Annotated in this window: 54 protein-coding genes (2 of these 54 running past the window's edge); 31 read left to right on the forward strand and 23 right to left on the reverse strand. The window is 67.8% G+C overall.

The genetic code is table 11. From position 1 onward, the window contains the following. A protein-coding gene (locus tag L3V85_RS36340; protein ID WP_237677376.1) for a Bug family tripartite tricarboxylate transporter substrate binding protein crosses the window boundary here: on the reverse strand, positions 1–494 show its start. Its footprint begins 514 nt before the window's first position; 494 of the gene's 1,008 nt are visible here — the first part of the coding sequence; it begins with the start codon at positions 492–494; its stop codon lies off the left edge, out of view. 112 nt (positions 495–606) lie between these two features. Between L3V85_RS36340 and L3V85_RS36345 the strand changes: the two genes are divergently transcribed. Then, positions 607–1,497, forward strand: a complete 891-nt coding sequence (locus tag L3V85_RS36345; RefSeq protein WP_237677377.1) for a LysR substrate-binding domain-containing protein — start codon at positions 607–609, stop codon at positions 1,495–1,497. A 33-nt stretch (positions 1,498–1,530) separates the two neighbouring features. Here the strand turns inward: L3V85_RS36345 and L3V85_RS36350 are convergent, their stop codons facing one another. Beyond that, positions 1,531–2,433: a LysR family transcriptional regulator gene (locus L3V85_RS36350; RefSeq protein WP_237677378.1), complete on the reverse strand. Its 903-nt coding sequence runs from the start codon at positions 2,431–2,433 to the stop codon at positions 1,531–1,533. Between the two features lie 115 nt (positions 2,434–2,548). Here L3V85_RS36350 and L3V85_RS36355 point away from each other — a divergent pair, with 115 nt between their 5' ends. From L3V85_RS36355 to L3V85_RS36365, 3 genes are read left to right on the forward strand one after another with little or no spacing between them, the layout of a single operon-like run. Beyond that, positions 2,549–3,454 (forward strand): shikimate dehydrogenase family protein, encoded by a 906-nt coding sequence (locus L3V85_RS36355; RefSeq protein WP_237677379.1) that lies wholly within the window; start codon positions 2,549–2,551, stop codon positions 3,452–3,454. After that, on the forward strand, positions 3,451–4,434 hold the full coding sequence (locus L3V85_RS36360) for a tripartite tricarboxylate transporter substrate binding protein (RefSeq protein WP_237677380.1): 984 nt from the start codon (positions 3,451–3,453) through the stop codon (positions 4,432–4,434). The genes L3V85_RS36355 and L3V85_RS36360 overlap by 4 nt, the downstream gene beginning before the upstream one ends. Before the next feature lie 10 nt (positions 4,435–4,444). Beyond that, a complete protein-coding gene (locus tag L3V85_RS36365) occupies positions 4,445–6,106 on the forward strand; it encodes an FAD-dependent oxidoreductase (protein WP_237677381.1) in 1,662 nt (553 codons plus the stop codon). Between the two features lie 3 nt (positions 6,107–6,109). On the opposite strand, the gene L3V85_RS36370 is transcribed toward L3V85_RS36365, so the two are convergent. Then, positions 6,110–6,802 carry an SGNH/GDSL hydrolase family protein gene (locus L3V85_RS36370; RefSeq protein WP_237677382.1) on the reverse strand — a complete coding sequence of 231 codons (693 nt, stop codon included), beginning with the start codon at positions 6,800–6,802 and terminating at the stop codon, positions 6,110–6,112. A 256-nt stretch (positions 6,803–7,058) separates the two neighbouring features. Here L3V85_RS36370 and L3V85_RS36375 point away from each other — a divergent pair, with 256 nt between their 5' ends. From L3V85_RS36375 to L3V85_RS36400, 6 genes are read left to right on the forward strand one after another with little or no spacing between them, the layout of a single operon-like run. Continuing rightward, on the forward strand, positions 7,059–7,904 hold the full coding sequence (locus tag L3V85_RS36375; RefSeq protein ID WP_237677383.1) for an STAS domain-containing protein: 846 nt from the start codon (positions 7,059–7,061) through the stop codon (positions 7,902–7,904). 10 nt (positions 7,905–7,914) lie between these two features. Beyond that, a complete protein-coding gene (locus L3V85_RS36380) occupies positions 7,915–8,289 on the forward strand; it encodes an STAS domain-containing protein (RefSeq protein ID WP_237677384.1) in 375 nt (124 codons plus the stop codon). After that, a complete protein-coding gene (locus L3V85_RS36385; protein WP_237677385.1) occupies positions 8,279–8,683 on the forward strand; it encodes an anti-sigma regulatory factor in 405 nt (134 codons plus the stop codon). The genes L3V85_RS36380 and L3V85_RS36385 overlap by 11 nt, the downstream gene beginning before the upstream one ends. After that, complete coding sequence (locus L3V85_RS36390) at positions 8,674–9,708, forward strand: ATP-binding SpoIIE family protein phosphatase (RefSeq protein WP_237677386.1); 1,035 nt, start codon at positions 8,674–8,676, stop codon at positions 9,706–9,708. Before L3V85_RS36385 ends, L3V85_RS36390 begins: the two co-directional genes overlap by 10 nt. Before the next feature lie 3 nt (positions 9,709–9,711). Next, positions 9,712–10,590 (forward strand): sensor histidine kinase, encoded by an 879-nt coding sequence (locus tag L3V85_RS36395; protein ID WP_237677387.1) that lies wholly within the window; start codon positions 9,712–9,714, stop codon positions 10,588–10,590. A gap of 2 nt (positions 10,591–10,592) precedes the next feature. After that, positions 10,593–12,581: a hybrid sensor histidine kinase/response regulator gene (locus L3V85_RS36400; RefSeq protein ID WP_237677388.1), complete on the forward strand. Its 1,989-nt coding sequence runs from the start codon at positions 10,593–10,595 to the stop codon at positions 12,579–12,581. Positions 12,582–12,583: 2 nt separating this feature from the next. Here the strand turns inward: L3V85_RS36400 and L3V85_RS36405 are convergent, their stop codons facing one another. The 5 genes from L3V85_RS36405 to L3V85_RS36425 all read right to left on the reverse strand — a co-directional run bounded on the left by L3V85_RS36405 (position 12,584) and on the right by L3V85_RS36425 (position 18,530). After that, a complete protein-coding gene (locus L3V85_RS36405; protein ID WP_237677389.1) occupies positions 12,584–14,302 on the reverse strand; it encodes a thiamine pyrophosphate-dependent enzyme in 1,719 nt (572 codons plus the stop codon). Between the two features lie 146 nt (positions 14,303–14,448). Continuing rightward, positions 14,449–15,948 carry a tripartite tricarboxylate transporter permease gene (locus tag L3V85_RS36410; RefSeq protein WP_237677390.1) on the reverse strand — a complete coding sequence of 500 codons (1,500 nt, stop codon included), beginning with the start codon at positions 15,946–15,948 and terminating at the stop codon, positions 14,449–14,451. 10 nt (positions 15,949–15,958) lie between these two features. Continuing rightward, positions 15,959–16,381 carry a tripartite tricarboxylate transporter TctB family protein gene (locus tag L3V85_RS36415; RefSeq protein ID WP_337250106.1) on the reverse strand — a complete coding sequence of 141 codons (423 nt, stop codon included), beginning with the start codon at positions 16,379–16,381 and terminating at the stop codon, positions 15,959–15,961. A 162-nt stretch (positions 16,382–16,543) separates the two neighbouring features. Continuing rightward, entirely contained in the window at positions 16,544–18,070 is a 1,527-nt protein-coding gene (locus tag L3V85_RS36420; protein WP_237677392.1) for a tripartite tricarboxylate transporter permease, read from the reverse strand. Positions 18,071–18,083: 13 nt separating this feature from the next. After that, positions 18,084–18,530 carry a tripartite tricarboxylate transporter TctB family protein gene (locus tag L3V85_RS36425; RefSeq protein ID WP_237677393.1) on the reverse strand — a complete coding sequence of 149 codons (447 nt, stop codon included), beginning with the start codon at positions 18,528–18,530 and terminating at the stop codon, positions 18,084–18,086. Between the two features lie 281 nt (positions 18,531–18,811). Between L3V85_RS36425 and L3V85_RS36430 the strand changes: the two genes are divergently transcribed. After that, positions 18,812–19,351: a hypothetical protein gene (locus L3V85_RS36430; RefSeq protein ID WP_237677394.1), complete on the forward strand. Its 540-nt coding sequence runs from the start codon at positions 18,812–18,814 to the stop codon at positions 19,349–19,351. Between the two features lie 14 nt (positions 19,352–19,365). On the opposite strand, the gene L3V85_RS36435 is transcribed toward L3V85_RS36430, so the two are convergent. Continuing rightward, positions 19,366–20,805 (reverse strand): ATP-binding protein, encoded by a 1,440-nt coding sequence (locus L3V85_RS36435; RefSeq protein ID WP_237677395.1) that lies wholly within the window; start codon positions 20,803–20,805, stop codon positions 19,366–19,368. 1 nt (position 20,806) lies between these two features. Continuing rightward, positions 20,807–21,529, reverse strand: a complete 723-nt coding sequence (locus L3V85_RS36440; RefSeq protein WP_237677396.1) for a response regulator — start codon at positions 21,527–21,529, stop codon at positions 20,807–20,809. A gap of 180 nt (positions 21,530–21,709) precedes the next feature. Here L3V85_RS36440 and L3V85_RS36445 point away from each other — a divergent pair, with 180 nt between their 5' ends. After that, positions 21,710–22,255: a tannase/feruloyl esterase family alpha/beta hydrolase gene (locus L3V85_RS36445; protein WP_237677397.1), complete on the forward strand. Its 546-nt coding sequence runs from the start codon at positions 21,710–21,712 to the stop codon at positions 22,253–22,255. Between the two features lie 123 nt (positions 22,256–22,378). Here L3V85_RS36445 and L3V85_RS36450 read toward each other — a convergent pair whose 3' ends face one another. Beyond that, a complete protein-coding gene (locus L3V85_RS36450; RefSeq protein WP_237677398.1) occupies positions 22,379–22,726 on the reverse strand; it encodes a phage integrase family protein in 348 nt (115 codons plus the stop codon). A 377-nt stretch (positions 22,727–23,103) separates the two neighbouring features. On the opposite strand from L3V85_RS36450, the gene L3V85_RS36455 reads away from it, so the two are divergent. The 4 genes from L3V85_RS36455 to L3V85_RS36470 all read left to right on the forward strand — a co-directional run bounded on the left by L3V85_RS36455 (position 23,104) and on the right by L3V85_RS36470 (position 30,524). After that, positions 23,104–23,997 carry a LysR family transcriptional regulator gene (locus L3V85_RS36455; RefSeq protein ID WP_237677399.1) on the forward strand — a complete coding sequence of 298 codons (894 nt, stop codon included), beginning with the start codon at positions 23,104–23,106 and terminating at the stop codon, positions 23,995–23,997. 99 nt (positions 23,998–24,096) lie between these two features. Next, positions 24,097–25,077, forward strand: coding sequence for a Bug family tripartite tricarboxylate transporter substrate binding protein (locus tag L3V85_RS36460; RefSeq protein WP_237677400.1), 981 nt, complete (start codon positions 24,097–24,099; stop codon positions 25,075–25,077). After that, positions 25,074–26,051, forward strand: coding sequence for a succinylglutamate desuccinylase/aspartoacylase domain-containing protein (locus L3V85_RS36465; RefSeq protein WP_237677401.1), 978 nt, complete (start codon positions 25,074–25,076; stop codon positions 26,049–26,051). The genes L3V85_RS36460 and L3V85_RS36465 overlap by 4 nt, the downstream gene beginning before the upstream one ends. A gap of 99 nt (positions 26,052–26,150) precedes the next feature. Further along, positions 26,151–30,524 (forward strand): DEAD/DEAH box helicase, encoded by a 4,374-nt coding sequence (locus L3V85_RS36470; protein ID WP_237677402.1) that lies wholly within the window; start codon positions 26,151–26,153, stop codon positions 30,522–30,524. Positions 30,525–30,533: 9 nt separating this feature from the next. On the opposite strand, the gene L3V85_RS36475 is transcribed toward L3V85_RS36470, so the two are convergent. Further along, a complete protein-coding gene (locus tag L3V85_RS36475) occupies positions 30,534–31,253 on the reverse strand; it encodes an MgtC/SapB family protein (protein ID WP_237677403.1) in 720 nt (239 codons plus the stop codon). 186 nt (positions 31,254–31,439) lie between these two features. On the opposite strand from L3V85_RS36475, the gene L3V85_RS36480 reads away from it, so the two are divergent. Continuing rightward, positions 31,440–31,907 carry a hypothetical protein gene (locus L3V85_RS36480; RefSeq protein WP_237677404.1) on the forward strand — a complete coding sequence of 156 codons (468 nt, stop codon included), beginning with the start codon at positions 31,440–31,442 and terminating at the stop codon, positions 31,905–31,907. A gap of 42 nt (positions 31,908–31,949) precedes the next feature. Here L3V85_RS36480 and L3V85_RS36485 read toward each other — a convergent pair whose 3' ends face one another. Next, a complete protein-coding gene (locus tag L3V85_RS36485; protein WP_237677405.1) occupies positions 31,950–33,386 on the reverse strand; it encodes an aldehyde dehydrogenase family protein in 1,437 nt (478 codons plus the stop codon). Between the two features lie 147 nt (positions 33,387–33,533). Here L3V85_RS36485 and L3V85_RS36490 point away from each other — a divergent pair, with 147 nt between their 5' ends. Beyond that, positions 33,534–34,457, forward strand: a complete 924-nt coding sequence (locus tag L3V85_RS36490) for a LysR family transcriptional regulator (protein WP_237677406.1) — start codon at positions 33,534–33,536, stop codon at positions 34,455–34,457. Positions 34,458–34,622: 165 nt separating this feature from the next. Here L3V85_RS36490 and L3V85_RS36495 read toward each other — a convergent pair whose 3' ends face one another. Beyond that, positions 34,623–34,856 carry a type II toxin-antitoxin system RelE/ParE family toxin gene (locus L3V85_RS36495; protein ID WP_237677407.1) on the reverse strand — a complete coding sequence of 78 codons (234 nt, stop codon included), beginning with the start codon at positions 34,854–34,856 and terminating at the stop codon, positions 34,623–34,625. Between the two features lie 422 nt (positions 34,857–35,278). Here L3V85_RS36495 and L3V85_RS36500 point away from each other — a divergent pair, with 422 nt between their 5' ends. Further along, positions 35,279–36,442 (forward strand): PDDEXK nuclease domain-containing protein, encoded by a 1,164-nt coding sequence (locus L3V85_RS36500; RefSeq protein WP_237677408.1) that lies wholly within the window; start codon positions 35,279–35,281, stop codon positions 36,440–36,442. 203 nt (positions 36,443–36,645) lie between these two features. Continuing rightward, the gene (locus tag L3V85_RS36505; RefSeq protein ID WP_237677409.1) at positions 36,646–37,194 is read left to right on the forward strand and encodes a hypothetical protein; all 549 of its coding nucleotides are present in this window, start codon (positions 36,646–36,648) and stop codon (positions 37,192–37,194) included. 63 nt (positions 37,195–37,257) lie between these two features. On the opposite strand, the gene L3V85_RS36510 is transcribed toward L3V85_RS36505, so the two are convergent. Genes L3V85_RS36510 through L3V85_RS36525 form a run of 4 tightly spaced genes read right to left on the reverse strand, consistent with a single transcriptional unit; the run spans position 37,258 to position 40,967 of the window. Continuing rightward, entirely contained in the window at positions 37,258–37,983 is a 726-nt protein-coding gene (locus L3V85_RS36510; RefSeq protein WP_237677410.1) for a ribonuclease activity regulator RraA, read from the reverse strand. A 30-nt stretch (positions 37,984–38,013) separates the two neighbouring features. Continuing rightward, positions 38,014–38,799 carry an SDR family oxidoreductase gene (locus tag L3V85_RS36515; RefSeq protein WP_237677411.1) on the reverse strand — a complete coding sequence of 262 codons (786 nt, stop codon included), beginning with the start codon at positions 38,797–38,799 and terminating at the stop codon, positions 38,014–38,016. Between the two features lie 18 nt (positions 38,800–38,817). Then, on the reverse strand, positions 38,818–39,804 hold the full coding sequence (locus tag L3V85_RS36520; protein WP_237677412.1) for a Bug family tripartite tricarboxylate transporter substrate binding protein: 987 nt from the start codon (positions 39,802–39,804) through the stop codon (positions 38,818–38,820). A gap of 38 nt (positions 39,805–39,842) precedes the next feature. Beyond that, a complete protein-coding gene (locus tag L3V85_RS36525) occupies positions 39,843–40,967 on the reverse strand; it encodes a mandelate racemase/muconate lactonizing enzyme family protein (protein ID WP_237677413.1) in 1,125 nt (374 codons plus the stop codon). Between the two features lie 104 nt (positions 40,968–41,071). On the opposite strand from L3V85_RS36525, the gene L3V85_RS36530 reads away from it, so the two are divergent. After that, positions 41,072–41,941 carry a LysR family transcriptional regulator gene (locus L3V85_RS36530; protein WP_237677414.1) on the forward strand — a complete coding sequence of 290 codons (870 nt, stop codon included), beginning with the start codon at positions 41,072–41,074 and terminating at the stop codon, positions 41,939–41,941. A gap of 140 nt (positions 41,942–42,081) precedes the next feature. Here the strand turns inward: L3V85_RS36530 and L3V85_RS36535 are convergent, their stop codons facing one another. Further along, positions 42,082–42,975, reverse strand: a complete 894-nt coding sequence (locus tag L3V85_RS36535) for a LysR family transcriptional regulator (RefSeq protein ID WP_237677415.1) — start codon at positions 42,973–42,975, stop codon at positions 42,082–42,084. A gap of 101 nt (positions 42,976–43,076) precedes the next feature. Between L3V85_RS36535 and L3V85_RS36540 the strand changes: the two genes are divergently transcribed. The 8 genes from L3V85_RS36540 (at position 43,077) to L3V85_RS36575 (ending at position 49,915) form a co-directional block, all read left to right on the forward strand. Further along, positions 43,077–43,811: an SDR family oxidoreductase gene (locus L3V85_RS36540; RefSeq protein WP_237677416.1), complete on the forward strand. Its 735-nt coding sequence runs from the start codon at positions 43,077–43,079 to the stop codon at positions 43,809–43,811. 201 nt (positions 43,812–44,012) lie between these two features. Continuing rightward, entirely contained in the window at positions 44,013–45,224 is a 1,212-nt protein-coding gene (locus L3V85_RS36545) for a PLP-dependent aminotransferase family protein (RefSeq protein ID WP_237677417.1), read from the forward strand. Then, entirely contained in the window at positions 45,221–46,192 is a 972-nt protein-coding gene (locus L3V85_RS36550; RefSeq protein WP_237677418.1) for a Bug family tripartite tricarboxylate transporter substrate binding protein, read from the forward strand. Before L3V85_RS36545 ends, L3V85_RS36550 begins: the two co-directional genes overlap by 4 nt. A gap of 19 nt (positions 46,193–46,211) precedes the next feature. Next, positions 46,212–47,129, forward strand: a complete 918-nt coding sequence (locus L3V85_RS36555) for an amidohydrolase family protein (protein ID WP_237677419.1) — start codon at positions 46,212–46,214, stop codon at positions 47,127–47,129. Between the two features lie 19 nt (positions 47,130–47,148). Further along, positions 47,149–47,589, forward strand: coding sequence for a nuclear transport factor 2 family protein (locus L3V85_RS36560; RefSeq protein ID WP_237677420.1), 441 nt, complete (start codon positions 47,149–47,151; stop codon positions 47,587–47,589). A gap of 24 nt (positions 47,590–47,613) precedes the next feature. Further along, positions 47,614–48,243: a flavin reductase family protein gene (locus tag L3V85_RS36565; RefSeq protein WP_237677421.1), complete on the forward strand. Its 630-nt coding sequence runs from the start codon at positions 47,614–47,616 to the stop codon at positions 48,241–48,243. 37 nt (positions 48,244–48,280) lie between these two features. Then, positions 48,281–49,114 (forward strand): hypothetical protein, encoded by an 834-nt coding sequence (locus L3V85_RS36570; protein WP_237677422.1) that lies wholly within the window; start codon positions 48,281–48,283, stop codon positions 49,112–49,114. Between the two features lie 33 nt (positions 49,115–49,147). Further along, positions 49,148–49,915 (forward strand): DNA-binding transcriptional regulator, encoded by a 768-nt coding sequence (locus tag L3V85_RS36575; RefSeq protein ID WP_237677423.1) that lies wholly within the window; start codon positions 49,148–49,150, stop codon positions 49,913–49,915. Here L3V85_RS36575 and L3V85_RS36580 read toward each other — a convergent pair. Genes L3V85_RS36580 through L3V85_RS36600 form a run of 4 tightly spaced genes read right to left on the reverse strand, consistent with a single transcriptional unit; the run spans position 49,902 to position 53,194 of the window. Beyond that, a complete protein-coding gene (locus L3V85_RS36580; protein ID WP_237677424.1) occupies positions 49,902–50,651 on the reverse strand; it encodes an HpcH/HpaI aldolase family protein in 750 nt (249 codons plus the stop codon). The two genes, L3V85_RS36575 and L3V85_RS36580, sit on opposite strands and share 14 nt — an antisense overlap. Before the next feature lie 49 nt (positions 50,652–50,700). Then, entirely contained in the window at positions 50,701–51,675 is a 975-nt protein-coding gene (locus L3V85_RS37480; RefSeq protein ID WP_423838533.1) for a Bug family tripartite tricarboxylate transporter substrate binding protein, read from the reverse strand. Positions 51,676–51,697: 22 nt separating this feature from the next. Continuing rightward, positions 51,698–52,315: a fumarate hydratase C-terminal domain-containing protein gene (locus L3V85_RS36595; RefSeq protein ID WP_237677426.1), complete on the reverse strand. Its 618-nt coding sequence runs from the start codon at positions 52,313–52,315 to the stop codon at positions 51,698–51,700. Positions 52,316–52,321: 6 nt separating this feature from the next. Beyond that, the gene (locus L3V85_RS36600; RefSeq protein WP_237677427.1) at positions 52,322–53,194 is read right to left on the reverse strand and encodes a fumarate hydratase; all 873 of its coding nucleotides are present in this window, start codon (positions 53,192–53,194) and stop codon (positions 52,322–52,324) included. Between the two features lie 172 nt (positions 53,195–53,366). Between L3V85_RS36600 and L3V85_RS36605 the strand changes: the two genes are divergently transcribed. Next, on the forward strand, positions 53,367–54,584 hold the full coding sequence (locus L3V85_RS36605) for a porin (protein WP_237677428.1): 1,218 nt from the start codon (positions 53,367–53,369) through the stop codon (positions 54,582–54,584). After that, positions 54,574–55,586, forward strand: partial view of a ketopantoate reductase family protein gene (locus tag L3V85_RS36610; protein WP_237677429.1) — the 5' portion only. The gene runs 28 nt beyond the window's last position; the window shows 1,013 of its 1,041 coding nt (coding positions 1–1,013); the start codon lies at positions 54,574–54,576; its stop codon lies off the right edge, out of view. Before L3V85_RS36605 ends, L3V85_RS36610 begins: the two co-directional genes overlap by 11 nt.

Genomic DNA, 55,586 nt, shown 5'->3' on the forward strand with positions numbered 1-55,586 from the left:
TAGCTCAGGCGGTCTCCCTTGTCCCTGGCGTAGGCCAGCAGCCCGCGCAGGTCCGCGGCGGGCATGTCCATGCTGCCGGCCAGCACGAAGGGGCTGCTGGCCACCAGCGAGATGGGACGCAGATCGCGCGCCGCGTCATAGGGGGTCGCGGGATTGAGCGCCTTGGCGGTGGTCAGCGGGCCGTTGCCGGTGAGGCCGATGGTGTGGCCGTCCGCGGCCCTCGCGACGGCATTGAGGCCGATGGTGCCGGCGGCGCCGACCTTGTTCTCGACGATGACCGGCTGCCCGAGCGCCTGCGCGAGCGGGTCGGCCAGGGTGCGGGCCAGCGCGTCCGGCGAGGAGCCGGGCGGAAAGCCGACGATCAGGCGCACCGCCTTCTGCGGCCAGGGGGCGGCCGCACGGGCCGGAATCGCGAGCGCCGGGGCGATCGCGGCGGCGAGCACGCCCTGCAGCAGGCGCCGCCGGCGCGGAAGGGGAACCCACGGGTCTTGCATGTCTTGTCTCCGGTTGCTGTCTCGTGAAGCGATTCTTGGCCCACAATTCAGCTCGGAACGTGATGATTTCTTATCCCTTTCATCACACTTCCTGATGACAAGAAAGGCGCCCATGCCCGCGAGAAACGCCCGTCCCGTCAATGCCGCGCCACGCAGCCACACGGTCGACATCGACCTGCTGCGCGTGTTCGACACGGTGGTTCGCATCGGCAGCTTCACCACCGCCGCCAAGGCGCTGTCGCGCACGCAGTCGGCTGTCAGCATGCAGCTGCGCCGACTCGAGGAGCAGCTGGGCGTGCAGCTGGTGGCACGCGGCACCCGCCAGCTCGCGCCCACGCCGGAAGGCATGCAGCTGTTGCCGCTGGCGCGCCAGATGCTGGGATTGAACGACCAGTTGTTCCAGGACGTCGACACGCAGGAAGTGTCCGGCAGCATTCGCATCGGCTCCATCGAGTACTACGCGACCCGCGTGCTGCCGGTGCTCATCGCGGAATTCTGCCGCCAGCACCCGCGCATCCACGTGGAGCTGCATCACGGCGTGTCCGCGGTGATGCATGCAGAACTCGGCTCACGCTACGACATGGTGATCGGCGTGGGGGCGGTGGGTTCGGGCGAAGGGCTGCGGCTGACGAAATCGCGCATCGTCTGGGCATCGAATGCCGGATCGGCCACGCACCTGCAGCGCCCCCTGCCCCTGGCGCTCAACCCCGAAGGGGCGATGCTGCGCGACTGGGCCACGCGCGCGCTGGACCGCGCGGGCATTCCCTGGCGCATCGCCTACACGAGCACCAGCGTGACGGGCCTCGAAGCGGCCGTGCGCGCGGGCATTGCCGTGGGCGTGTTTCGCGAGGCGACGATTTCGAAGCGGCTGAAGATCCTCGGCGCCAGGGAAGGCATGCCGTCGCTGCCCGACTCCGAGGTCTGGCTCTCCTCGGTGCCGCTGCCGGGACGCAAGGCCGTGGAATTGCTCGAAGCCTTCCTCATCCAGAAGCTGCGCAAGTGAGCCCGGCAAAACATCCGGGCGCGAGCCGCCGGTTCAGCCCAACGCGGCCGCCTGCAGCGCCCCGAGTTCCTCCTGTGCCAGCGCGAGGAATCTCAGCCCCAGCTGCGACAGCGGCCGGTTGACATTGCTGGCGCTGTAGATCGGAAACTGCGGCGCCCCCGGCACCTCGACAAAAACCAGCCCTTCCGGCCGATGGGCGCGCGCCGACAGGTCGTCGACGAAAGCGATGCCCGCGCCCGCGGCGGCCATCGCGCAAGCGGCATAGCCCGAGCGCACCTCCACGCCGACCTGCCGCGCGATGCCGTGCTGCTCCAGCCACTGGTCGATCAACCGGGTCTGCGGCGCCTCGGGACTGTAGACAACGAGCCGCTGACGCAGCGCGGCGGCCAGGTCGAAGGGCTGGCGCGCCGCGAGCGGGTGCGCCTCGGGCAAAGCGCACAGCAGCGTCCAGCGACCGATCTCGCGCACATCGAGCGCGGGGTGGTCGAGCGCCGCGCTGGTGATGGCCACATCGGCCTCCTCCGCCACCAGCAGCTTGACGATCTCGCGCGTGGGCAGCGTTTCGAAGAACACCTTCGACTGCGCAAAGCGCTCCAGCAGGCGCGCCGCGGCACCGGGCACCAGCCGCAGCCCGGTGTTGGCGCTGGCCAGCACGCGCAGCGTGGCGTGGTTGCCGAAGCGCAGGTGGGCGGCCACATCCTGCAAATGATGCACGCCGAGGTAGACCTTCTCGACCTCGGCATGCAGCGTATGCGCTTCCGGCGTCGCAACGAGGCGGCCGTTGCGTCGCTCGAACAGCGCGACGCCGAGCTGCAGCTCGAAATGCCTCAGCAACCGGCTGATGCCGGGCTGCGACACATGCAGCAGACGCGCGGCGTTGGTGGTGGAACCCGTGGTCATGACGGCCCGGAAGACCTCGATCTGGCGCAGATTCATGGCCCGAGGCTACAACAATGGTGTCGGGGATAACCCTAGGGAATAACTCGATGTTATCGAGACGCGCCGCATTGGTATTGGATGGATCGCGGCTGCATTCGTAGCATCCCCGGCCATGCAAGCACCCCAGTCCATCCCCGATATCTCCGACATGGCGCCGCCCGTGAGCGGCCGCACCCTGCTCTTTCCGGTCGTCGGCAATCCCGTGGCCCAGGTGAAGGCGCCCCTGGCTTTCAACGCCCTGTTCCGCCGCGCAGGCATCGATGCGCTCGTGGTGCCGCTGGAGCTGCAGCCCGCCTCCGTGCTGGACACCTGCCGCGGCCTCCTGGACTCCGGCAGCATCGGCGGCCTGCTGGTCACGGTGCCCTACAAGAAGACCTTGTTCGAGCTGGTCGCGCAGCCGGGTGAGCCGGCGCGCCTGGTCGGCGCGGTGAATGCGATTCGCCGCAGCGCGGAAGGCGCCATTGCCGGCGACCTGTTCGACGGCATCGGTTTTGTCGCGGGCCTGCGCGCCGCCGGCCATGAACCCGCCGGACGCAAAGTGCTGCTGGTGGGCGCGGGCGGCGCCGGCTCGGCCGTCGCGGCGGCGCTGCTGTCGGCCGGCGTCGCATGGCTGGGCCTGTTCGACGTTCACACCGCCCAGGCCGAGGCACTCGCCGCTCATCTGCAATCGCGTTTCTCCGGCAGCACGGTGGTGTCGCTGCGCACGCTCTCTGAGGTCGACTGCGATATCGCAGTGAACGCCACGCCGCTGGGCATGAAGCCCGGCGACCCGCTGCCGCTGGATCCCGCCGCGCTTCCCGCGGGCACGCTGGTGGTCGACGTGATCATGCAACCCGCCGAGACGCCGCTGCTGCGCCACGCGGCGCAGCGCGGCCTGCCCGTGCACCCCGGTCGGCCGATGCTCGATCACCAGCTGCCGGCCTACCTCGACTTCTTCGGCCTGCCGCAGGCCGCGCAACTGGCGCGCCACGTTGCACCCCCATGCCGATTCCAGCTCTTGACGCAGACCTTTCCATGAAAAAAATCGCTCGCCACCTTCTTCTCGGACTTGCCGCCGGCGCAGCTTTGCTGGCCACCGCCGGCACCGCCCATGCGCAGGCCTATCCCGCCAAGGCCACCACGCTGGTGGTCGGCTTCGCGCCCGGCGGCTCGGGAGACATCCTGGCCCGGCTCGTCGCGCAGAAGCTCGCGACCTCGCTCGCGCACCCCGTCATCGTGGACAACCGCCCCGGTGCCGGGGGCACCATTGCCAACAGCTTCGTGGCCGGCGCGCCCGCCGACGGCTACACGCTGCTGTTCGTGACCAGCGGCTTCCCGGGCAGCACCGCGCTGTACCCGAAGCTGAGCTACGACACGGTCAAGAGCTTCGCGCCGGTCGCCAAGGTCGGTGCCTCCCCGGTCGTGATGGTGGCGCCCGCCAACTCGCCCTATCGCAGCCTCGCCGACGTGCTGGCGGCCGCGCGCAAGGCGCCAGGCAAGCTCAACTACGCAGCGGGCGGCGGCGGCGCGACCACCACCAGCCTGGCGGCCGAGTTCCTCAAGAGTGAAGCCAAGGTCGACATGCTGATGATTCCGTACAAGGGATCGGGCCCGGCATTGACCGCACTGATGGGCAACGAGGTCGACCTGGGCTTCGACATTCCGTCGAGCGCGCTCCCCCTGATCCGCTCGGGCAAGCTGCGCGCGCTGGCAGTGACCACCAAGGCCCGTTCGCCCGCCATGCCCGAGGTGCCGACCGTGGCCGAGACCGCGCTGCCGAACTTCGAGGTGACCGGCTGGTTCGGCATCCTCGCGCCGGCCGGCACGCCGCCCGAGGTGGTCGCGCGCCTGAACAAGGACGTCAACGCGGCCTTGGCCATGCCCGACGTCAAGGAGCGCCTGCAGGCCCTGGGCGTGGAGCCCGCGCACGGCAGCCCCGCGGAGTTTGGCCAGTTGATCCTCTCCGAGACGAAGCGCTACGGTGACGCGATCCGGCGGCTCGGCCTGAAGGCCGACTGAGGGCGCCCGCATGACGACAGGACAAGCGCACATCAGCGCCGCCATCGCGCCCGGCACCGAAATCGCGACCGACATCGTCGTGATCGGCGGTGGCCTCGGCGGCGTCTCGGCGACGCTGGCCGCGGCGCGGCAAGGCGCGCGCGTGGTGCTGGTCGAGGAACTCGACTGGCTCGGCGGCCAGCTCACCTCTCAAGGCGTGCCGCCCGACGAGCACCCGTGGATCGAGAGCCTCAGTGCCTCGCAGAGCTACGCGGCGCTGCGCCACGGCATTCGCGACTACTACCGCACGCACATGCCGCTGACCGAGGCCGCGCGCGGCAGCCTGCGCCTGAACCCGGGCCAGGGCAACGTCAGCACGCTGTGCCACGAGCCGTGGGTCGCCGTGAAGGTGATCGATGGCCTCCTGGCGCCGCACGTCGCCGCCGGCCGCGTGACGGTGCTGCGGCAGCACCGCCTGATGGATGTGCAGGCCGACGGCGACCGGTTGCGCGCGGTGCGCGTTCGCGACCTGCCGAACGACCGGGAGCGCGTGCTGCAGGCGCCGATGTTCATCGACGCCACCGAGATCGGCGACGTGCTGGAGATGGCCGGCGTGGAACACGTGTTCGGTGCCGAGGCGCAAGCGCGCACCGGCGAGCCGCATGCGCTGCCTGAGGCGGACCCTTTCGACCAGCAGGCCATCACCTGGTGCCTGGCCGCCGACTACCTGCCCGGCGAGGACCACACGATCGACAAGCCCGCGGCCTACGAGCGGCTCAAGACCCTGCAGCTGGACTGCTGGCCCGGTCCGCAGTTCAGCTGGACACTCAGCGACTTCGTGACGCACCAGCCGCGCGAGCGACCGCTGTTCGTGGGCCCCACCGATGCCGAGTCGCTCTATGACCTGTGGCATGCGCGGCGCATCGCGTGGCGCCTGAACTTCGAAGCCGGCGCCTATGCAAGCGACATCACGCTGGCCAACTGGCCGCAGATGGACTACTGGGAAAAGCCTGTCGTCGGCGTTGCGCCTGCGGCCCAGGCCGAAGCACTGGAGGAGGCCCGGCAGTTCAGCCTGGCATTCTTCTACTGGATGCAGACCGATGCGCCGCGCCACGACGGCGGCTGTGGCTACCGCGGCCTGCGCCTGCGTGGCGACGTGCTGGGCACCCGCGACGGACTGGCCAAGCAGGCCTACTACCGCGAGGGACGCCGCATCGAGGCGGAGTTCACGGTGTGCGAGCAGCACATCGGTGTCGCCGCGCGGCCCGGCAAGGACGGCGCGCAAGCTTTCTTCGACAGCGTGGGCATCGGCGCCTACCGCATCGACCTGCACCCGAGCACGCGCGGACGCAACACGGTGGACATCGACTCCTTCCCGTTCCAGATTCCGCTGGGCGCCCTGCTGCCGGTGCGCGTGGACAACCTGCTGCCGGCCTGCAAGAACCTGGGCACCACACGCGTCACCAACGGTGCCTATCGCGAGCATGCGACCGAGTGGAGCATCGGCGAGGCCTGCGGCAGCCTCGCCGCGTTCGCCCTGGCGCGCAGGCAGCCGCCGCGCGCGGTGCGCGCGCAGCAGGCATTGCTGCGCGAGTTCCAGGCCACGCTGGAACGCCAGGGCGTGCTGCTCGCATGGCCGAGCTTCGGCGCGCTGACACCCACGCGGCGCGTGGGCTACGTGCATGCGGGGTGAAGGTCACACACACTCGGGCGCGACGGCGTCCAGCACCCTCACCAGGTGCTCGACGAGCCGGCCCGAGTAAGCCTGGGCGGGGTGGAGGATGTCCGCCATCTCCGTGGGCTGCACCGGCACGCTACCCCAGTCGGCAAAGGGCACCGCCAGTTCCCTGGCCACGCGCCGCACGACCGCGTCGCCCTGCGCGCGAACCTGCGCCCCGGTCAGCGTGCGCGACAGGCCGGTCAGCACCACGTGGCGGCCCTCCGCCCTCGCACTGGCGACCATGGTGCGCAGGGACGGATCCAGGGGCAGCCCCTGCATCGCGTCATTGAGCCCGTGCTCGATGACCACGATGCGGCCGGAGCGCTCTTCGCTGGCGAAGGAAGCCGAACGGGCGCTCGCCGTCTCGCCGTTCACCGAGCGGTCGACGACCCGGTAGCGCGGACGCAGGCGCCGCAGCGCCGCCGCCGGCGGCTCCCTGAGCCGCTGGTCGCCCAGGTAGCCGCCGTGAAGGATCGAGTCGCCATACAGCTCGACGCTGCACACGGGCTCGGGCTTTGCGGCGGCCTGGACGCGAACGAGGTCCTCCGACGGCGCGACATGGGACGGCGAACAGCCGGCCGCAAGCGCTGCGCCCAGAACTGCGGCGGTGATGATGATGATCTTGCGCCGTCTCGCGCGGCGGGTCGGGATACAGGCGGAATGAGGCACCTGCCGACACTAGGGAGCAATTGAGGGGAAATTGTGGAGATGACCCCGGCCACGAAAGTCGCGCATAGCACAGCCGTAGGAGCCAGCCTACGTCAAAAGACGCAACTTGGCGGTTCTGCCAACGCGCTTTTGCGGGGTCCCAAAGGTAGGATCGTCCGCGGTGAGACTTCGCGCCGGCACCTGTGCGGCGCATGCGTCATGGCGGAGCAGCCACGCGTTTCACCAGGAAGACTCCAAAACACCCGAAGAGGAACTCATGAGCCAAGAATTCGAAACGCTGCTCGCCGCCGTGCGGGAGGAAGAAAAAGACATCGTCGAGAGCTGGCTGAGCGAAGCCCGAGTGACCGACACCGGTGCGCGGCGCACGGCCCAGACCGAGGCACTCGACATCCTGCGCCACCTGCGCGAAGCGCTGGAAGCCGGCGGCGATCCCTCCCGTTTCGAGACCGCGGCATGGGCGCCGATGCGCGAGTTGCTGGGCAATCTGTCGAAGACGCGCGCGGCCAAGGGCCAGTCGGCGGCCGACACCAGCCTGTTCGTGCTCGCACTCAAGAAACCGCTCTTCGCCTCGCTGCAGCGCCGCCTTGCCGACGACCCGCAAGCGATGGCCGCCTCGCTGTGGACGCTCTCCACCACCGTCGACAAGCTCGCGCAACACACGGTGGGCACCTACCAGCTGGCGCGCGAGGAAATCATCCGTCGGCAGCAGGAAGAATTGCTGGAGCTCTCCACCCCCGTCATCAAGCTGTGGCACGGCGTGCTGGCGGTGCCGATGATCGGCGTGCTCGACAGCAGCCGCACGCAGATGGTCATGGAGGCCTTGCTGCAGAAGATCGTGGACACCGGCTCCGAGCTCGCCATCATCGACATCACCGGCGTGCCCACGGTCGACACCCTGGTGGCGCAGCATCTGCTGAAGACCGTCACGGCCATCCGGCTCATGGGCGCGGACTGCATCATCAGCGGCGTGCGCCCGCAGATCGCGCAGACCATCGTGCACCTGGGCATCGACCTGCAGGGCGTGCGCACCAAGGCCACGCTGGCCGATGCACTGGCGCTCGCGCTGCAGCAGACCGGCTGGCGCGTATCGCGCGACAAGTGAGCGGCAGGCCATGGACAGAATTCCAATTCTCCGGATGGGCGACACGCTGCTGGTCACCATCCAGGTCGACATGCAGGACCAGACCGCCCTGACGCTGCAGGACGACCTGTCCAACCAGATCGCAAGAACCGGCGCCTCGGGCGTCATGATCGACATCTCGGCGCTCGAGATCGTCGATTCCTTCGTCGGCCGCATGCTCACCAGCATCTCGGGCATCGCACGCATCCTGTCGGCCACGACCGTCGTCGTCGGCATGCAGCCGGCGGTGGCGATCACGCTGGTCGAACTCGGGCTGTCGCTCGAAGGCGTGAGGACCGCGCTCAATGTCGAGCGCGGCATGGAACTCCTGCAGCGTTCCCGCCAGGAGAACGTCCTTGGCCGTTGAACCATCAGGCACATTGCCCCTGCTCACCGAGCAGAACATCGTCGCGAGCCGGCAAATGGTGCGCGCCCTGTGCCAGGACCTGAAGCTCTCGCTGGTCGACCAGACCAAGATGATCACGGCCGCCAGCGAACTCTCGCGCAACACGCTGATCCACGGCGGCGGCGGCCGCATGCGATGGGAGTTCGTGGAGCGCAACGGGCGGCGCGGCCTGATGCTGCATTTCGAGGACGAAGGCCCGGGCATCGCGGATCTGGCCCTCGCCCTCACCGACGGCTGGACCAGCGGCAGCGGCATGGGCCTGGGCCTGCCGGGCAGCAAGCGGCTCGTGAACGACTTCGACATCGTGTCGGCGTCGGGACAGGGCACCCGCGTGAGCATCACCAAGTGGAAGTAGTCACCGGCTGGACCCACAAGGCCTTTCCCATGAGCGACGCCAGCCGTGTGGGCGAGGCGCGGCGCCATGCCGCGCTCGCGGTGGCGGACATGGGGTGGAGCGAGGTCGAAACAGGCCGCCTGGCGCTCGTGGTGACGGAGCTGGGCACCAACCTGCACCGGCATGCGAGGAACGGGCGGCTGCTGATCGCGGCCCACCGGCAAGCAGGCGAAGCCGGCGAGGTCGAGATCATCTCGATCGATGAAGGACCCGGCATCGCGGACCTCGCGCTCGCGATGCAGGACGGCCATTCGTCGGGCAGCACGCCGGGCACCGGCCTGGGCGCGGTGCGCCGCCTTGCCAGCGAATTCGACATCCACTCCAGCATGCCGGACGGCACGGTGAGCGTGGCGCGCGTGCGCCCCGCCGCAAGCTCTGCCGCGGGGGTCGCAAGGCGCGGCGCCGCCCTGCAGATCGGCGCCATCTGCCTGCCCGCGCCGCACGAAACCGTCTGCGGCGACGGATGGGCGGCGGCAATCCACGGCGAGCAGGCCACGCTGCTGGTCGCCGACGGGCTGGGTCATGGCCCCGAGGCCGCCAAGGCCTCGCGGGCCGCCATCGCGGCCTTCGCCACCTCTTTCGAGGCCGATCTGCGCGAGACGGTGCAGAAGGTGCACCGCGACCTGCAGACCACCCGGGGCGCGGCCGTATGCGCGCTGCGCATCGACACCGACAGCGCCACCGTCAGCTACACCGGCGCCGGCAACATCGCGGGCCGGGTGCTGTCGGGCGTGTTCGACAAATCGCTCATCACCCAGCATGGCACCGCCGGCATGCAGATCCGCAAGCCGGAGACCGCCTCGCTGGCGCTGCCGGCGCATGCGCTGGTGATCCTGCACAGCGACGGCATCGAGACACGCTGGAGCGTCGAGCGCATCCGTCCCCTGCTGCAAAAGGATCCGAAGCTGGTGGCGGCGGTTCTTTTGCGCGACCATACACGTCATCGCGACGACGCCACCGTCGTGGTGATCCGCCAAAAGGAATAACCGATGAACAGCACCGGCCTGGCCGACTGTGACGACTCGCAAGCAGCGCTGGCAGCCAGCCGCCGCGAAGTCGATGAGTTGCGCGCGGAACTCGAGGAGACCAACCGCGGCGTGGTGGCGCTGTACGCCGAGCTCGATGCGCAGGCCGAGCAGCTCAAGAAAGCGACCGAGCTCAAGAGCCGCTTCCTGGCCTACATGAGCCACGAGTTCCGCACGCCGATCAGCGCGATCCGCAGCATTGCGCGCCTGCTCAGCGACCGCGTGGACGGGCCGCTGACGCAGGAACAGGAAAAGCAGGTCGGCTTCATCGACGGCACCGCAACCGAACTGGCCGAGATGGTCGACGACCTGCTCGACCTGGCCAAGATCGAAGCGGGCCGTGTCGATATTTCACCGGCGTGGTTCGAGATGGTCGATCTCTTCTCCGCGCTGCGCGGCATGTTCCGCCCGGTGCTGCACAACCCCGCCACCGCCTTGATCTTCGAGGAGCCCGAAGGGCTGCCCAAGCTCTACACCGATGACCGCAAGCTGTCGCAGATCCTGCGCAACTTCATCTCGAACGCGCTCAAGTTCACGCCGCAGGGCGAGGTCCGCGTGACGGCCATGCGCGTGGGCGAAGACTCCCTGAAGTTCTCGGTCTCGGACACCGGCATCGGTATTGCGCCCGAACACCACGCCGCGGTGTTCGACGATTTCTCGCAGGTCGACTCCCCCGTGCAGAAACGCCTGCGCGGCACCGGCCTGGGCCTGTCGCTCAGCCGCCAGCTCGCGGTGCTGCTGGGCGGCCATGTCGAAGTGGCGAGCGAGCTGGGCAAGGGCTCGGTGTTTTCGGTGACCGTGCCGGTGCAGCTGCCCCGCCAGGAAGCCGCGCCGCGGGAATAGCCATGCCGCCCGAACCACTGATCAACACCACGATCGACCGTTCGCGCCACACGGTGCTGGTGGTCGACGACAACCCGACGACGCGCTATGCGACCGCGCGAACGATCCGTGCGGCGGGCTTCCAGACCCGCGAGGCAGGCACCGGCGGCGAGGCGCTGGCACTTGCCTCGCAGCACATCTCCGCCGTGGTGCTCGACGTGCACCTGCCGGATTTCACCGGCTTCGAGGTGTGCCACGAGCTGCGGATAAAGCCCTCGACCGCCACGCTGCCCGTGGTGCACCTGTCCGCGACCTTCGTGCGCAACGAGGACAAGGTGGCCGGCCTCAATGCGGGTGCCGACGCCTATCTGGTGCACCCGGTCGAGCCACCGGTCCTCATCGCCACGCTGCAGGCCCTGATCCGCGCCCGCATGGCGGAAGAAAAGCAGCGCAACAGCGAAGCGCGCTTTCGCGCCATCTACGACCATGCACCCACCGGCATCGCGCTGATCGACGCCCAGGGGTGCTTTGCCGACGTGAATCCGGCCCTGGTGGCCATGCTCGGACAGTCGCGCGAGGTCCTGGTCGGCCAGCCGGTCAGCGCCTTCGCGCCCGACGAGTGGACCGCTTTCGTGAAGACCCACACGCAAGGCGTGCAGCCCCCCTCGGCACCATGGACAGGCGAATTCCCGCTGCTGCGGCTCGACGGCTCATGGATACGGCTCGAATGGACCATGTCGGGCCACATCGAGCCCGGCCTGCGCGTGGGCATCGCGCTCGACGTGTCGGAACGCTTCGAGCTGGAGGCGCGCCGGCGCGAAGTGCTGGAGCGCGAACAGGCGGCCCGCGTCGCCGCCGAGCGGCTGAGCCGGACCAAGGACGATTTCGTGGCCGTGCTTTCGCACGAGCTGCGCAACCCGCTCAATGTGATCGGCGGATGGGTGCATGTGCTCAAGGCGGGCGGTCGCACGCCCGAGCAGATGGAAAAAGGGCTCACCGCCATCGACCGCAGCGTGAAGGCGCAGACGCGGCTCATCGCCGACATCCTGGATGTGTCGCGCATCAGTTCGGGAAAGCTGCGCCTTCACCGCGAATGGGCCGAGCCGCGCAGCCTGGTGAGCGCTGCGATCGAGGCGCTGATGGCGCCGGTGGCCGCCAAGCGGCTGAACATCCTGTTCGACCGGCAGGAGGCCGATCCGCCGGCATGGCTCGATGCCACGCGGTTCCAGCAGATCGTCTGGAACCTCCTGTCGAATGCCATCAAGTTCTCCGACGAGGGCGGACGCATCCTGATCCAGCTGCAGCGGCAAGACCACATGCTGCACCTGTCGGTGCAGGACTTCGGGCGCGGCATTCGTGCGGACTTCCTGCATCACCTGTTCGACCGCTTCTCCCAGAGCGACTCCCCCGACAACCGGTTGCACGGCGGGCTCGGGCTGGGCCTGTCGATCGTCAAGAACCTCGCGGAGCTGCATGGCGGCAGCGTGTCGGCCCACAGCGAGGGCGAGGGCCTGGGTGCGACGCTGCGCGTGACGCTCGGGGTCATTCCCTCGGACGACACGCCGCTGCTGCTTGTCGACGCGCTGGACTCTCGCGCCGGCGGCGCCGCGGCAGTCACCGACCGCACGCTTCACGGCCTCGACGTGCTGCTGGTAGAGGACAACGCGGACGCGAGCGAGATCATCACCGTGGTGCTGGCGGACGCCGGCGCCACCGTCCGCCTGGCCCTCGATGTCGAAGGCGCGCTGCAATTGTTCGATCAGAAATGGCCCGATGTCCTGATCAGCGACATCGGCCTGCCGGGCCGCGACGGCTACGACCTGATCCGCGAAGTACGGCAGCGCGAGCGCACGCTCGGCAAGCCCAGGCTCTTCTCGATTGCCCACACAGCCTTCACCCGTCCGCAAGATCTTGCGAAGACCACGGAGGCGGGATTCGACGCGCACCTTGGCAAGCCGCTGCAGCCGCATGCCCTGGTCGCACTGGTCGCGGGCCATGCCGCGCCAGGCTGACGCTACTGCGTGAAATTGTTCTTGAGCAGATCGACGACGTCCGAGGAACGGCCGCTGAGCACGGCCTTGGCCGAATAAAGCATGGTGCCGGCGACTTGGCTGAACTCCACCTTCGGCGGCATCACCAGCTCGGTCCGGTTGACCGTCACATCCAGCAGCGCGGGGCCGGGATGTGCGAGGAAGGCACGCACCGCGCCGGGCAATTGCTCCGCGCGTTCGACTTTCTGCCCGTAAAAGCCGATCACCTCCGCCAGCCGCGCGAAGTCGGGGTTCAGCAGGTCGGTGTAGTTGTCGAGCAGGCCTTCGACTTTCTGCTCCAGCTCGACGAAGTTCAGGCTCGCGTTGTTGTAGACCACCACCTTGATCGGCAGCTTTTCCTGCACGGCCGTCATCAGGTCGCCCAGCAGCATTGCGATGCCGCCGTCTCCCGAAAGCGAAACGACCTGGCGGCCAGGGTAGGCCTTCTGCGCCCCCAGCGCCTGCGGCATGGCGTTGGCCATCGTGCCGTGAAGCAGGCTCACGAGCGTGCGCCTGCGTCCGTTCATCGTCAGGTGCCGCAGCGACCACACCATCGGACTGCCGCCGTCTGCCGTGAAGATCGCATCGTCGGCCGCCAGTTCGTCGATGATGCGTGTGAGGTGCTGCGGATGGATCCGGCCGTCCTTGCCCGGCCGCTCGTCGCGCCGCAGCGTGTCCACCGCCTCTTTCCTGTGCCGCAGGCAATCGTCGAGGAAGCTCCGGTCGGTGCGCTCTTCCAGCAACGGGATCAGCGCCTCGATGGTGTTCGCCACATCGCCGACCAGCCCGAGCGCCACCGGATGGCGCCGCCCCAGGTGGCTGCCGTCGATGTCGATCTGCAGGATGGTGGCCTTGGCCGGGTAGAACTGGCTCCACGCGAAGTCGGCGCCCAGCAGCAGCAGCGTGTCGCACTCCTGCAGGGCGCGGTAGCCCGACTCGACGCCGAAGATGCCGGTCATGCCCATGTTGAAGGGGTTGTCGTACTCCACGAAGTCCTTGGCGCGCGAGGTGTGCGCGATCGGCGCCTTGAGGCACTGCCCCAGCGCGAGCAGCATCTCGTGAGCGCCTTCGCAGCCGTGGCCGGCATAGATCGCGATCTTCCGCCCCTTGCCGAGCAGCGCCGCCAGTTGCGACAGCTCCGCATCGTTGGGCCGCAGCACCGGCCTGGCGCGATGCACGGCGTACGTCAGGCCATCCTTCACCTCGGTCTGCGCGATGTCGCTCGGCAGGATGATCACCGCCACGCCCTTGCGCGACAGCGCGGCCTGTGCAGCGAGCGCGGTGAGCCGCTGTGCCTGCTGCGCCGAGTACACCTGCTCGCAGAAGACGGTGCAGTTCGCGTAGAGCGACTTGAAGTCGACCTCCTGGGGGAACTCCATGCCGAGCTCGGTCGTGACGACCTGGCTGGCGATCAGCACCACGGGCGCGCGATTGCGGTTGGCCTCGAACACGCCGTTGATGAAATGCAGGCCGCCGGGCCCGCACGAGCCGGCGCAGGCCGTGAGCTCGCCCGTCAGGTAGGACTCGGCGCCCGCGGCGAATGCCGCCGCTTCCTCATGCCGCACATGGACCCACTCGATGTCGCTGCGGTGAATGGCGTCGGTGACATGGTTGAGCGTGTCTCCGACGATGCCGTAGCAATGCTTGACGCCCGCGTGTTGAAGGGTTTCGACGACGAGTTCGGCGACTTTGCGTTGAGCCATGGGGAAGGTCCTGGAATCCGTTGCATCAGGCCGATACCTGATTCCAGAAGCCTATGGCCACGATGCAGCGAGGCCGTCGGCAGGCGTCGGCTGCATCGGTAGGATGGCGCCGCATCGGCCCGGCAAGGGGCCGTGCGGGCACCAGATCACTTCGCCTCGATGGCGACTCTCTTGCGTGCCTGGAAGAAGAACGAAACGACCTGCCACGCGACGAAGATCGCGATCAGGCTCAGCAGCGTGCCGCTGATGGGGCGGTTGACGAACGTTCCGAAGCTGCCGCGGCTCAGCAGCATCGCGCGGCGGAAATTCTCCTCGAGCATCGGCCCGAGAATGAAGCCGAGCATGAGCGGCGCCGCGTCCAGTTCCAGCCGCATGAACATGTAGCCCATGAAGCCGAAGGCGGCCGTGATGAAGACGTCTTCCAGGTTGTTGTTCACGCTGTACGTGCCGATGCAGCAGAAGAACAGGATCGACGGAAACAGCACGGCGTACGGAATCTTGAACACCGACAGCCAATAGCGCACCAGCGGCACGTTCAGCACGAGCAGGAAGACGTTGCCGATCCACATGCTCGCAACCAGCCCCCAGAACAGATCGGGGTGGCTGGCGATCATGTTCGGTCCCGGCTGGATGCCCTTGATGATGAAGGCGGCCAGCATCAGCGCCATCACGGCGTTTTCGGGAATGCCGATGCTCATCAGCGGAATGAAGCTCGTGCGCGCGGCCGCTTCGTCGGCGGCAGCCTGTCCGGCCACGCCCTCGATGCAACCGGAGCCGATCTCGTGCTTGTACTTGCTGACCTTCTTGTCGATCGCGTAGGCCGCGAACTGCGCGATGGTGGGGCCGCCGCCGGGCAGAATGCCCAGGAAGGAGCCGATCACGCTGCCGCGCAGCGCGCTGGGGATGATCCGCATGAACTCTTCACGCGTGGGAATGAGGTTGATCTTGCCGTTGAAAGGCGAACGCTCTTCCTTCGAATCGAGGTTCTTCGTGATCTCGGCGATACCGAAGCAGCCCAGCGCGATGCTCACGATCCCGACGCCGTCCACCAGGAAAGGCAGGTCCATGGTGAAACGCTGCATGCCGCTGTTGACGTCGGTGCCGATCGTTCCCAGCAGCACGCCGATCATGCACATGGCCAGGCCGTTGAGCAGGCTGCCGGTGGTGACGAAGCTCACGCACACGAAGCCCACCAGCATCATCGCGACGTAGTCGGCGGGGCCGAACAGGAAGGCCACTTCGCCGAGCACCGGCGCCAGAAAGGTCAGCACCAGGATGGCGACCGTGCCGCCGATGAAGCTGGAGAAGCCGGCCGTGAACAACGCCAGCCCCGTCTGCCCCTTGAGCGTCATCGCGTAGCCGTCGATACAGGCCACGATGCTGCTGGCATGCGGGATCTTCATCGTGATGGCACTCACGCTGTCGCCATATTGCGCACCGTAGTAGATGCCCGCCAGCATGATGAGCGCGCCGGTCGTCGGAATGGAATAGGTCAACGGCAGCAGCAGGCTGATGGTTGCCAGCGGACCCAGGCCGGGCAACAGGCCGACCAGGGTGCCCACCGAGCAGCCGATGGCGCAGAACATCAGGTTCTGCCATGTCAGGGCATGCGAAAAGCCGAATGCGAGATTGTTCAGGACTTCCACGATCGTCGCCTCAGAAGAGTGGGAGGTTCAGGCCGAGGAGCTTCTGCAGCGCCAGTGCCATCACGATCAGGCCGGCCGAGACCTTGACGTTGCGCACCCACGAATACGAGCTGCCCGCGAAGGCCGAGCAGAAGACCATGAAGATGATCCCTGCGATCATGTTCAGAAAGGTGGAAATCAGTGCAAACCCGCAGAGGCTTGCAAGGATGAGCGAGATGTTCTTGAAATTGAAGTCCAGCTTCACCGGTGCGACGAAGAACGACCGGATCACGGTCAGCACGCCGATGGCCAGCAGCATCGCGCTGATCAGGGCGGGGAACAATCCCGCGCCTGCGCGACTCAGATCTCCAATGGGGTAGCGAAGCGCTGTCAGGCCGAAGGCCAGCGCGATTGCCATGAGGAAGAGTCCTCTGACAAGGTTCCTGTTTTTCATAGTTCCCGATTTACTGGGTTGTGTTCAAAGTCACCGCCGCGGATCACTCCACGGCGGCCCCGTCTCCATCCGGACTGAACCGGACGCACGGATGCTCTTTCGCCAACCTGAGCGTTGTCTGACGCTCGCGTAAGGGGAACTACGTACCTGTCCTTCTGTTCTCTATGCGGCCGCGCTACGCGCGGCGTCCAGCGTGCGCTTGGACCGCACCGTCTTGCGCACCGTGGACCACGCGGCCCAGGCCAGCATCGCCGCGGTGCAGGCCAGCAGTGCGGCACTGATGGGCCGTTCGATGAAGACCGTCGGGTCGCCGCGCGACAGCAGCATGGCGCGGCGCAGATGCTCTTCCAGCATCGGCCCGAGGATGTAGCCCAGCAGCAGCGGCGCCGGCTCGAAGCGCAACACCATCAGCGCGTAGCCCATGATCCCCAGGATCGCGACCGTATAGATGTCGAAGGCGTTGTTGTTCACGCTGTACACCCCGAGCGCGACGAACACCAGGATGGCCGGATACATCCATGCGAACGGAATGCGCAAAAGCGCGACCCACAAACCGATGGTCGGCAGGTTCAGCACCACCAGCATGATGTTGCCGATGGCAAAGCTCACGACCAGGCCCCAGAACATGGCCGGCTGCTCGGTGATCAGCATCGGTCCGGGCTGGATGCCGTGGATGATCAACGCGCCCATCATCACCGCCATGACCGCGTCGCCTGGAATGCCCAGCGACAGCGAAGGCACGAAGGCGGTCTGCGCCGAGGCGTTGTTGGCCGACTCGGGGGCGGTGATGCCCTCGATGGCGCCGTGGCCGAACCGGCTCGGGTCCTTGGCCACTTTCTTCTCGATCGCATAGGACATGAACGCCGCGATCGAGGGGCCGACGCCGGGCAATGCACCCAGGGCGGAACCCAGCGCCGAACCGCGCACCATCGGCTTGATCGTGGCCTTGAACTCGTCCGACGTGGGCACCATCGATTTGAGCGTGACCTTCTCGGGCCGCTGGCTGGTCTCCGCCGAGTTGATGCAGCGCACCACCTCCGCGACGCCGAACAGCCCCATGGCCAGTGCGATCAGGTTGATGCCGTCCATCAGTTCGGGCACGTCGAAGCTGAAGCGCGCGACACCCGAATTCACATCGGTCCCGACCATGCCCAGCAGCAGGCCGAACACCACCATGCACAAGCCCTTGGCCGGCGAGCCCGAGGTCATGGAGGACGCGGCGACCAGGCCCAGCACCATCATCGAGAAGAACTCGGCCGGGCCGAACTTCAACCCGATGCCGGCGATGGCCGGCGAGAACAGCACGAGCAGGATCAGGCCCGACATCGCGCCCACCAGCGAGGCGATGGTGGTCACGAACAGCGCGACACCCGCCTTGCCCTTCTTGGTCATCGGATAGCCGTCGAGGCAGGTGACCGCCGACGACGGCGTGCCCGGCAGGTTCAACAGAATGGAGGCCGTCGAGCCGCCGTACTGCGAGCCGTAGTAGACGCCGGCCAGCATGATGATCGCGGCGGTCGGCGGCATGTGATACGTGAGCGGCAGCAGCAGCGAGATGGCGGCCAGTGCGCCGATGCCGGGCAGCACGCCGACGATAGTCCCGAGGAGAACCCCGAAGAAGCAGTAAGCGAGCGTGATGGGCTCGGCGGCGACTTGCAGGCCGAGCCAGAGATTGCTGAGAAGGTCCATGACGTGTCGGGAGTCAGTTGCCCCAGGGCCAGATGGGAAGGCTCATTTGCAGAGCCAGGGGAAAGATCAGCGTGGTGAGCACGGCCACCACGGCGCAGACGATCAGCCGCGTGCGCAAGGACATGACCGAAGGCACCAGCGCCAGCAACGCGGCCAGTGCGGAAGCAACCACCACGCCGACGCGCGGCAAGGTCCAGGCGAACACCAGCAGGCTGGCGATGGTCCAGCCCAGGTTGCCCCATTGCACGGTGACGGCCGCACCGCGGCGCCACCAGGCGGGCAGCGCCACCAGCAGGCCCAGCACCGCCAGCGTCCAGCCGAGCACCACCGGGAAGTAGCCGGGGCCCATGCGAGACGCGCTGCCGAAGTTGTAGCGACTGCCGTAGAGGGCGAAGAACAGGCCGGCCGCCACCATCAGCAGCCCTCCGATCAAGTCGTGAATGTCTCTCGTGATTTTCATGTTGCGGGGAATGGAGTCCTCGGACCCTAGGGATGAAACAGGTCGACGCGCGAAGCGTCGGCGAAGCCCGCGCCGCGACGAGGCCGCGGCATGGGTCTGGCGCGAGCTTAGGTGGGGCTCCATGCCTGGACGGCGGCCATATGTATTGCAATATGTTGGACCGCGCGCTCGACACATTGCATTGCAAGACATGCGCGCCGCGCGCATCGGTTCGTTTCGCATCGGCGATAGATTCGGTTCTTGCCGATGCCATCGATCACACACTTCCACTGCGCACGCCCATGAGCGTGCGAACCTGCGACAACGCCGAAGCGCATGAGCGTTCCGGCGAGGGCATGCGCTTCGATCGGCCGGTCGAATTCCTCTCGGGCGCAGCCTTCAGCGCCTTCGGCATTTCCTTTGCCTGCGGCGCCAGTGTCTTCAACGCCGCGCCTGCGATCCCGGGGGCCGGTGTCTACCTGCCGCTGCTGTCGGGCCTGCTCGTCGCACTCACGGGCAACCTCGTCATCCTGAGATCGCTGTCGCTCGGGCGGTTGTATGTCGGGCCGTTCAAGAGCACCGGCCGGGCTCTGCTCTGGATACTGCTCGGCAATCTTGTCTTCGCCGCGGCGCTGGGTGCGTGGGCCGCGACGGGACTGCCCACGCTCGGACTGTTCGGCGGCATCTACGTTGCCTGCTTTGCCGTCTGGCTCGCGGGCCGGGATGTTCGGCCAAGGATCTTCGCGGGCCTTGCCGCGGCGCTGGTGTTCGGCAGCTACCTGGCCCTGGTGGTGGCGCTCGGCCTCGAGCTGCCCGTGTGGCCCACCTTTGCGCACCTGTGAGGGCTGCGCTCCTGCTACCTTGGGCGCCGGGGCAGTATCAGCAGCGCTTCCAGGCCGCCCTCGCTGCGGTTGCGCAGCGTGATCGATCCGTCATGGGCCGTCGCAATCGAACGTGCGATCGACAAGCCCAGGCCGGTTCCGCCCGACGCCAGGTTGCGCGATTCCTCGAGCCGCAGAAAGGGCTCGAACACCTGCTCCAGCGACGCCTCGGGAATGCCCGGCCCCGTGTCTTCGATGCGGATGCGCAATGCCTGCGCCGAGTCCTCGATGCGGACATGCGCCGCGCTGCCATAGCGGATCGCGTTCTCGATCAGGTTCTGCACACAACGCCGAAGGCTGGTGGCATAGGCAGGCAGCGGATCGCGCGCCTGTCCCTGGAGCGTGACCACCCCGCCGGTCTCCTCGAAATCCGCACGCAGGCCGGCCAGCAGGCTGTTCACGTCCACCGATTGCCGGGGCTCGCTGCGGTCTTCGCCGCGGATGTAATCCAGGGTCGAGGCGATCAGCGACTCCATATCGCCCAGGTCCTTGCGGAACTTGTCCTGCATCTCTCCGGGCGGCAGGAACTCGGCGCGCAGCCGCAGGCGAGTGATGGGCGAGCGAAGGTCGTGCGACACCGCGGCCAGGAAGCGCGTGCGCTCGCCGATGTCCTGGATCAGCCGCCGCTGCATGAGGTTGAACGTGCGCGCCGCCTGGCGAACCTCGCGCGGACCGCCTTCGGCCAGCGGCGGGCTGTGCAGGTCGCGGCCCAGCGCATCGGCCGCGTCGGCCAGCCGTCGCAAGGGCCTGAGCGCCAGGCGCACCGCGACCAGCGCAATCGCGACGAACACCATGATGCGCAGCACATAGATGCGCAGCACGTAGTCGGCCACGATGCTGAAGGGCTTGGCCTCGATGCCGCCCTGCGCTTCGGACGCCATGACCTCGATCCACTGGTGGGACTGGCTGGGTAACTGCAGCGCGATGCGGAAATGCCCGACCGGCTCGCGCGCATTCAGCAATGCCCAGACGTTCGCCGACTTTCCGGCATCGTCGGCCAGTTCGGCCGACAGCAGCGTCGCGTCGACACCGCTGCCCAGGCGGTCGCTCAGCGACTGGCTCAGGATGTCCTGCACGGCTTCCAGCGTGTTGTCGGGGCGGGGCATGCCGGGCATCGGACCGTCGCGCAATGCGAGCCTGAAGCTGTCGGAACCCAGGTGCGGCAGGGTCTGCGGCACCGACTCCAGCGGCAGCCCCCGCAGGATGCGCAGGGTGTCGGCCAGCTGGATCGACACCAGGCGAATCGGCATCTCCATCGCATGGCGGTAGCGCATGTCGAACCACACCGAGCTGGTCAAGGCTTGCGCGGCCAGCATACCCAGCACGAGGATCAGCGCGAGCCGTCCTCCCAGCGACCCCGGCCAGGGCCGCCAGCGCCGCCAGCGCGCCTGCCCGGCCGCGCCGTCGCCGTCCACCTCAGTGCTCCTCGACCGCATCGACCGCCATCACATAGCCCGCATGCCGCACCGTGCGGATCATCCTTGGCATGCGCGCGTCATCTTCGAGGCTCACGCGCAGCCGGCTGATGCACACGTCGATGGCACGGTCGAACGGCGCGCGCTCCTTGCCGAACGCGTGCTCGATGAGGAAGTCGCGGCTCAGCGTGCGATGGGTGTTCTGCAGCAGCAGCCGCAGCACCCGGTAATCGGAGCCGCCCAGAGGCACGACCACCCGTTTGGGCGACAGCAGCTGATGCGTGCGCGTGTCGAGTTGCCATTCGGCAAAGCGCACCGTCGTGGCCCGCTCCGCTTCGCAGGAGGGCGGAAAGCTGTGGATGCGTCGCAGCACGACCTTGATGCGCGCCAGCAGCTCGCGCGGGTCGAAGGGCTTGGGCAGGTAGTCGTCCGCGCCCATTTCCAGGCCGATGATGCGGTCGAGCAAGGCGCCGCGCGCCGTCAGAAGAATGACGGGCGGCCCGCCCCTGGCATGCAGGTCGCGGCACAGCGAGAGCCCGTCTTCGCCCGGCATCATCACGTCGAGCACGACCAGCGAGATCGACTGCTGGCCGAGTTGCCGGTGCATCTCGGCGCCGCTCGATGCGGCCGCGACCTTGTAGCCGGCGTGGGTCAGATAGTCCGACAGCAATTGCCGGATGTCGGCGTCGTCATCGACGACAAGAATTCGTTCAATCGCTTGCATGGACAAGGGGAGGACGGGCGTTGAAGCATGGCCCTGCGACGCCGTGACCGGGTCGATGGATCGAGTGCGCCGCGGGCGCAGGACCATTTTTAACTGGCTCCCCCGCAGAAGCGGGCGACGCCCCTATGCCATCGAGGGCGATGCGTTGGAGACACTCGCCCACTGCACGGCCGGCGGCACGTGTTCAGCAAGGAATTCGGCGAACGCCCGCACGGAAGGCAGCAGGCCGCGCCGGCGGTGTGGGCGAGCGGAACCGACGACGGCCGCCAATCGGCCATCGACTACGCCTATGCCGCAGGCGGCACCACGGTGCGTTTCGGCAAGGCGGTCACGAAGGCGTTCTTCGGCAAGGCGCCGAGCCACAGCTACTTCAACGGCTGCTCCAACGGCGGGCGCAATGCCTACATCGCCGCGCAACGCTGGCCCGATGAATTCGACGGCATCGTCGCGGGGTGCGAGACCATGGACATGGCGGGGCAGACCAGCGGGTGGCTGCGCGCGGCATCGTTCACAGGCACGCCGGCGGCGCTGAGCCCCGCCCAGACCGGCGCGGCCTATGCTGCGGCGCTGTCGGCATGCGATGCGCTCGACGGCGCGACCGACAACCTCATCGGCCGCCGTCATGGGTTGGGTCGAGAACGGCGTTGCACGTTGGCGGAACGAACCGCAGCATGCCCGTATGCCAGTATCCGAAGTACCCCAGGTACAACGGCGCGGGCGATGTGAACGCGGCCGCGAGCTACACCTGCAGCTGACATGAGGTCGCCGCGCTTCGCCTCAACGACAGCTTCAACGTGCGCAAGGCGGACAACTTCGCGGAGGCATTGCCGCGCGTGCTTCCGGTCAAGCTCAGGAAGAGTGCAGGCGGCGGTGGTCCGACGGAGATCGTGATGGCCCGGTGAGCCGTCCCGGCGCGTGGCGACTGGGCCGGTGTGCCTGCAGGTTGCGCAAGTCCACCTGCATGCCCGTGCTCTCCTGCTGTTCATGCAGCCATTGCACGAGGCGCTCGGCGCGCCGGACGCCGATGCCCCGCACCGGATACCACCAGGTCATTCCCGTGTCGTTGATCCGTTGCACCAACTGCCTCAGCGTGCCGAAGCCCGCTTGTTCAAGTCGTTCGGACAACAAGGGGTCGAACCAGGCGGCCACACTGTCGTGTGCCTGCGGCGCGTTGTCGAGCGATTGAAGCGTGTCCATGCGGTGTCCCTGCGCGATGTGTGACAGCCCCCGGCGCGCGTGTGACGGTGGTCTCCCGCGGCCAGGGGATCCCTGTTTCTTTGCACGGGCCGTGCCAGATGCCGACGCGTTGATCCACAAGGACATTCCTGGCACTCCGGCCGGCTGGTGTCGACCATTCAGACAAATCGCGCGCCCAATATCCGGACACGTGTACGGCAGACGAACAGGGTTTACCAGAATACTCATGCCAGAAGCAGTCGACTCGGGGAGCCGTTGTGCCGACGCTGGCATGTGGGTCCGGCATACTGACGCGCCCTGCGGGAGGGGCCATTCGATCGAATGATTCCCGCCCCGCTGGGCGCAGAACCGTCCGGCAACCTGACCCTCCCCGCGCCATGCAATTCAAATGGATGGAAGACTTCATCGTGCTGGCGCAGACGCGCAGCTTCACCCGCGCCGCCGAACTGCGGCACGTGACGCATCCGGCCTTCGGGCGCCGCATCCGGGCGCTGGAGTCGTGGGCGGGCACGCCGCTCGTCGAACGCGCCAGCACGCCGGTGGCGCTCACGCCGGCCGGCGAGAGCTTCCTGGAGAACGCCACCCAGATGGTGCGCGGCGTCGACAGCGCGCGCGAGGAAATCCACACAGTGGCCGGCCGCGAGGCCCGCACGGTAACGCTGGTCACGGGCCGTACGCTCGCTCGCACGGTCATGGCCGACTGGCTGGTACGGCTGCAGCCGGTGCTGCGCGGCGGCGAGGTGCGCGTGCTGACCGGTGCGTTGGCCGAGACAGTACGCATGCTGGAACATAACGAAGTCGACTTCTCGCTGATCTTTCATCACGCCGCACTCACCTTCCGCCTCGACGGACGGCAGTTCGCGCATGTCACGGTGGCGTCCGACAAGCTGGTGCCGGTGTCGCGCGCCGATGCGCAAGGTCGACCGGCGCACAGCTTCGAGGCGCCCGGCGAGGTGCCCTTTCTCTCGTATGTGCGAACGCTGGCCATGGGCCGCCTGGTAGAAGATCTGCTGGCCCACAACCCGCATGCGCCACGCCTGAAGCGCCACATCGAATGCGACTCGGCCGACGCGCTCTACGAGTACGTGCTGCGTGGCCTTGGCGTGGCTTGGCTGCCGTGGTCGATGGTGCAGGCCGATTGCAAGGCCGGCCGTCTGGTGCCCACGGGTGGCCGCCGCATGGAGGTGCGCTTCGAGGTGCGGCTCTACAGGCCCAAGCGCCGCCTGGGCACGCTGGCCGAAGACGTTTGGCGCGCCATGGGGACACGCTGAGCCGAATCCAATCAGCACGGGTTGGTGCCAGCTTGGCACCACGGCCGAGGGCGCGGCTTCGCAGAATTCGCGGATTCCTTCTCCAACCCTGAGGCCGCGATGTATCTTCCCCGTGTTTTCACCCGCTCTCTGGCCTGGTGCCTGTGCGGCCTGGCTGTGTCAGCCATGGCGCCCGCCCTGGCCGACACCTATCCCGGCAAGCCCATCACGCTGGTGGTCGGCTACCCGCCCGGCGGATCGACCGACCTGACCGGACGCGCGCTGGGGGTGGAGCTGTCGCACCGCCTGGGCGTGCCGGTGATCGTCGACAACGTGGGCGGCGCCGGGGGTGTCATCGGTGCACAGAAGGTGGTCAACGCCGCACCCGACGGCTACACGCTGCTCGTGGGAGCCAACAACGAGATCGCCATCAGCAGGCTGGTGAATGCCAGCGTGCGCTACGAACCGAAGGACTTCACCCCGATCGGCCTGATTGCCTCGCAGCCACTGGTGCTGGTGGCGGCACCGGCGGCGGGCGTGAAGAACGCGGGCGAGTTCCTTGCGCTGCTGAAGAAGAGCCCAGGCAGGTACAGCTACGGCAGCTCGGGCGTCGGCACCTCGCTGCACCTGGCCGGCGAGATGGTCAAGCAACAGGGGGGCGTTGCCATGACGCACGTGCCCTATCGCGGCGTGGCGCCGCTCACCAACGACCTGCTGGGCGGCAACATCGACTTCGGCGTGTTCGTGCTGTCGAGCGCGCTGCCCTACATTCGCAGCGGCAAGATGGTGGCGCTGGGCACCACGGAGGCCAAGCGCTCGGCCATCACGCCCGACCTGCCGGCGCTGGGCGAGACGCCGGCACTGAAGAGCATCGACATCGGCGTGTGGTTTGCGCTGATGGGCCCTGCGAAGATGCCGGAGCCGGTGGTGGCGCGCCTGAGAAAAGCGCTGGACGAGACGCTGCAGTCGCCCGACTTCCGCCGGAAGATGGAGGCCACCAGCTCGGTCGTCCCACTGGCGCCCTTGGACATCGAGCGCTTCCTGGCCGCTGAAACCGCCAAATACCGGAACATCGTGCAATTCGCCAACATCAAGGAATGAGCTTGTCCGCGTCCACATTCGAACTTCTCCCCCCCGACATTTCCGCCTGGCGCGCCGGCAACAGCGGCACCGAGGGCGTCTGGCATTTCGACTCCGGTCAGGCCGGCCCTCGCGTGATGATCAGCGCGCTGGTGCACGGCAACGAAGTGTGCGGCGCCTGGGCGCTCAAGGGCCTGCTGGACGCCGCCGTGCGCCCGCAGCGCGGCAGCCTGACGCTGGCCTTCTGCAACCTGGAGGCCTTCGACAGCTTCGACCCGGCCGATACCGACGCCTCGCGCTTCGTGGATGAGGACCTCAATCGCCAGTGGTCCGTCGACCGCCTCGAGGCCGGCGGCACGCGCGAACGCCGCCGCGCCGCGGCCTTGGAGCCGCACGTGGCGCAGGCCGACTGGCTGCTCGACCTGCATTCGATGCACGAGCCCTCCGCTCCGCTCACGCTCACCGGCATGCAGCCGCGCAACCTCGCGCTGGCGCGGCAGTTGCGCAGCCCCGAGCACATCGTGATCGACGCGGGCCACAAGGACGGCGTGCGCATGCGCGACTTCGGCCGCTTCGGCGCGCCCGACGCCGACTCGCGCAGCGATGCACTGGCGCTGCTGGTCGAATGCGGCTTTCATGGCGACCCGGCCAGCCGCACCGTTGCGCAGGACCAGTGCGCCCGCTTCCTGCGCGCAGCAGGCACGCTCGACGACGCAGCCATTGCCAAGGCATTGCCCGGCTGGCTGCAGCCCGATGCGCCGCGCCAATGGGCGCTGGACGTCACCGGCCCGGTGGTTGCGCGCGGCGAGGACTTCCGCTTCGCCCGCCCGTTCATCGGCCTGGAGGTGATCGCGCAGGCCGGCACCGTGATCGGCTGGAACGAGGGCGAGCCCGTGGCCACACCCTATGACGACTGCGTTCTCGTCATGCCCTCGACCCGCCAGGCCAGACCCGGCGTGACGGTGGTCCGGTACGCGCGCCGCCGGCTGCTCTGAGTCGGGTTGAGATCGGGCGCAACGCCCCGATCTCTTCAGCCAATACCTGCCGCGTGCCGCATTTGCACTCGCCAGGCGCCTGCCGTAGCCTTTGTTCCCGTGCCCCTGCACTCATTCCATCCCGCCGTCGCCCGGTGGTTCCTGCGAACCTTCCCGAGCCCCACGTCCGCCCAGGCCGAGGCCTGGCCGGCGATCCGGGCCGGGCGCGACACGCTGGTGGCGGCGCCCACCGGTTCCGGCAAGACACTGACCGCATTTCTCGCGGCGCTCGACGAACTGGTGCGCCGAGGCCTCGAACCCGGCGGGCTGCCCGACGAAACGGCGGTCGTCTATGTGTCGCCGCTGAAGGCGTTGTCGAACGACATCCGCCTGAACCTGGACGCGCCGCTCGCGGGCATCCGCGCCGAACTCGCGGCGCTCGGGCTGCCCGATGTCGACATCCGCACCGCCGTGCGCACCGGCGACACGCCGCAGCGCGAACGCCAGCAGAGCCTGCGCCGGCCGCCGCATGTGCTGGTGACCACGCCGGAATCGCTCTACGTGCTGCTGGGTTCGACATCGGGCCGGCGAATGCTCGGGACGGTGCGCAGCGTGATCGTCGATGAGATCCATGCCGTCGCCGCCAGCAAGCGCGGCAGCCACCTCGCGCTGTCGCTGGAGCGGCTGCAGGCGCGGTGCCTGGCGCATTCAGGCGTGCGACCGGTGCGCATCGGGCTGTCCGCCACGCAGAAGCCCATCGACGAGGTGGCGCGCTTTCTGGTGGGTGCGGGCGCGCTGCGCGCGGATGGCACGGCCGACTGCGCGGTCGTGGACATCGGCTATGCCAAGCAGCGCGACCTGGCGCTCGAGCTGCCGCCGACGCCACTGGAGGCCGTCATGTCGGGCGGCCAGTGGACGCAGGTGTATGCCCGCGTGGCCGAACTCGTGTGGCTGCACAAGACCACGCTGGTGTTCGTCAACACACGGCGCATGGCCGAGCGCACAGCGCGGCACCTGGGCGACATTCTCGGCAAGGAGGCCGTGGCCGCGCACCATGGCAGCCTGTCCAAGGAGACGCGGCTCGACGCCGAGCAGCGCCTCAAGCGCGGTGCGCTGAAAGTGCTGGTGGCCACGGCCTCGCTGGAGCTGGGCCTGGACATCGGCGACGTCGATATGGTCTGCCAGATCGGTTCGCCGCGCGCCATCGCCACGTTCCTGCAGCGCGCGGGGCGCTCGGGCCATGCGGTGGGCGGGGTGCCGAAAGCACGGCTCTTTCCGCAGTCGCGCGACGAACTGGTCGAGTGCGCCGCCCTGCTCGACTGCATCCGCCGCGGCGAACTCGACGCCTTGCGCATACTGCCTGCGCCATTGGACGTGCTGGCCCAGCAGATCGTGGCCGAGACCGCCTGCCGCGAATGGAACGAGGAAGAACTCTTCACGCTGGTGCGCCGTGCCTGGCCATACGCGCAGCTCACGCGCAAGAGCTACATGGACGTGGTGCGCATGGTGTCCGAGGGCTTCGCCACGCCACAGGGCCAACGCGCGGGCCATGTGCACCGCGACGCGGTGAATCACCTGCTTCGCGAACGCAAGGGTGCGCGCATGACAGCGCTGACCTCCGGCGGCACGATTCCCGAGACCGGCGACTACACGGTGGTGCTGGAGCCGCAGGCCGACAAGATCGGGACGGTCAACGAAGACTTCGCGATCGAGAGCCTGGCGGGCGACGTGTTCCAGCTCGGCAACACCAGCTACCGCATCCTGAAGATCGAGCCGGGGCGCGTGCGGGTGGAAGACGCACACGGCGTCGCGCCCAACATCCCGTTCTGGCTCGGCGAGGCGCCGGGGCGCAGCGACGAGCTGTCGCACGGCGTGTCGCGGCTGCGCGCGGAAGTGGCGCAAGCACTGGAAGCTGGTGGCCGTGACGCCGCCATGCGTTTGTTGACGCAGACCTTCGGCCTCGACGAAGAAGCCGCGCGCCAGATCGTCGAACACCTGGCCCATGCGCATGCGGTGCTCGGCACGTTGCCGACGCAGCGCACGCTGATCCTGGAGCGCTTCTTCGACGCCTCGGGCGGCATGCAGCTGGTGATTCATTCGCCTTTCGGCAGCCGGCTCAACCGTGCCTGGGGGCTGGCGCTGCGCAAGCGCTTTTGCCGCACCTTCAACTTCGAGCTGCAGGCCGCGGCGACGGAAGATGCGATCGTGCTGTCGCTGTCCACCAGCCACAGTTTTCCGCTTGACGAGGTCGCGCGCTATCTGCATTCGTCCTCGGCGCTGCACGTGCTGGTACAGGCATTGCTCGACGCGCCACTGTTCAACGTGCGCTGGCGCTGGAACGCGACCACGGCGCTGGCGCTGCCGCGCTTCAGCGGCGGGCGCAAGGTGGCGCCGCAGCTGCAGCGCATGCGCTCCGAAGATCTGCTGGCGGCCGTGTTTCCAGACCAGGTGGCATGCGCGGAGAACATCGTCGGCGAACGCGATGTTCCCGAGCATCCGCTGGTCGCGCAGACCCTCGACGACTGCCTGCACGACGCGATGGATGCTGATGGCTGGCTCTCGCTGCTGCGCCGCATGGAGTCCGGCGAGGTGAGGGTCATCGCACGCGACCTGCCCGCGCCGTCGCCGCTCGCCATGGAAGCGCTGAGCGCACGCCCCTACGCATTTCTCGACGACGCGCCGCTGGAAGAGCGCCGGACGCAGGCCGTTCAGAACCGCCGCTACACCGACCCCGAAAGCGCCGACGACATCGGGCAGCTCGACGCCGATGCCATCGCCAGCGTGCGCGAGGAAGCGTGGCCGCAACCTCGCAGCGCCGACGAGATGCACGAGGCACTGGGCATGCTCGGCGCCCTGAGCGACGACGAGGCGGCCTGTCAGGGAGACTGGAAGCCCTGGCTCGCAACGCTCGCGAAGGCGGGCCGCGCCACGCGCCTGCTGTGCGAAGGCAAGGGGCGCGCCGCCCGCGGCCTGTGGGTGACGGCCGAACGGCTTCGGCTGCTGCAGGCCGTCGCGCCCGATGCGCCCATCCAACCCGCGATCACGCCGCCCGCCGATGTCGAGCAGCCGACGGACCGCGAAGCCGCGCTGCGGGAGCTGCTGCGCTCGCGCCTCGGCGGCCTGGGTCCCGTCACGGTGGAACAGTTGGCCGCGCCGTTGTTCCTGCAGCCTGCCGACGTCGAGCGCGCATTGCTTGCGCTGCAAACCGAGGGCAGCGTGCTGCAGGGCCGCTTCACGCCGGGCGCTGCGGATCTCGAGTGGTGCGAGCGGCATCTGCTGGCCCGCATTCACCGTTACACGCTCAAGCGCCTGCGCCGCGAAATCGAACCTGTGGAGCCGCGCGACTTCATGCGCTTTCTGTTCGCGTGGCAACACATCGGCGCGGCCGCGCGTGTGCGCGGCCCGGAGGCGCTTTCGGGCATCCTGTCGCAGCTCGAAGGCTACGAGGCGCCTGCGCCATTGTGGGAGTCCGAGCTGCTGCCTGCCCGGGTGGCCGACTACGCCGGTGCCTGGCTCGACGACCTGTGCACCGCGGGTCGCGTGCTGTGGACACGGCTGCGGCCGAACGCCACGGAGGGCCGCAAGGGCGCGGGCAGTGTGTCGCTGCGCGCCACCCCGGTCGTGCTGCTGCCGCGTCGCAGCGCCGCGCTGTGGACCACGCTCGCTCCGCCCCCGGTCGACGACGAACACCTGGGCTCGCGCGCCGCGCGCGTGGCCGCGCATCTCGCGCAGCACGGCGCCTGCTTCTTCGACGAGATCGCGGCCGGCACGCGGCTGCTGCCGGTCGAGATCGAAGAAGCGCTGACCGAACTGGTCGCCAGGGGTCGGGCGCGCTGCGACAGCTACGCCGGCTTGCGTGCCTTGCTGGTGCCGGCGTCCAAGCGCGCCTCGGCCGATGCGCGGCGGCGCCGCCGCGCTCCGCTCTTCGGCATCGAGGATGCCGGTCGCTGGACGCTGGTGCGCCCGCCCGCCGCCACCGAAGCCATGGCGGCCAGTTCCGCGGAGGCGATCGAGCAGGTCGTGCGTGTGCTGCTGCGCCGCTACGGCGTGATCTGCTGGCGCCTGCTGGAGCGCGAGGCCGCATGGCTTGCGCCGTGGCGCGACCTGGTGCGCGTATGCCGGCGGCTGGAATCGCGCGGCGAGATCCGTGGTGGGCGCTTCATTGCGGGCGTGTCCGGAGAGCAGTTCGCGCTGCCCGAAGCGGTCGCGTCGATGCGGCAGCTGCGCCGCCAGCCGGGCAGCGGCGAACTGGTCGCACTCGCGGCCAGCGATCCGGCCAACCTGCTGGGCACGCTCATGCCCGGCGCGAAGGCGCCGCGCGTGCCGGGATCGCGCGTGGCGTACCTCGACGGCGTGCCGGTCGCCACCAGCGTGGCCGGGGAAGTCACGATGCTGGTGGCGCTCGATGCCGCGCAAAAGCAGTCCGCCCTGCGCGCGCTGTCGCTGGACGCGCCGCTTCGCTTCTCGGAGCTGGCCGCACTGCAGCCTGGATGATCCGCGGGCTCAGTTGACCTCGGTGCCATGGCCGCCGCCACGCGTCATGACCTCGACGGAGCGCACGCCAGGCTGCTGCTGCAGGCGCTGCACGAAGCTCTCGATGTCGGCCGATGACACGCGCACCAACTGCACCGTGATGTCGTCCAGCCGACCGCCCGGCTGCACCGCCACCAGGAAGCGCCGCAGCCGCGCGGGCTGGATGCCCAGGCCGCGCTCCAGCGTCTCGGGGCTCACCGCGCCGTGGTCCGCGACCACGCCCAGGCGGCAGCTCTGGCTGCGGGCGCGATAGGCCTCTTCGAGCGGTTTGATCCCCGCCAGGATCACGAGGATGATCACCGTCGAGGCAGCGGCGGGAAAGTAGAGCCCGCCGCCCACCGCGAGCCCGATCGCGGCCACCGTCCAGATGCTGGCTGCCGTGGTGAGCCCACGCACGATCTCTCCACGCGCCAGGATCGCGCCCGCGCCCAGGAAGCCGATGCCCGAGACCACCTGGGCGGCAGCGCGCGACGGGTCGAGCACCACATGCTCGCCGCGCAGGCTGTCCGCGAAGCCGTATGCCGAGACCAGCATGAACAGGCAGGCGCCGACGCTCACCAGCATGTGCGTGCGGATGCCCGCGGCCCAAAGCAATCGCTCGCGCTCCAGGCCGACAAGGCTGCCGAGGGCGGCGGCGACGAGAAGACGCAGCAGCGTTTCACCATGGGGGAGAAGGACAGAGGTTTGCATGGTGCAACTCTGCGGGTGGCCATGCACCAGGCGCATCGGAGTGCCGCTTCATCGGCCGTAAGAGTGCGCCGCGAAAGCCGCAGTCCTGAAGAAGAGCTAGCGGGCGTCGGCGCAAACTGGCATGGGTCGACGCGACGCTACAGTCGAGGGACAAAGTTTTCAGTCCATACAAGCAGGAGAAGAGTCGTGGGTTTCTTGGATTTCGTGAGTGATGTGTTCGACGGCGCAGTCGATGCGGTTGGCAGCGTGGCAAGCGGCGCTGCCGATGTCGTGAGCGGCATTGGAGACGCCGCCGGCAGCGTGTTCGACGGCGCAATCGATGTCGTGGGAGACGCCGTGGACGTCGTGGTCGAGAACCCGGGCAAGACGCTGCTGGTGTTGGGCGGAGCCGCGGTCACGGGTGGAGCGGCTTTCATTGCCGCACCCGCGCTTGCCGCGACGGCCGGCGGCGCCGGCCTGCTCGGCGCCGCGAGCACGGGCACGGCCATCAGTTCGCTATCAGGCGCAGCCCTGGCCAATGCGTCTTTGGCCGCCGTGGGCGGAGGAGCGCTGGCGGCCGGCGGCGGAGGGATGGCCGCTGGCGCTTCCGTCATCGCCGGTGCCGGTGCCGCCGCTGGCGCGGGTCTTTCGGCCGGTTTGGTCAAAGACAGCTGATCGCGTCCGGCTAGGCGGAGGCTTGCGCAGACCCAGCGAAGGTCAACGCCGGGACGCCCCTGATTCCATCAGCAGGGTCTTGGGCTCCAGATAGGCGTTCATTCCCCACCGCCCCATCTCGCGCCCGAGCCCCGAGTGCTTGAAGCCGCCGAACGGCGCGCGCGGCTCATGGGACAGCGTGTTGACGAGGACCCGGCCCGAATCGATCTGCCGTGCCACCCGTTCGCAGCGCACGGAGTCCTTGCCGAGCACGAGGGCGCTCAGTCCGTAGCGCGTGTCGTTGGCGATGGCGATGGCGTCGGCCTCGTCTTCATAGGGGATCACAGTCAGCACGGGACCGAAGATTTCCTCGCGCGCAATGCGCATCTGGTTGGTCGCGCCGGTGAAGATCGTCGGTTTCACGAACCACCCCCTGTCCAATCCCTCGGGCCGCCCTTCACCGCCAGCGAGCAGCTTTGCGCCCTCGGCTTGGCCAAGGCGGATGTAGCTCTGCACGCGCTCCCATTGCTTCGCGCTCACCATGGGACCGATGTCGGTGTCGGCTTCGCTCGGGTCGCCCGACTTGACGTGCGACACCGCTTCCCTCGCCGCCTGCTCGAACTCGATCAGCCGCGCCCGCGGCACCAGGATGCGCGTGCCCGCGATGCAGGCCTGTCCACTGTTGGCGAAGCCGGCCTGGAGCACCAGGGGCATGACGCCTGCGAAGTCCGCGTCCTCCAGCACCACCGTGGGCGACTTGCCGCCCAGCTCCAGCGTCACGCGCTTCATCGTGGCCGCGCCGGCGGTCACCAGATGCTCGCCGACGGCGGACGATCCGGTGAACGATATCTTGGCGATGTCGGGATGTCGGGCGATTTCCTCGCCGACGACATCGCCCCGGCCATTGACGATGTTGAACACGCCGGGAGGCAGGGCGGCGTCGTGCAGCGCCTCGGCGATGACCTGCGTCTGCAGCGCGCTCATCTCGCTGGGCTTGATGACGACGGTGCAGCCTGCCGCCAGTGCCGTGGCGAGCTTGTTGCAGATGAAGCCCGCATTGCTGTTCCAGGGAGTGATCAGGCCGGCCACGCCCACCGGCGTCTGGATCACGCGCGCAGTGCCCGCCTGCTCCTCGAACGCGAAGGATTCCAGCACTTCGATGGCCTGCTCGATGACGGCAGCCGGATAGGTCGCCATCCAGCGCCCGCGCACCGAAGGCGCGCCGTACTCCTCCAGGATGACCTCCATCAACCGGTCTTCGCGTGCGACGACAGCCCGGTGCATGCGTTTCAGCGCCGCCACGCGTTCCTCGCGCGTGGTGCGCGACCAGGCGGGAAACGCTGCCTTGGCAGCCGCGATTGCGCGCCTTGCATCATGCGCGTCGCCAAGCAGCACCTGGCCGATGACTTCCTCGGTGCTCGGGTTGTGAAGATCGAACCATTCCTGGCCGTGCGGTGCGACGAATTCGCCGTTGATGTAGATGCGTTCAATGCGGTCCATGGTGACTCCTTGAAGGTGACTCGCGGCCTTCGGCGCCAGGGAGGGAACAAGGGCTCGAATCGCGATGCAATGGAAGTCTAGGAATGGTTTATTGTTCTGATAAGCCGCCTTTTTATGGATGGCACATCCCGATAATCAGGACAATTCATGCATCGCACAGGTATGACCGAGCTCGAAGTGGTGCTGGCCGTGGCACGCCGCAACAGCTTTCGCGCCGCGGCGCTGGAGCTCGGCATGTCGACCACGGCAGTAAGCAGCGCCGTGGCAGGGCTGGAAGCGCGGCTGAAGGTGCGCCTGTTCAATCGCTCGACACGCAGCGTGGCGCTCACCGATGCCGGCCAGCGCTATGTGGAGCGCATCGCGCCGGCGCTTGCCGAAATCCGCAGCGCGGGCGAAGAGGCCGGCACCGGCTCGGGCGTGCCCAGCGGCACGCTGCGGATCAATGCGCCGCAGGGGGCGGCTTTTCTGCTGCTGGAGCCTCTCTTCAGCACGTACGCGCAGCGCCATCCGCAGGTGCGAATCGACATCGTGAGCGAGTCGCGCATGGTCGACATCGTGGCCGGTGGCTTCGATGCGGGCATCCGCCTGGCCGAATCCGTGCCGCAGGACATGATTGCGGTGCCGCTCTCGCGCGACATCCGCATGCTCGTGGTGGCAACGCCGGCGTACCTGGCGCGCCACGGAACGCCCAGACATCCGCGCGACCTGCTCAAGCACCAAAGCATCGGCATGCGCATGTCGCACGGCGGCATCTATCACTGGGAGCTGGCGAGAAACGGCCAGAAGCTGCAGATGGACCTGCCCGTGCGCCTGGCGCTCAACGAGATGCCGGCCATCAAGCAGGCAGTGCTGCTCGGCCTGGGCATCGGCTTCATCTCCGAATGGTTCATCGAGGAAGAACTCGCGTCCGGCACGCTGAAGCCCCTGCTGGTTCCGTGGTGCCCGCCGTTCGGTGGCCTGAGGCTCTACTACCCGGGCCACCGCTTCGTGCCTGCAAGACTGCGGGCGCTCATCGACCTGATCCATGAGCTGCGCCTGGCCATGGATGAAGAAGTGCACCAGCGCCAGTAAAAGACCACATGTGCGCTGCGACTGCCATGTCTGTCGCCAGCAAGGGAACTGTCAGCGGGGCAAGCATGCTCTGGCTGCGCCGGGCATGCGTGGTGGCAAGAATTAGTATCCAGCTTCGCGCTGGTGCCGCACCGATAATATGGTCACCGTGTGGAGTTCCTCGTCCTACCGATACAAGGCGACATAACCGCCGCTTCCGAAATTGATCATCCACTCGCGGTAGGGAAACGCCATCTCTTCAACAGGCCGGCCTACTCCGGGCTGCAGGGTCAGCACCTTGACTCCCGAACGTATGGCCTTGATGGCACGCCGAGCAGCATCCGGGCTCTTGGGTGCCAAGAAACGGCACAGCCGCTGTACGTCGCTCAGCGCGCTTGGCGCCCAGATCAATCGCCCCATTCACGGGCGCCTCAGGAGTGGGCAGCCGGAGGATCGACTTCTTCGCCAGCCTCCAATTTGGCCAGCCAGGCATCGGCCTCATCCCCAGTCACATGCAAGCCCGTGGCTTCATATGCCTCCCAGGCTTTGATTGCATCTTCACGCATGCTTTGGCGCTTTTCCTCGCGGTCCACGTACTGAGCGATGGCCTCGCGCAGAGCCAGTGCGGCGCACGATGGCGTATCTCCGCCAGACGCTTGAGGCGCACTTTCAATTGAGGGTCGAGCTTGACCGGTGTGGGGCTACCAGATGACGAGGCAGAGCGTGCGGAAGCACCAGTAGTCATAGGTAATACTCTAGCCGCTTTTGGAGGTGCCAGCCAGTCGGACGGTCTTGATTCCGCAGGCTCGCATCCGCCGAGCGGGGGGCACTATATTCACCGGGTGCCCACCGCCACTACTCCCACCCTGTTCGACTACGCCCGCTTCGTCGAGGACCTGAAACACCGCATCGATGGCGCGCGGCTGTCGGCCGCTCGGGCGGTCAACCGGGAACTGGTGGCCCTGTACTGGGACATCGGACAGGCCATTCGCGAGCAACAGGCGCGGCGCGGATGGGGTGATGCGGTGGTCGACCGGCTGGCGCGCGATCTCAAGACCTTCTTTCCCGGGACGGCCGGCTTTTCGGCGGCGAGCCTCTGGCGCATGCGCCAGTTCAACGAGATCTACACCGCGCCGGAGTTTCTCGCACAGCTTGTGCGAGAAAACGAGCGCGATGCCAAGCGCCCTCGGACGTCCAAGGCGCTCGCGGTGGCCAACGACCGACAACTCGCACAGGCTGTGCGAGACATGGTGGAGGCCGTGCCTTGGGGCCATCACGTCAACCTGCTGTCCAAGCTCGACGACGCCGGCCAGCGGCTGTTCTACCTGAAGGCCACCGCGCGCTTCGGCTGGAGCCGCAACGTGCTGCTCAACCAGATCAAGGCGCAGGCCTACGAGCGCTCGCTGGCCGAGGGCAAGGCGCACAACTTCGCGCTGGCGTTGCCAGAGCACCTCGCCGAGCAGGCCGAGGAGGCGCTCAAGAGCAGCTACAACCTGGAATTTCTCGGCATCCGGCGCGAGATCAAGGAGCGCGAGCTGGAGGACCACCTGACCGACAGGCTAAGGGACTTCATCCTCGAACTGGGCTACGGCTTCTGCTTCGTCGGGCGCCAGTACCGGCTCACGCTCGGGCGCAAGGAATACTTCATCGACCTGCTTTTCTATCACCGCTTCCTCAAGGCGCTGGTGGCCATCGAACTGAAGATCGGCGCCTTCGAGCCGGAGTTCGCCGGCAAGATGGACTTCTATCTCAACCTCCTCAACGAGAAGGAGCGCGCGCCGGACGATGCGCCGTCCATCGGGATCATCCTGTGCGCGGAGAAAGACAACCTCGAGGTGGAGTTCGCGCTCAAGAGCAAGTCGAACCCGATCGGCGTTGCCGAGTACCACCTCCAGGGCCGGCTGCCGGCGGAGATGAAGGGCAAGCTGCCTTCGCCGCGCCAACTGCAGGAGGTGGTGCGGGCCAGCTATCCGGGGTTGGCTCCGCGGGAGCGGACCTCCAAGTAGTTCACCCGAAGAAGACACGCGAGGTGCCATGTGAAGCTGGCTCCGGGGCCGCAAGGATTGCGACCTCGTGCGCTCGAGCCGCGGAAGCTTGCCCAAGACGATCATTCGCCAGGGCTCTTGCCGTAGCATCAGACCCTGCGTAGCGTGATCGGCGGCCAGGCGCGATCGTCAGCGATTGACGAAGCTCACATCAGCATGCGCCCATGACATACCGCCCCAAGTTCCCCGTCCTGCTGCGGCCCGCCGTTTCAGCACTGTTGCGAGCACTTCCCTTTGCGGAGCTTGCCTGTGCAAAGGATGGATTCACTGTCCTTTTTCAAGGCGAGCAGCTGTCCATTCCCTACCGTATTTACTGCGCATCGCACAACCTTCGGTCGGTGATCGCAGACGCTAGCGGTGATACCCGAATACTCGCGCTGTGCATTGGGACCAGGCATTGGGATGGTTACGTCCGCGAGGAATGCCTGCGGCAGCTTATCGGGACCGACCGAACATGGGTTGTTCCGTTCGTTGTTCAGCTTCTTGGCGAGTATGTCGTCGAGATCGCGGAAGTGATTTCCGCGGCTCTTCCTGAGGTCGACACCGCACAGTTCTCCGCATTTGCGCGGGAGAATCCCAATTTCATGGCCATCACAAGGCAGCGGGTGACGAGCTACTGGGACTGCTATTACCGTGCCCGGTTTCAAACGCTGCAGGCCTATCCGGCCTTCATCGCACTCGAAGCCATCGAGAAGATGGCTCTGACTACGTAGACATCAGGTGACGTCAAGCAAAGCTCGCCGTGCTCCGTGTGAATTCGACCCGCTTGAGCATCTCTAGCCGCGCGCCGCAACCCATGACGCAAATCGCGCCTGGTTCTGCTCATTGGGCGGATACAGCCCCGGCAGTGCGGCGCCGGCCTCGACCTCGCCCATGATCCAGGTTTCCAGGCGCTCCTGTGACTGCGCGGCCTCCACCACCGCATCTAGCATCGCGGCCGGGATCAGCACAGCGCCATCGTCGTCGGTCACCACCACGTCGTTGGGGAAGACGGCCACGCCGCCGCAGTCGATGGGCTCCTGCCAGCCCACGAAGGTCAGCCCTGCCACCGACGGCGGCGCCGCCGCGCCGCGGCACCAGACCGGCAGGCCGGTGGCCAGCACGCCCGCGAGGTCGCGCACCACGCCGTCTGTGACCAGGCCGGCCACACCACGCTTGTGCATGCGCGCGCAAAGGATATCGCCGTAGATTCCGGCGTCGGTGACACCCATCGCGCCGACCACCGCGACGCAGCCCGCCGGCATGACTTCGATCGCGGCACGGGTGGAGATCGGAGAAGCCCAGGCTGCGGGCGTGGCCAGGTCTTCGCGCGCCGGCACGAAGCGCAGCGTGAAGGCGCGGCCGACACGGCGCGGCTGACCCGGCACGAGTGGCCGCGTGCCGCGCATCCACACATTGCGCAAGCCGTGCTTGAGCAGCACGGTGGTGAGCGTGGCGGTGGAAACGCCGGCCAGCGCGTCGACGACGGCGGGATCGAGCGGGAGAGATTCAATGGCAGTCATAACAAAACTTTCTTGGACAGGATTCAAACTTCAGACGCTGGCGATCAGCCCGCCGTCGATACGCAAGGTCGAACCGGTGATGTAGCCCGCGCGCGGGCTCGCGAGAAAGGCGACCGCATCGGCGTACTCCTGCGGCTCGCCGTAGCGGCCGAGCGGAATCGCGCGGGTGCTCTCGGCCGCCACCGCCTCGACGCTGCGGCCCTCACGCCCGGCTTTCTGCGCGTCGAGAAAGTGGATGCGCCGCGTGGCGATGCGCCCTGGCAGCACCACATTGCAGGTTACGCCGTCGCGACCAACCTCGAGCGCCAGCGTCTTCGACCAGCCCAGCAGCGACAGGCGCAGCGCGTTGGACAGGCCCAGGTTCGGGATCGGTGCCACCACCCCCGAGGAGGCGCTGGTGATCACCCGGCCGAAGCGACGCGCACGCATGCCGGGCAACACGCGGTCGGTGGTGGCGATCACCGCCAGCACCATCGCCTCGAAATGGCGGCGCCACAGGTCCGGCGGCTGGCCGTGTGCCGTGGTCGGCGGCGGACCACCGGTGTTGTTGACCAACACTTCAACCGGCCCGAACGCGTGTTCGATGGATGAGACGCGGCTGTCGATGCCTTCGAGATCGGCCAGGTCCCACTGCAGCGCGATGGCGCGCCTGCCTTCGGCCGCGATGCGTGCCGCGGCGGCGTTCGCAGCCTCGATGTCCACGTCGGCCACCACCACCCGCGCGCCCTCGGCCGCCAGCGCCTGGGCGATCGCGCCGCCCAGCCCTCCGCCGCCACCCATGATCAGGGCCGTGCGGTCTTTCAATTGCAAGTCCATGTTCCGTCTGTCCCTCTGTCAGGAATCGGCCGTGATCTTTCGGTCACGGATGAGCTGCGCCCACTTGCGCTGCTCTGTGCGGATGTAGCCGCCGAAGGCCTCTGGCGTGCCGCCGCCGTCCTCGGCGCCGAACTCCGCCAGTCGCGCGGCAACTTCGGGCTGCGCCAGCACCTTGTTGACGTCGGCATTGAAGCGGGAGACCAGCGCGGCCGGCAGCGCGGCGGGGCCGACAAGGCCGAACCAGATGCTGGCCTCGAACCCGGGGTAGCCCGACTCGGCCAACGTCGGCACCTGCGGCAAGGCACTCGCGCGCCGCACCCCCGTCTGGGCCAGCGCCACCGCCTTGCGGTCTTTCAGCAAGCCCATCGCAGTCGTCATGCCCTCGAAGGCGAACTTCACGTGCCCGCCCAGCAGGTCGGTGACCATGGGGGCCGACCCCTTGTACGGCACATGCAGCACCTGCACACCGGCACGTTGCTCGAACAGCGCCAGCGCCAAGTGCTGCGCCGAGCCCGCCCCGGCAGAGCCGAAGCTCACCAGTCCAGGGTACGTACGGCACGTCGCGATCAGGGCCGAAAGCGTCGACGTGGGCGAGTCGCGTGATGCGATCAGCACCTGCGGTGTCTTGCCGACCAGCGCGATGGGCGCGAAGTCGCGCTCGGCCGAGTAAGCCATCCGCGGGTAAAGACTCGGCGCGATGCCCAACGCGTTGATGTGCCCCATCAACAGCGTGTTGCCGTCGGGCGCCGCTTTTGCGACATCGGCCGCGGCAATCATGCCGGCAGCCCCGGCCTTGTTCTCCACCACCACCGGCACGCCCCACAGCACGCCCAGCTTCACGGCCAGGATGCGCGCGAGGATGTCGGTGCCGCCGCCGGGCGGGAAGCCGACGACGATGCGCACCGGACCGCGCGCAAGCGTGGCCTCCGCCTCATGGCTGGTGGCCTGCAGCGCTGGCAGCGTCGCCGCGGCACCCAGCCAGCCAATGAGTTGACGACGTCTCATGATGTTTGTCTCCTGTTGTATTTATGGAATGCCTGCCTTCAGGCGCAGCGGCTCCAGCGGCCGTACTTTTCGACTTCCTTCGCACTGAACTCGAAGCCCAGGCCCGGCGTCTGGTGCAGCACGACGCGGCCGCGCTGGTGCGACAACTGACGGTCCACCAGGCGGCGAAAGTTCAACACTTGGTCGTCCCAGAAGAACTCGACGTAGCGCGCATTCGGCGTCGCTGCCACCAGCGGCGCATGCAGGTCGTGGAACCAGTGCGGGCACATCTGCACGCCGTAGCCCGCGGCCATGGCCGCGATGCGCCGCCATTCGGTGATGCCGCCGCACACCGCGGCGTCGGTCTGCAGGATCGCGGCGCCGGCCATGTCCAGCAGCTGTTTGTGGTACCAGCGCCCATAGCCGATCTCGGCAGTGGCCACCGGAACGCATGTGAGCTTCGCCAGCCGTGCATGGCTCTCGATGTCGTCGGGGCCGAAAGGCTCCTCGATGAAATACGGGTGGTAAGGCTCGATGCGACGCATGTACTCCATCGCCTGCACCGTGTCGACCCAGCCGTTGTTGCAATCGAGCATGAGCTGCACGTCGGGACCAATGGCCTCGCGCGCGGCGCGCACCCGCGACTCCTCGCCCTTCGGGTCCCAGCGGCCGGTCTTCATCTTCACCGCGTTGAACCCCAGTGCGACGTAGCTGGCCATTTCCTCGCCGACCATCTCCGCGGTCTTGCCGTCGAGGTAGTAGCCGCCGCTGGCGTAGGCCGGCACGGTGTCAAGCTCGACCGCGCCCAGGTACTTGTGCAGGGGCAGGCCCACGGTGCGCGCGTTGAGGTCCCACAACGCGATGTCCAGTGCGCTGAGCGCGCGCATCACGGTGCCCATGCGGCCCTGCAGCAGCGACTCCTGGTACATGCGCTGCCACAGTCCTTCGACGGCCAGCGAGTCCTGGCCCAGTAGCACCGGCGCCAGCAGCTGTTCCACTGCGACGCGGAACAGTTCGCCCGCCGCGCTGCCGACATAGCAGAAGCCGATGCCTTCGACGCCATCGGCAGAGCGCACCTTCACCAGACCGTAGTGCCGCTCGTGGACAGTTCGATTGGAAAAAGAAGTGACGCGGTCGAGCGGGACGCGGGCGACGCAGACGTCGATGGATTGAATGACGGGCACGGGATTCTCCGGAAGGGGGTAGTGATGACAGCGCCAGTCTGCGCTCGCCCGAGCATGAGAAAAAGCGCTGAAATCAATGTTCAAACAACGCAAAATACGTGGTCATGGACACCAGCTTTCTCGAAACCTTCGTGGCCGTCGCCGAGGCCGGCTCCCTCGCGGAAGCTGCACGCCGGCTCGACCTCGCCCCCACCACGGTTGCGCAGCAGATCCGCGCGCTGGAAACCGACATAGGCAGTCAGTTGCTGCGCCGCGCAGGCCGCACAGTGCAGCCTACCGTGGCCGGCAACCGCATCCTCGCGCGCGCACGTACTCTGCTGCGCGAAGTGCGCGACCTGCGTTCCGAAGCTTCCGAGCACGCACTGCCCGCCGGCCCGCTGCACCTGGGTGCCACACCGACCGCGTTGATGGGCATGCTGACCCCGGCCCTGCTTCGCTGGCGGCAGGTTCACGAGGACATCGAGATCCGCATCGAACCCGGCACCTCTGCCGCGTTGCTGACCAAAGTGCTGGCGGGCGAACTGGATGCGGCGCTGCTGGTGCACCCGACATTCGCGCTGCCCAAGACCTGCCACTGGATCCCGCTGCGCAGCGAGCCGCTGATCCTGCTGGCGCCCGCGAAACTGCGCGTGCGCGACCCGCTGGTCACCGCGGCACGCGAGCCCTTCATCCGCTACGACCGTAGCGTGGTGGCCGGCAAGCTGGCCGACGAGTACCTGCGCCAGCACGGCGTGCGCCCGCGCGTGCAGTTCGAGCTCGACGGCATCGAATACATCGCCAAGCTGGTGGCCGAGGGCCTGGGGGTTTCGGTCCTGCCCGACTGGGCCACGGTGGGAGCGCCCCACCCCGGCCTGAAACGCTGGCCGCTGCCGGCGCCATGCCCGGCGCGCACCGTCGGCCTGCTGTCGCTGCGCGGCGCGGCCCGGGCGCCGCTGGCGGATGCACTCGCGCAGTTGATGCGAGAGCCCGCCTGAATCCCTTCGAATTCGGCTCCCACGCCGATCGACAGGAATGGATTCACGTTGCTCACGTCGTTTGCCGGATCGCAGGTTGTGAACTGCTGGTTGAAGCCGTTCATCGGCATGCCAGGAAGCACAGGCTTCCCGGGCAATGCTCAGGGAGATGCAAAAGCCCGGACATGCTCGACCAGCGCGCGCAGCTTGCGGGGCTGATTGCGGCGGCTGGGAAAGTACAGGAAGAACCCGGGAAAGCTCGGCAGGAAGTCGTCCAGCACCGACACCAGTTCGCCGCGCTCGATATACGGCCTGAAGGTCTCTTCCATGCCGATCGTGATGCCGGTGCCAGCGAGCGCGGTGCGGATCATCAGCAGCATGTCGTTGGTGGTGATCCTCGGCTCCACCGTCAGGTCGAAGTCGCGGCCATCCTCGCGAAACTCCCAGCGATACGGCGCCACGCCGGGAGCGGGGCGCCAGCCGATGCAGCAATGCGCGAGCAGGTCGCGGGGATGTAGCGGCGTGCCGTGCCTCGACAGGTAAGCCGGGGTTGCGACCACCATCTGGCGTTGCGCTCCGGTGAGCGGCACGGCCACCATGTCCTGCTCGATGACCTCCCCCAGCCGCACGCCGGCATCGAAGCCCGCGCCGACGATGTCCGATTCGTCGTCGGTCACCGTCACATCCAGCGTGACGCCGGGATGTGCCTCGGCGAATGAACTGATCAGCGGGCCGGAAAGGAACCGTTCCGCGATCGAGGTGACCGCCACCCGCAACAGCCCGCGCGCGGGACCTTCGACCGCGGCTTCTTCCAGCGCAGCACCGACCGCGCACAGCGGCCCGGCAATCTGTCGATGCAGCAGTTCGCCGGCCTCGGTCAGGCGCACGTTGCGCGTGGAGCGTTGCACCAGCGCGATGCCCAGGCTGTCTTCCAGCCGCCGGATCCCCTGGCTGACCGCCGAACGCGTGACACCCAGATGGTCGGCCGCGGCGCGGAAATTCTGTTCTTTCGCGACCGCGAGGAAAAAGCGCAACAGATTGAAATCGGCGTCCATTGGTAAGCGATGCTAACCAGTCCGGTCAGCGACCGGGGAGTTCTCGCGACCGCGCTGCGTCCCTAGAGTTTGGGTTCCCCATCCACAAAGAGATCCAGATCATGAACGAAACAACTTCCAAGATCGTCCTCATCACCGGCGCCAGCAGCGGCATCGGCGAAGCCACGGCGCGATTGCTCGCAGCCAGCGGCGCCACGGTGTTGCTCGGCGCGCGCCGGACGGATCGGCTGGAGCGCATCGTCGCGGACATCGTCGCCGACGGCGGCACCGCGCAGGCCCGCGCATTGGACGTGACCTCCCGTGAAGACGTCGAAGCCTTCGCGGCCCACGCGATCGCGCGCTTTGGCCGCATCGATGTCATCGTCAACAACGCCGGCGTCATGCCCCTGTCCCCGCTCGCCTCGCTGAAGGTCGACGAGTGGGACCGGATGATCGACGTGAACATCCGCGGCGTGCTGCACGGCATTGCCGCGGTGCTGCCGACGATGCAGGCGCAGGGCTTCGGCCAGGTGGTGAACGTCGCGTCCATCGGGGCGCATGCAGTGTCTCCGACCGCGGCGATCTACTGCGCGACCAAGTACGCGGTCTGGGCGATCTCCGAAGGCTTGCGCCAGGAACATTCCGACATTCGCGTCACCACGATCAGCCCCGGCGTGACCGAGTCCGAGTTGGCGGACACCATCTCCGACGAGAAGGGACGCGACGAGATGAAGGAGTTCCGCAAGGTGGCGATCAGTGCGGCAGCCATCGCCCGCGCGATCCAGTTTGCGATCTCCCAGCCCGAAGACGTGGACACGAGCGAGATCGTCATCCGGCCGACGGCGAGCGCGCATTGAGCATCCGACAAGGAAAACCACGGTATCCGGGTCATCCCGTTTTCGGCGAACTTTTCTGCTGGTGAAAACTTCGAAATTTCCGATTGCGGCGCCAGGGGGCCGATGAAAAGATGCCGGCTCTCGTGGAAGTTGTCTAGGGCCTGGCATGTGTCGTGACGGATCGGACGCTTCTTTTCTTCGCGTACCGCTACCCATCGCCGCATGAGTTCTTCGCCCCCGTTCCAGCTGGCCCGACGTGCCCAGCGCATCCAGCCGTCGATCATTCGCGAGATCCTCAATCTCGCCGCCCGTCCGGGCGTGATCTCCCTGGCGGGTGGTTTGCCGTCGCCCGATGCATTCCCCCTGGATACGGTCCGCGAGGCGACGCAGCACGTGCTGCGGCAGACACCGCGTGAAGCATTGCAGTACGCGTCGACCGAGGGCTTTGCGCCGTTGCGCGATTGGGTGGCGCAGGATCTGGCGTCGCAGGGCCTGCGCGTCGGTGCGGGTGACGTGCTGATCACCAGCGGTTCGCAGCAGGGCCTGGACCTCGTCGGAAAGGTGCTGCTCGATCCCGGCAGCGTGGTCGCGGTCGAGTCGCCGACCTACGTGGGCGCGCTGCAGGCATTCAACCCGTACGAGGCCGACTACCTCGGCATCGCCAACGACGACGAAGGCCCGCTGCCCGATGCGCTGGCGCAAGCGGGCGGCGCACGCTTTCTGTACGTGGTGCCGAATTTCCAGAATCCCACCGGTCGCACCATCGGCGCCGCGCGGCGCGTGCAACTGGCCGAGCAGGCACATCGCATGGGCCTGCCGCTGGTCGAAGACAACCCCTATGGCGACCTGTGGTTCGACGCGCCCGCGCCTGCGTCGCTGGCCTCGCACTGGCAAGAGGGCAGTGTCTACCTCGGCTCGTTCTCGAAGGTGCTCGCGCCGGGCCTGCGGCTGGGCTACATGGTGGCGCCTGCCTCGCTGATGCCCAAGCTGGTTCAGGCCAAGCAGGCGGCAGACCTGCACACGCCGATCTTCAACCAGCAGGTGGTCCACCAGATCGTGCGCGACGGGTTTCTGGCCGCGCATGTTCCCGTGATCCGCGATCGCTATCGCGCCCACCGCGATGCCATGCAGGCCGCGCTGCTGCGCCACTTGCCCGCGGGCTGCCACTGGCGCATTCCCGCCGGCGGCATGTTCTTCTGGGTCGAAGTGCCCGAAGGCGTCGATGCCATGGCGCTGCTGCCGCATGCCGTGGAGCTTGGCGTGGCGTACGTGCCCGGCTTCGCGTTCTTCGCGGACCGATCGCGCCGCAACCTGCTGCGCCTGTCTTTCGTGACCGCGCCGCCCGCCCAGATCGATCGGGGCATCGAATTGCTGGCGCAGGCGCTGAACACGGCACTCGACCAGCCGACAACAAGAAAAGGAGACCACCCATGATGAAACGCCGCCACTTCTCCATGTCGCTCGCGCTCGCGGCGGCGACCTCGCCCGTGCCTTCCGTGTGGGCGCAGGACACCACACCCACGCGCATCCTGGTGGGCTTTCCGCCCGGGGGCGGCGTGGACGCGGTGGCGCGCCTGCTGGCGGACAAGCTGCGGGTTTCGCTGAACACCAATGTGCTGGTGGACAACCGGCCCGGCGCGGCCGGGCGCATTGCGCTGAGCGAGCTGAAGCGTTCGCGGCCCGACGGGCGCACGCTGGCCATCGCGCCGGGCGGCGCGCTGACCATCCTGCCGTGGCTCTACCCGGCCAGCCTGGGCTACGACCCGGTCAAGGACTTCACGCCGGTCTCGCGCCTGACCACGCTGGACCTTGCCATGTCCGTCGGGCCGGCCGTGCCGCCTGGCGACGTGAAGGCGATGTTCGCGTGGATGAAGGCCAACCCCGCGAAGGCCTCCTATGCAACGTCCGGCGCGGGCTCGGTGCCGCATTTCGCGGGGCTGGTGATCGCGCAGGCGACCGGCGTTCCGCTGCTCCATGTGCCCTACCGGGGCGGCGCGCCGGCCATCCAGGACCTGATTGGCGGACAGGTGCCGCTGATGATCGACAGCCCGGCCGAAGTGGTGGAGATGCACCGCAACGGCAAGCTGCGCGTTCTGGCCGTGACCGGCGCCCAGCGCACGCCCGCCCTGCCCGACGTGCCGACGCTGCGCGAATCGGGCATCGATGTGGTGGTCGACAACTTCTTCGGCCTCTATGGGCCCGCGAACATGCCGGCCGCCGCCACCGAGCGCATCGACAAGGCCGTGGCGCAGGCGCTCGCATCGCAGGACGTGCGCGACAAGCTCCTGAACCTCGCGATGGTGGCCGACCACGGCAGCCCGCAGTTGCTCGCGAGCACGCAAGCCTCCCAGTACAAGCGCTGGGAAGACCCCATCAAACGCTCCGGCTTCAAGGCCGAATGAAGAGACAACGCACCACACCATGACAGACATCAGCACAACCACCGGCACGCCCGCTCCTCTCAGGGTCAATCCCCCGCCGCACCCGAACCCCAGCCGGCCCGCCTACCGGCTGCCGCCCGGCGCCTGCGACGCGCACTGCCACGTGTTCGGGCCCGGTGCGCGCTTTGCGTACTCGCCCAAACGCACCTACGAACCGACGGACGCGCCGGCGGCGCAATTGCGCGCGCTGCATGCGCTGCTCGGCATCGAGCGCGTGGTGCTGGTGCAGGCCAGCATCCACGGCCACGACAACAGCGCGATGCTGGACGCCATCGCACAGTCGCCCGACACCTACCGCGGCGTCGCGATGGTGCCCGCATCCATTGCCGACGCCGAGCTGCGAGCCCTGCACGAGGGCGGCGTGCGTTCGCTGCGCTTCAACTTCGTGCGGCGGCTGGGCGGCGCGCCCGATCTCGACGCCATCCGCAGCCTGGCCCATCGCGTGAAGACGCTGGGCTGGCACCTGGTGCTGCACTTCGACCCGCAGGACCTGCCGGTGTACCGCCAGTTCCTCGACGAGCTGCCGCTGCCCTACGTGATCGATCACATGGGCCGCGTGCTCGCCGAAAGCGGCCCGCGGCAAGAGCCTTTCGACGCGCTGCTCGAACTCATGAAGGACGAACGCTGCTGGGTCAAGGTGAGCGGCGCGGAGCGTACCTCGCACCTGCTGTCCTCGGGACCGGGCCTGCCTTTCGAGGACGCCGTGCCCTTCGCGCGCCGGCTGATCCAGGCGGCCCCCGACCGCGTGCTCTGGGGCACCGACTGGCCGCACCCCAGCGTGCGCGAGATGCCCGACGACGGCAAGCTGGTCGACCTGCTGCCGCTTTTTTCAGACGATCCCGCCGTGCTCCACAAGCTGCTGGTGGACAACCCCACGCGCCTTTACTGGCAAGACTGAAACGGCACGAAAGCCACGCATGAACCACATCGAAAAACTCGCGATTCGCCAGGCGCTCGAGGCACTGGCCGTCGACTACTGGTACGAGGTCGACTTCAATTGGGGCCAGGACGCCCACGCCTACTACACCGAGGACGCGGTATTCACCACCAGCCAGAAGTCGCGCACCGGCCGCGCCGCCATTGCCGACTTCTACAACGCGCGGCAGGCACGCGGCGCGCGCACGTCGCTGCACGTGGTGCAGAACTTCCGCGTGGTGCCGGTGTCGCCGCAGCGCGTGGACTGCAACTACGTGATGAGCCTCTACGCTGCCGACGGCGAAGGCGTGCTGCCCTCCCGGCCCGCGATCATGATCGCCGACGTGCGCGAGACGGTCGTGCGCCAGCCCGACGGGGCCTGGCTCTACGCGCTGCGCACGCTGCGTCCGCTGTTCCGGGACGACACGCCGACCACGGGCTGAAGCGCTCGAACGAAAGAAGTCCCCATGCTCTTCATCGACCCCGAAAACGCACCCGGTTTCAAGCGCACCCTGTTCAACGCCATCGTGGCGCCCCGGCCCATCGGCTGGATCAGCACGATGAGCCCCGAAGGCCAGGTCAACCTGGCGCCGTTCTCTCACTTCAACCTGGTTTCCACGGCGCCGCCGGTGGTGATGTTCTCCTGCAACGCGCCCGCCGACCGGCACGAGAAGGACACCATCACGAACGTGCGCGCGACCGGCGAGTTCGTCACCAACCTCGTGACCTGGGAGCTGCGCGACCTCATGAACATCAGCTCGCTCGACGCGCCCTACGGCACCGACGAGTTCGAACTCGCCGGCCTGGAGAAGGCGCAAAGCCAGAAGGTGCGACCGCCGCGCGTGGCGCGCTCGCCGGCGAGCATGGAATGCAAGCTGCTGCGCATCGTCGAGATCGAGCCGCAGGGGCCGGGCGACACGGTCAGCAACGTGGTGTTCGGCCGGGTGGTCGGTATCCACCTGGACCCGGCCTTCGTCGAGCCGAACGGCCGTTTCGACGTGGCGCGCACCCTGCCGCTCACGCGGCTGGGCGGCAACCAGTACGCGTCGGTCGGCCCGCTGGTCGAACTCTCGCGGCCGAGCCCGCGGCGCGACTGACGGCACGCACCGCAATCAAGTCAATGAAAGGAACACGATGACGAACACCACACCCGAAACCGGCGTACGCCGCGCCTCGGTCCACGAGCTTGCGCCGGGTTCGGTCGCGCGCGGACAGAACTTCTGGGTCCAATGGATCGAGGGCGCGGCCCCGGTCGAAGCCACCAGCCTGAACGAGATGCTGCTGCTGCTGCCCGACGGCGGCGCCACCGTGCACGCCGGTGCCGAGGTGCGCGAAGTGCCGGGGCGCAGCGTCTGCGTGCTGCCGGCCGGCGCCGTCACGGTGCGCCTCGCGGGTACGGGCCAGGGCACGGACCGCGCCGCGCTGGTCGCGTCTTCGCGGCCCGACCTGGCGCCCGGCGTGGCGCGCAACCAGACCGACTACGCCGTGCCCGACGCCCGGGTGCGTCCGGTCGGCGACGACTACCACCGCCGCGCATCCGCCGGTGCGATCCGCGTCATGGAAGTCGACGCGATCCAGCCCCCGGCCGACAAGCCCCGGCTCAAGATGTTCCAGACCGATACGCTGAGCATCAACTGGGTCGAATACCAGGAGGCGCGCGACCGCACCCAACTGAGCCCGCACAACCACGCCGACTTCGAGCAGGGCTCGCTGGCGATGGCGGGCGACTTCGTGCACCACCTGCGCGTCAACTGGGGCGGCAACGCCGACCAGTGGCGCGACGACGAGCACCTGCACGCGCCTTCGCCCTCGATGATCACGGTGCCGGTGCTGCTGGTGCACACCACCGAAGGCGTGGGCCCGGGCCGCCATCTGCTGATCGACGTGTTCTCGCCGCCGCGGCACGACTTCATCGACAAGGGCTGGGTGGCCAACGCAGGCGACTACGAGCGCCGCAAGGCCGGCTGAAGCACGACAGGCGCGGCCTACACTGCGCCCTCCATGCCATCCTTCACTCCCATCCGTGCCGTCGAGCGCGCCATCGACGTACTGGCCGCGCTCAACCGTTCCCCCGTCTGCACGCTCGACACGCTGCACCGCCAGACGGGCATTCCCAAGCCCACGCTGATCCGGCTGCTCGAAACGCTGGAGGGCAAGGGGCTGGTCACACGGGCACCGCAGTACGGGGCCTACAGCCTCACATCGGGCGTGCGGCAGCTGTCGTCGGGCTACCACGGCGAGCCGCGACTGGTGGAGGCCTCGATGCGCCCCATGGACGAGCTGACGCGCAAACTCAAATGGCCCATTGCGCTGGCGGTGCCCGATTACGACGCGGTCGTGATCCGCTACAGCACGATTCCCAGCTCGCCGCTGTCGTTGCTGCACTCCAGCATCAACATGCGCCTGAGCTTCATGACGCGCGCGCTCGGCCGGGTCTACCTCGCGGCCTGCACGGCGCAGGAGTGCCGCGCGCTGCTCGACATCCTCAGGGTTTCGGACGATCCGGAAAATGCGCCGGCGGCCCAGCCGCGCACCGTGCAGGCGATGCTGCGGCAGATCCGCCAGCAGGGCTATGCGTTGCGCGTGCCCGATGTCAGGCCGGTCTCGAACACGCTGGCCGTGCCCATCTTCGAAGGACGCAGGGTCGTGGCCAGCGCCGGGCTCACATGGATCACCTCCGCCATCAGCGAAGAGCAGGCGGTGAAGAAATTCCTGCCGCCGATGCAGGAGATGGCCCTGCGCATCAGGGAGCGGCTCAGCGCGCTCTAGATGTCCTGGGCGGTCCGGCAAAGGCCTGCACCGCCTGCCGCAGCAAGGTCTGGTCGGACGAAACGACGAACCAGTTGGCGCCCTCGGCCATGAATTGCTCGCGCTCGGGCGTGCCGCCCACGTGCATGCCCGCGAGCTTGCCGGCTCGCGTGGCCGCCTGCAGCGCCACGCGGGTGGCCTGCAGCACCTCCGGCGCGCGCGGATCGTCCAGCCCCATCGACAACGCCAGGTCGGCGCGGCCCACGAACAGGCCCGCCACGCCCGGCACGTCGGCAATCGCCTGCGCTTCCTCGACGGCCTGCGCGCTCTCGATCTGGCAGACGATCTGCGCCTGGTCGCCCAGCTGCAGCGCCTGCGCCATGCCCAGGCTCGCGTAGCCCGCAAAACGCGGGCCGCCCGAGTAGCCGCGGCGGCCGCCGCGGTAGCGCGCCATGGCCACCACCTCGCGGGCTTGTTCGGCGGTGTCCACGTGCGGCACCAGCAGCCCGGCCGCGCCGATGTCGAGGCAGGAAAGAATCACCGCCGGATTGATCTCCGGGATGCGGATGAACACCGGTATCCCAGCGGCGCGCCCGCCCATCACCATCAGGTCGAGCAGCGCGCGATCGAAGGGCGCGTGCTCGGCGTCGACCACGACGAAGTCCAGGCCGGTGGTACCGAGCACTTCGACGGTTTGCGGCGAACCGGTCTTGACGAAGGTGCCGAGTTGCGCTTCGGCCGTGCTGCTGTCTTTCATGGGCGTATGCCTGCCTTTCTTCAGTCGAGCTTGATCTGCGCGGTCTTGATCACGCGCTGCCACTTCTGGCCGTCGGCCTCGATGCGCTGGCGCAGCAGTGCCGGCGCACCGCTTGCCACCACGCCGCCGTATTGCTGCAGCTTGCTCTTGCCCTGCGGGGATTCGAGCAGGCGGTTGATCTCGGCGTTGAGTCGCTGCACCATGGGTGCCGGCATGCCTGCCGGCCCGACCATCGCGAACCACACCGTCGCCGTCTGGTCGATGCCCTGCTCCTGGCGGTCGGCACATCGGGCAGGCCGGGAAAGCGCGTGCCCGATGTCACCGCCAGCCCGCGCAGCTTGCCTGCCTGGATGTTCGGAATGAAGGTGGAGACGGGCGCCGAGATGGCCTGCACCACGCCGCCCAGCAGGTCCGTGAGCGCGGGGGTGTCGCCGCGATAAGGCACGTCCTGCAGGCGCACGCCGACTGTCTGCGACAGGTCGGCCAGCGCCAGGTGGCCGATGGTGCCGTTGCCGGGCGTGGCGACGGAGAACGCGGAAGGTTTGGCCTTCGCCGCCTCCACGAACTCCTTGAGGTTGCGCACCTTCAGCTGCTCGGGGTTGCTGACGAAGACCATCGGGATCTCGCAGACCAGCGCAATCGGTGTCAGGTCCTTGTCGCCGTCGAAGGGCATCGACTTGTAGAGGAACTTGTTGTTCACCAGCGGGCCCGAGGTGACCAGGCCGATGGTGTAACCGTCGGGTGCGGCCTTCGCCACGGCGTCGGTGCCGATGTTGCCGGCCGCGCCGGCCCGGTTGTCGACCACGACGGGGGCGCCCAGGCGCTCGCCCAGGCCCTGCGCGAGATAGCGCGCCACCATGTCGGTGCTGCCGCCAGCCGGGAAGGGCACGACCATGCGGATCGGGCGGTTCGGCCACCCGCTGTTCGAGGCCCATGCAGCCATCGGCGAGAGGCTCGCGGCCACGCCTGCGCCAACTGCACCGATGGCGCCCAGGCTCGCGCCGAGCCAATGTCTCCTGTTCATTCTTGAAGTCTCCTGAGGTTTTCTAAAGGGATGCCTTGCGGGCGGTTTCCAGTCGCTGCAGCAATTGCGGCATGCGGGCCTGCGCCTGATCGCGCAGCTGGTCGTAGAGGCTGTTGCCGTGGGCATCGATCGCCACCGTGGCGGGGCCGAGCGCGGCCACGTTCAGGGTCAGCAGGCGGAACTGCGAGATGTATTCGTTCCAATGGGACGACACCACGCGGCGCAGCCCGCGCGAGAGCAGCGGCGCTCCGCCGCCGAGAAAGGACAGGTAGACGCAGCCGGTGTCGCGCAGCGCCTGCACGCAGGCCGCGTCGAGCCCGCCCTTGCCGCCGGTCAGCCGCAGATCGAGGCCGCGCACCAGCGGCGGCATCCAGGCGTTGTAGCGCGTGCTGGTGCTCGGGTTCATGTAGAGCGGCACGGGGCCGTCGGCGGTCTCGCGCACGAAGGTGCTCAGGTGGAAGAAGGCGCCGCCGCGCAGATCGACCGGCAACGCCTGGCCGTCGGCCACGGCCTGCGCCATGCGCTGGTGCGTGGGCAGGCCGATGCTGACGGTGATATCGCCGTCCAGCGTCACCATGTCGCCGACCGCGAGTTCGCGCACCTTCTCGCGCGAGAGGGGAAGTTCAAGCTTGTGGAGCATCGCGGCCTACCAGTTGAGGTCTTCGACGCGGCCGTCGTTGTAGATGCGCGCTGAGGTGCGGCGGTTGATCCAGCAGTTGAAGCACACCGCGACCGGTACGAAGCCATGGCTCGCCGCATAGTCGATGTGTACCGCCATTGCGCTGGCATCGCCGCCGGTGCCCATGGGGCCGAAGCCCATGGCGTTGATGGCGTCCAGCAGGCGCTGCTCCATGGCCGCGAGGATGGGCTCCGGGTTGGTGCGGCCGAAGGGGCGCAGCACCGACTCCTTGGCCAGCCGCGCCGCGTAGTCGAAGGTGCCGCCGATGCCCACGCCGACAACGATGGGCAGGCAGGGTTGCGAGCCCGCGCGCAGCACGGTGTCGAGCACGAATTTCTCGATCTGCTCGAGCGTCGGGTACACGAAGGCGTCGACGGCCTCCCAACGGCCGGTGCCCATGGCCTTGGGCGCGCAGACGATTTCCATGTAGTCGGCGTCGTCGATCACATCGAAGCTCAGCAGCGGCATGTCCTTGCCCGCATAGCTGCGCGCATGCGTGAGCGGGTTGGTCACCATCTTGAGGATCGGCGGGTCGATGTGCTGCACCAGGTCGGCAAAGCCGCGCACGATGGCCTCGCGCACCGGCCCGTCGAACTGCACGCGCGTGCCGATCTTGATGCTGTAGGTGGGAATGCCGACGTCGGTGCACACCAGCTCGTTGCCCTGCTGCGCGGCGTCGGCGCTGTGCAGCATGATCTTGAGCGTGTGCTTGCCGGTGCTGCCGGTCTCGGCTGTTTCGGCGCGCTGCAGCGCGGCACGCGTGTCGTCGGGAATTTTCTTCAGGGAGCGCTCATAGAGCTGCGCCGTCACTCGTTGAAGAGTGGCACTGTCGATGGCCATGTTTACGTGGGATTCGCTTGTCTCGATGGCCCGTACGATGCGCTGTCGCGAGCAAGTGTTCAAGCGCATTCTTTGAAGTTTTCACCTGTAGAAAAGTCTGAACGTTTCGTTTGCGCCGGTGCCGTCGCCCCTCCAACAATGCGCTCCCCAACTTTCATGGAGGAGACAAGCAATGAGGTTTTTCGCGATGGGACTTGCAGCCGCCGGCCTGGCCGGTGCGGCGTGCGCCCAATCTTCGGTCACGCTGTTCGGCGTGGTCGATGCCGGCATCAGCGGCTATTCGAACAAGTCGACGGACCCGAAATCGGCCACGCTGGCCAATCCGTTCTATCGGAACCAGGGCAGCGTCACCGCGAGCCAGCGGGTGCTGTCGAACTCGGGCCTTGCGTCCAGCCGCGTCGGCTTTCGCGGCGTCGAAGACCTGGGCGGCGGACTGGCCGCGAGCTTCTGGCTCGAATCATCGATCACCAACGACTCGGGGCAGGAAGGCATCCAGAGCTTCGCGCGCCGCTCGACAGTCAGCCTGTCCGGCAGCTTCGGCGAGATCCGCCTGGGCCGGGATATCAACGCGACCTTCACCAACGACTTCGTGTTCGACCCGCTCGGCGTCAATGGCGTGGGCGTCAACCTGCTCTACCGCGCCGGCACCGCGATGAGCAAGATGGGCGTGCCGCAATCGGCGGGCGTGTCCCCGGTGCTGACCAATGCCTATGCGCGCAGCAGCAACATGGTGTCCTACTTCCTGCCGCCGAACCTCGGGGGCTTCTATGGACAGGTGCAGTACGCCTTCAACGAGAAGACCCAGACCTCGCCCGGCGTGCTGACGCCCGCCGCGACCGACACGCGTTCGGGCCGCTTCGTCGGCGGACGCTTCGGCTACGACCGGGGGCCGCTGAACGTGGCCCTGGCGCTCAGTCGCAACACGCTGCTGAGCGACTACCTCACGGGCACCACGCTGCGACAGGACACCGTCAACCTCGGCGCGGCCTACGACCTGGGCGTGGCGAAGCTCTTCGGCGAGGTTTCGCGCATCAAGAACCGGACGATCGTCACCGGCCTGGCGGCCAGTACAGCGTCCGACCTCGATCTCTCGGGATTGATGTTCGGCGTCAACGTGCCGGTGGGGCCGGGCGTGATCCGGGCGTCTTATGCAAAGGTGCGGTACGACTACCACCGGCCGTTCAACACCACGCCGGACCCGAAGGCGCGGCAGCTGGCGTTGAGCTACGTGCACAACCTGTCCAAACGCACCGCCCTGTATGCGAGCGTTGCGCGCATCGACAACAGGAACGGCGCGGCGCTGTCCGTGGGTGGTCCGAGCTTCGTGTCGGGCGCTCTTGTGCCAAGCCGCTCGACCGGCTACGACTTCGGGCTTCGCCATGCCTTCTGATTCCATGCGCACCCCGACGAACGGGTGCCCCCTGCGCATCGCGGTCATTGGCGCGGGCGCCATCGGCGGCCACTTCGCGGCGCGGCTCGCGCAGGCCGGGCACTCGGTCACCGTGCTCGACCGCGGCGCCACGCTGGAAGCGATTCGCGAGCACGGCCTGCGCTACACAAGCGGCCCGCAGCCGCAGCAATGCATCGCGGTTCGCGCCGCGGCATCGCCGCTCGAGATGGAGCCGCCCGAACTCGTGGTGCTCGCGCTCAAGTCGCACGTGCTGCCGGCGGTGGTGCCCACGCTGTCGCCCCTGCTGAAAGAAGGAGCCACTGTTCTGCCGGTCGGCAACGGCTTGCCGTGGTGGTATTTCCTGGTGCCCGGAAAGCCGCTGTCCGGTTTGCGTCTTCGAAGCGTGGACCCCGAAGGCGCCATCGAAAGAAGCATCGACGTGCAACAGGTGCTCGGCGGCAGCGTGATGGCGTCCTGCCACTGTTCGGAGCCGGGCGTGGTAGTGCACAGCGCCGGCGGACGCGTCGTGGTCGGAGAGCCGGCCGGCGGACTCAGCGAACGTGCGCAGCACTGGGCCGGCGTGCTGGCTGACGCCGGGCTTGGCGCCGTCGCGAGCGACGATATCCGCAGCGAGCTTTGGCTCAAATTGCTGGGCAATGCCTGTGCCAATCCGCTGAGCCTGCTGACCGGCGTGACCACCGACCGGATGCTGGACGATGATCCGATGCGCCAATTGTTCGAACGCATGATGACCGAGTGCATCTCGCTCGGTCGGCGGCTGGGCCTGACGATCCAGACCGACACGGCGCAGCGCATGGCGCAGACACGCAAGCTCGGCGCGATCAAGACCTCGATGCTGCAGGACATGGAGGCCGGCCGCGGCGTGGAACTCGATGCGATCCTCGGTGCCGCGCTCGAAAGCGCATCGGCCTTGCAGCAGCCGGTGCCCTACCTGGAGAGCGCGTTCGCGCTGGCCTGCATGCGGGCGCAGCAGGCCGGGTT

Source organism: Variovorax paradoxus, from assembly GCF_022009635.1.
GTDB lineage: Bacteria > Pseudomonadota > Gammaproteobacteria > Burkholderiales > Burkholderiaceae_C > Variovorax.

Excerpts from the sequence above, each read along its gene's own strand:
- L3V85_RS36345 (WP_237677377.1), top strand. The coding sequence starts at position 607 with ATGCCCGCGAGAAACGCCCGTCCCGTCAATGCCGCGCCACGCAGCCAC.
- L3V85_RS36350 (WP_237677378.1), bottom strand. The coding sequence starts at position 2,433 with ATGAATCTGCGCCAGATCGAGGTCTTCCGGGCCGTCATGACCACGGGT.
- L3V85_RS36355 (WP_237677379.1), top strand. The coding sequence starts at position 2,549 with ATGCAAGCACCCCAGTCCATCCCCGATATCTCCGACATGGCGCCGCCC.
- L3V85_RS36360 (WP_237677380.1), top strand. The coding sequence starts at position 3,451 with ATGAAAAAAATCGCTCGCCACCTTCTTCTCGGACTTGCCGCCGGCGCA.
- L3V85_RS36365 (WP_237677381.1), top strand. The coding sequence starts at position 4,445 with ATGACGACAGGACAAGCGCACATCAGCGCCGCCATCGCGCCCGGCACC.
- L3V85_RS36375 (WP_237677383.1), top strand. The coding sequence starts at position 7,059 with ATGAGCCAAGAATTCGAAACGCTGCTCGCCGCCGTGCGGGAGGAAGAA.
- L3V85_RS36380 (WP_237677384.1), top strand. The coding sequence starts at position 7,915 with ATGGACAGAATTCCAATTCTCCGGATGGGCGACACGCTGCTGGTCACC.
- L3V85_RS36395 (WP_237677387.1), top strand. The coding sequence starts at position 9,712 with ATGAACAGCACCGGCCTGGCCGACTGTGACGACTCGCAAGCAGCGCTG.
- L3V85_RS36400 (WP_237677388.1), top strand. The coding sequence starts at position 10,593 with ATGCCGCCCGAACCACTGATCAACACCACGATCGACCGTTCGCGCCAC.
- L3V85_RS36405 (WP_237677389.1), bottom strand. The coding sequence starts at position 14,302 with ATGGCTCAACGCAAAGTCGCCGAACTCGTCGTCGAAACCCTTCAACAC.
- L3V85_RS36415 (WP_337250106.1), bottom strand. The coding sequence starts at position 16,381 with ATGAAAAACAGGAACCTTGTCAGAGGACTCTTCCTCATGGCAATCGCG.
- L3V85_RS36420 (WP_237677392.1), bottom strand. The coding sequence starts at position 18,070 with ATGGACCTTCTCAGCAATCTCTGGCTCGGCCTGCAAGTCGCCGCCGAG.
- L3V85_RS36425 (WP_237677393.1), bottom strand. The coding sequence starts at position 18,530 with ATGAAAATCACGAGAGACATTCACGACTTGATCGGAGGGCTGCTGATG.
- L3V85_RS36430 (WP_237677394.1), top strand. The coding sequence starts at position 18,812 with ATGAGCGTGCGAACCTGCGACAACGCCGAAGCGCATGAGCGTTCCGGC.
- L3V85_RS36440 (WP_237677396.1), bottom strand. The coding sequence starts at position 21,529 with ATGCAAGCGATTGAACGAATTCTTGTCGTCGATGACGACGCCGACATC.
- L3V85_RS36450 (WP_237677398.1), bottom strand. The coding sequence starts at position 22,726 with ATGGACACGCTTCAATCGCTCGACAACGCGCCGCAGGCACACGACAGT.
- L3V85_RS36455 (WP_237677399.1), top strand. The coding sequence starts at position 23,104 with ATGCAATTCAAATGGATGGAAGACTTCATCGTGCTGGCGCAGACGCGC.
- L3V85_RS36460 (WP_237677400.1), top strand. The coding sequence starts at position 24,097 with ATGTATCTTCCCCGTGTTTTCACCCGCTCTCTGGCCTGGTGCCTGTGC.
- L3V85_RS36465 (WP_237677401.1), top strand. The coding sequence starts at position 25,074 with ATGAGCTTGTCCGCGTCCACATTCGAACTTCTCCCCCCCGACATTTCC.
- L3V85_RS36475 (WP_237677403.1), bottom strand. The coding sequence starts at position 31,253 with ATGCAAACCTCTGTCCTTCTCCCCCATGGTGAAACGCTGCTGCGTCTT.
- L3V85_RS36485 (WP_237677405.1), bottom strand. The coding sequence starts at position 33,386 with ATGGACCGCATTGAACGCATCTACATCAACGGCGAATTCGTCGCACCG.
- L3V85_RS36490 (WP_237677406.1), top strand. The coding sequence starts at position 33,534 with ATGCATCGCACAGGTATGACCGAGCTCGAAGTGGTGCTGGCCGTGGCA.
- L3V85_RS36495 (WP_237677407.1), bottom strand. The coding sequence starts at position 34,856 with ATGGGGCGATTGATCTGGGCGCCAAGCGCGCTGAGCGACGTACAGCGG.
- L3V85_RS36505 (WP_237677409.1), top strand. The coding sequence starts at position 36,646 with ATGACATACCGCCCCAAGTTCCCCGTCCTGCTGCGGCCCGCCGTTTCA.
- L3V85_RS36510 (WP_237677410.1), bottom strand. The coding sequence starts at position 37,983 with ATGACTGCCATTGAATCTCTCCCGCTCGATCCCGCCGTCGTCGACGCG.
- L3V85_RS36515 (WP_237677411.1), bottom strand. The coding sequence starts at position 38,799 with ATGGACTTGCAATTGAAAGACCGCACGGCCCTGATCATGGGTGGCGGC.
- L3V85_RS36520 (WP_237677412.1), bottom strand. The coding sequence starts at position 39,804 with ATGAGACGTCGTCAACTCATTGGCTGGCTGGGTGCCGCGGCGACGCTG.
- L3V85_RS36530 (WP_237677414.1), top strand. The coding sequence starts at position 41,072 with ATGGACACCAGCTTTCTCGAAACCTTCGTGGCCGTCGCCGAGGCCGGC.
- L3V85_RS36535 (WP_237677415.1), bottom strand. The coding sequence starts at position 42,975 with ATGGACGCCGATTTCAATCTGTTGCGCTTTTTCCTCGCGGTCGCGAAA.
- L3V85_RS36540 (WP_237677416.1), top strand. The coding sequence starts at position 43,077 with ATGAACGAAACAACTTCCAAGATCGTCCTCATCACCGGCGCCAGCAGC.
- L3V85_RS36545 (WP_237677417.1), top strand. The coding sequence starts at position 44,013 with ATGAGTTCTTCGCCCCCGTTCCAGCTGGCCCGACGTGCCCAGCGCATC.
- L3V85_RS36550 (WP_237677418.1), top strand. The coding sequence starts at position 45,221 with ATGATGAAACGCCGCCACTTCTCCATGTCGCTCGCGCTCGCGGCGGCG.
- L3V85_RS36555 (WP_237677419.1), top strand. The coding sequence starts at position 46,212 with ATGACAGACATCAGCACAACCACCGGCACGCCCGCTCCTCTCAGGGTC.
- L3V85_RS36560 (WP_237677420.1), top strand. The coding sequence starts at position 47,149 with ATGAACCACATCGAAAAACTCGCGATTCGCCAGGCGCTCGAGGCACTG.
- L3V85_RS36565 (WP_237677421.1), top strand. The coding sequence starts at position 47,614 with ATGCTCTTCATCGACCCCGAAAACGCACCCGGTTTCAAGCGCACCCTG.
- L3V85_RS36570 (WP_237677422.1), top strand. The coding sequence starts at position 48,281 with ATGACGAACACCACACCCGAAACCGGCGTACGCCGCGCCTCGGTCCAC.
- L3V85_RS36575 (WP_237677423.1), top strand. The coding sequence starts at position 49,148 with ATGCCATCCTTCACTCCCATCCGTGCCGTCGAGCGCGCCATCGACGTA.
- L3V85_RS36580 (WP_237677424.1), bottom strand. The coding sequence starts at position 50,651 with ATGAAAGACAGCAGCACGGCCGAAGCGCAACTCGGCACCTTCGTCAAG.
- L3V85_RS37480 (WP_423838533.1), bottom strand. The coding sequence starts at position 51,675 with ATGAACAGGAGACATTGGCTCGGCGCGAGCCTGGGCGCCATCGGTGCA.
- L3V85_RS36595 (WP_237677426.1), bottom strand. The coding sequence starts at position 52,315 with ATGCTCCACAAGCTTGAACTTCCCCTCTCGCGCGAGAAGGTGCGCGAA.
- L3V85_RS36600 (WP_237677427.1), bottom strand. The coding sequence starts at position 53,194 with ATGGCCATCGACAGTGCCACTCTTCAACGAGTGACGGCGCAGCTCTAT.
- L3V85_RS36605 (WP_237677428.1), top strand. The coding sequence starts at position 53,367 with ATGAGGTTTTTCGCGATGGGACTTGCAGCCGCCGGCCTGGCCGGTGCG.